Source organism: Nitrospirota bacterium (assembly GCA_016180645.1).
Classification (GTDB): Bacteria; JACPQY01; JACPQY01; order JACPQY01; family JACPQY01; genus JACPAV01.
In genome coordinates, this window is the sequence record JACPAV010000040.1 from 1 (window position 1) to 51,585 (window position 51,585).

Genomic DNA, 51,585 nt, shown 5'->3' on the forward strand with positions numbered 1-51,585 from the left:
CCGCGTCAACCGAATCGTTCTGGCCATGAACCCTCCTTGTTGAGGAGAGCATAGCAGATATGGAGAATATGTTAAAGTACATTAGTGGGCATATTTAGCTCATTGTCTACACCGGTGCGTAGATTCCACACGCCAATACCCCGCCGTACCTGACCCCAGCTTGTCAAGCCTAGGGCGACTTTCTCGTTTGAGTCAATGATGCCGTCACTACATTCACCTGGGAACAACCCGATCAAAGGATCACATTTTAAGTCGGTTGACATTCGGGTGTCCGTGAACCAGTAGGCAAGCGTGTTTCCACCTAGAGAACTGAGACGATCCGAAATGGCAAGGCTGTTTGCCGTGCGTTCTTTCAAGCTCCTCGGTACAGACACCGCTGAGAGATCAGATAGGCGGAATACGCGATCGTATTGAAGGTATGCGTAGTCTCGTGACACCTTTATGGAACGTCCTTTTCCAAGGAACCTCGTCTGTCCTGTCCCTAGATCATGGACGTATACAGGGCTGGTGTCGAAGGGTGCACCTGGGTCTTCGAGGTATATGTCACTGTTCACGGCGTAGACGAGCCAATTCCCGCGTACCGCCCAATCGGTACTCCAGGGATGGTGAAGATTCCCTTCGTATAGTTCAGGGTGCAAGGTCTCAAGTGCTACCAGCCTCAAGTCCAATTCTGGGAGAGACCAGACGCTAAAAGAACCCTGCGCGTTTTTCCCCACGATTGAATTGCGGCTCAAGCCGAGAGGGGAAATTTGCAGCCGGATTTGTCTACCGGGAACACCTCTCTCATCTTCGCCTTTCCATTTCATGGTGAGGCTGTCCACAGTTAGAACATCATCGCTCGTAAGGTCCTTAACAAGAATACTGTACCGAACTAACTCCGGTGAAATGATTTCCCCCTCCGTCCATGCGGCATACGGCCAAGCAATTCGAACCGCATTGTCGTTACTCGCCCAGAATCTAAGGGGGATGAATCTCTTTCCCTCACTGTCGTCCCCACAGGAGGACCAGAGTGCAGCGGCCAATACAATAGAATAGCTCTTCCTAATCTTCCTCCAAACGCCGCGATCCACCGCTCAAGAGGGGGGGGTGGGGTCAGGCATGGGGGTTGACAAGTTTTGAGCACGCACCGGAAAGGAAGTTCAAGGCTTTCAACTCAGCATGACAGCGTTCTCATGCAGCGAGCGATTTGCGCCCCCGCAGAACAACCATGTCCATAACCTGGCTCGTGGAATAGTCAAAAATTTTCCGCCGGCAATGGCCACACCGCTCGTAGGGAAGATCAACAAAAGTATGAACCTTCCCGCCCACGCGGAGGCGAATGGTCCCCCGTTGGTACCGTAGCGCCTTTGCCCCGCAGAGCGGACAATACTGTACTGCCCTGCTAGATGGAACGCTTCGACGAGATAAAGACATAGAATACTTCATCCCCCGCTATCTTGCGGATGACTCCTTTGGTGTAAATCCACATTCCCGAGTAGTTCGGGCTCTCAATGACATACAGCTTCTCATGCGCCAAGATTGGTGACTTGGAACGAAGCGTCTTCTTGATGGCGTTGGCATTTACGATGGATTCTACAACATCTTCGACGGACAGACCATCCCGAAGCCGCTCGATTTCCGCCTTGTCCGTGAACTGAAGTTTCCGGGCGATGGCAAGTTTCTTTATCTTGGCAAGCGGACTCACGTACAGATCCTACCACCGGACTCTACCCCTGTCGTCCTCGTAGCTACCCTGCGTGCCCATCTTGCTATTCAGAATGGGGGCGTAGCCAGAAGGCGGGTGCGAATTCCGGGGCCTCAGGGCCCAGGGACGGCGTTCTCGGCCTTTCCGCGCTCCTCCGCTCCTCGATCCATCACCCAGCGTGTGGCTCGGCGCCCCGGCGCGCATGATCCCACCACCTGCAATCCGCCTGCGGCGGACTCGGAAGAGAGCCGCTTGCGCGCCCGTTTGAGGTGGTGGGATGATGAGGAGAAGTTCCCGGTCGGCGCTCGACATTCTTCCCATGTGTCACATCCGTGGAAATCCGGCACATGGACAGAAGGCTGGCGGTCAACTCTCGACCACACCGCAGGGTGCGGATTCCAATGCGGCTCAGCCGCCTGACCGGGTATGTTCCGAACCGGCTCCACGGACGGTTTGATTCAGGCTTGGATCGCTTGAACAGGGACGAGGCGCTTTCCATGGAGATCCACGTCCACGCTTGCATCGTCCATGGTATTCGTGCCGAGCAGAGGGAGATCCGCCTCATTTGCAAACACGACCGTGGTGCCGACCCATCGATCCAAGACCTTCACCTCGCACGGGCCGAAGGATCGCTCGATGATGCTGCCATCTGCCATTTGCAGCTTTAGCGCGCCGCGAACCGGGACCTTGAGGCGCTCCAAGAGATTCTTCGGGAGGGAGGTATAGGCGGCGCCGGTATCGACCAACACTTCAATTTCCTCACCTTTTCCGGGACCGCCGTTCCCCCAGCCTCCGACGCTGATTTTCGTGGTGAAGGGCCGTGCCATCTGTTTGAGTTTACACCCCGTGCAGGTCGCCGGCAACGCGGAAAAGGGGGCATTCATCATTTCCCAATTCATGCCGGCTCATCACAAAGCAGAGACGAAAAAGAAGAATGCCCCCTTTCTGTTTTGCAACGAGGGGTATTCTCGACATTGTGACTCTGTCACGCGGATGTGAATCCTTCGCGCAGCGCATAACCCTCGGTTCAATCGTCCATTTCTGAACCGGCGTTACTGCCGAACGAAGCCCTTCGTCGCTCTGTCGTGAATCGCCCTCTCGCACTCCCGCGGCATGGGTCGTAACACCCTGAACCATCGCCCTTCACGGGAAACCCCATCTTCGTCTGACGGCACGATTCCTGCGAACTCCTAGTGGAAGCAAGGTGATGGAAATTCTCTTGGCGAAGGAGGTTTGTAAATGAAATATCTGTCGTCACTGATCATTGTACCCATGCTCCTGCTGCCGGCCTTGGCCAAGGCCGGCCCCGACCCGAAGGAGGTCTTCTCGAGCAAGTGCTCCAAGTGCCACTCGATGAAGCTGGACAAGATCGACAAGAAGGTCTCCAAGGCGGGGAAACGGGCGAAAGGGCCCGACCTCTCCGGAGTGGGACTCAAGTACGAGGAGGCTTGGTTCTCGAAATGGCTGAGCAAGGAAGTGGAGAAAGACTCCCTGTACCAGCAGGGGAAGAAGATCAAACACAAGAAGAACTTCAAGAAAGAGGGAGAGGAAACCCTTAAGGCGATGGCCACCTGGCTCAGCCAGCACAAGACGAAGGTGGAGGTTTCTCCCGAGGAGGAGGGTGCAGCCGAGGAAGAGGAAGAAGAAAAGGAAGAGTAGTCCCTCTTATTCATGATGTCACAGACTGTAGGCCGGATCATGCTCGCGCTCCCTTTGTTCCTACAGGCTTGCAGTCGGCCGGTCAGCCAGCCCGTTGCGTACAACCACAAGGTCCACGTGGCCGGGGAAGAGATGGAGTGCAAAGAATGCCACGCGCGCGTCGAAATCGGTTTTCAGGCCACTCTTCCCGAACTCTCCGCGTGCGAGGACTGCCACTTGGAAGCACAAGGGGAAGGTCCCGAAGAAGCGAAGGTGGTACAGGCGGTAAATGACGCCGAACCGATCGGTTGGGAACGGGTGTACGCGGTGCCGGACCACGTTTTCTTCTCGCATCGACGGCACGTGAAAGTCGGCGAAATCGATTGCGTGGAATGCCATGGGGAGGTTCGGGATCGGACTCACCCCTTCACGGTCGCCACGCCGCCCATTTCCATGTCCCGGTGTATCAACTGCCACCGGGCGAAGAACGCCTCAACCGATTGCGCAGCTTGCCACCGATGAAACGGAGGGATTTCCTCGGCGTGGTGGCTGCATCCGCGGCGGCCTCCACCGCATGCCATGAAATTAACCTCCAGCGGATCGTGGGAGACGTGCCGGTTCGGCCGGCGCCGTCGCTCCGCCCCGGAATCGAAAAATACGTGGAGACCCTCTGCGGGGCCTGCGCCGCCGGCTGCGGGATCAGGGTCCGTGTGGTGGATGGCAATGCGGTCCAGGTCGAAGGCCTGAAGGACCATCCGGTCAATGATGGAGGCATCTGCCCGCGGGGCGCGGCCGAGATCCAGAATCTCTACCACCCGGCCCGGCTGTCTCAGCCGCTCCTTCGAAAGTCAAAACAGGAGCCGATGGAGGGCGTCCCCTGGGACGCCGCCTTGGCAGCGGCCTCCCTTGAGCTGCGCGCTGCGCAAGAAAGGCGGGCGGGCATTCTGTTCGTCGTGGGACCCACGGCGTCGCCGGCGGAAGTTGAGGTCGTCACGCGCATGGTCCAGGAACTGCGCGGCGCCGGTGTGGTCCGTCTCGCGGTACCCATGTACGAATTACCCGAAGATGCTTTTCGCCTCATGCTCGGGGTGGAAAACGCGCGATACGACTTACCCCGCGCGGAGTACATCCTGACGATCCAGTCGGATTGGCTGCAAGCCTCTCATTCCCCCATCGAGATGCAGAGAACCTTTGCCGAACTCCGCCGATCGCGCTCCGATCGGCGGATCCGCATGGTTCACGCCGGCAGCCGTCTTTCGATCACGGCGCTCAAATCGGACAGGTGGATTCCGATCCGTCCGGAGGGCGGGGCCGCTTTCGCCCATTCCATCGCCGCGGTGCTGCTGGAGAAGGGACGGCACGATCCCAAGGCCGAGTCCTTGAAAGGTTTTGGGAACTACCGAGAATGGGTTCTTTCGAGATTTGGGGGCGACAACCTTGGGCTGGAATGCGGGGTCGAACCCGAATCCATCCGCGAGGTCGCCGAGGAGTTTGGGAATCGTCGCCCCGCGATTGCCGTGGGCCGGCGAGGCAGCTTGGCCGAGCAATGCGCCGTAACCGCACTGAATCTGGTGGTGGGATCTATCGGCGTGGCGGGAGGTATTCTGCCGGGGGGCCGTGTTCCCATCCAAGCCGCTGCTTACTCCACCTCGCCCTCTGCGGATGGCTATCCTGCGGAGGTGACGGAAGGTAAACGGCCGTCGCCCCAAGTCGTAATACTCTACAAGGCGAATCCTCTTTTTGGCCTGGCCGATTCGACGGCCTGGAGCCGTCTGCTCGGTTCAGCGTCGATTCGCACTATTGTTCTCGGCTCTTTCGAAGACGAATCCGCCCGGACCGCCGATCTTGTTCTGCCCCTGTCCACACCCTTGGAGAGCCGCCAGTTCCGTTGGGGGATGACGTTTTCGAGAGAGCCGGTGCTCAGTGTCGGACCGGCCGCGCTTCCGCCTCTCCACGCTACGCGCAGCGGAATGGATGTCCTTTTCGATTTGGCCGGTCGGAGTGGGAGCAAGTTGCCGTGGGGAAACAGTGAGGAGTTTGTCAACCGGCTCTTGGCCGAGGCAGGGGCCGAAAGCCTCGCGAAAAAGGGCGGTACGTGGGCCTTCCCCGCCGAGTCCGCGAGGCCGGCAGGCTCCGCGAGATTCGTATTGGGTCCCCCCCCGGTTCCGGAATCGAAAGGGGCCGGGAAGAAGCTGCGCCTTGATGTTTACCCCCTCCTCGCTTTCCCGTACGGCGAAGGGGCACATCTGCCCTATCTCCACGGACTCACGGCGCCCAGCGGGCGCGAGGTGTGGTCGAGTTGGGTGGAAATCCATCCGGAAACCGCCGCTCAGCACGGCATTCAAGACGGAGACCGCGTTGAGGTGCGCTCCGACCTCGGCGCTCTTACAACCGTGGCGCGGGTCGCCCACGGTATCCATCCCTCCGCGGTGGCGATGCCGCTCGGCCTCGGTCGAAAAGCCCTTGGCGTGTTTGCAGACGGACACGGCGCCGATCCCACCGCACTGCTGGCGCCCTCATTGGACCCGGATACGCGTCGGCACACCTGGGAAGGGACTCAAGTTGAAGTGAGGAAAATCTAGTGTCAACCACCGCGCCCGATTCCCATGCAAAGAACAACGGTGGAAAGCACCGATGGGGAATGGTCATCGACCTCGATCGATGCACGGCGTGCGGGGCGTGCGCCGTGGCGTGCGCCCAGGAAAATAACGCTCCGTTCGGATCACCCACGGACAGTCCGGAGACGCGTGTCATCCGGTGGATGGAAGTTCTGCGCGCCGCGCAGGACGGAAATCACAACGCGACCGTGCGCATGATCCCGATGCCCTGTCAGCATTGCGAACACCCGCCGTGCACCAAGGTCTGCCCCGTCTATGCGACGTATCGGAACCCGGAAGGTCTCGTGCCGCAAATCTACTATCGCTGCATCGGGTGCCGGTATTGCGTGAACGCGTGCCCCTACACCTGCAAATACTTCAACTGGACTGAGCCCGAATGGCCCGAAACCTCCGTCCGGGGCCTCAACCCGGATGTCTCCATCCGGCACAAAGGCGTGACGGAGAAGTGCAACTTCTGCATGCACCGGCTCCAGCGAGCGAAAGACGACGCGGCCGCGGAAGGCCGGGCGATTCAGGATGGAGACTACCGCACGGCTTGCCAACAGGCCTGCCCCGCGAAGGCGATCACGTTCGGAAACCTGGATGATCCGTCCACTCAGGTTGCCCGGGCGGCCGAGAGCCCGCGGACGACCCACTTGCTGGAAGACTTGGGCACCGAGCCGAAGGTCTACTATCTGAGGGAGGGCGCATGAGATCCATTTCTCCACCGGCGCCCGCATACCTCAAGCCGCCCGTTTTTCTCCCGCCGACCCCCGCCTACATGCCTCCACCCGGGTTTGGCGCGCGGCGAGACTGGGCGTTCTACGTTCAGGCCGGAGGCTTGGTCGGGTTCTGGGGGTTCGCGCTGACGGTGGTGGGCTGGTTTGCCTGGCGCGCGTTCACGTTGCACCGGCTTGGGGACATCTGGCTGCCGGCCGTCTTCATCGGTTCGCTGGTAGGAGGCGTTTTCCTGCTTCTCGCCTCGGTCCTGACCTACACCTTCCTCGCCTTGGGCGCCAAAGGATCGAAATCCTATTCCGTGCCGACATTGGAACCGGGAGAAGAGGTCCTGCTGGCCCCCATCCTCGGGAAACCGAGCCCCGCTTTTTGGGTGGCGGTTCTGGTCCTCGGCTCCGTGGCCCTGGCGGCCCTCTATGCGTTCAGCCGCCAATTGCAATATGGCTTGGGCGTGACGGGCCTTGGCCGGCCCGTCTTCTGGGGCTTCTACATCATCAATTTCATCTTCTTTATCGGCATCAGCCACGCGGGCACGCTGATTTCAGCCATTCTCCGAATCTCCCAGGCCGAGTGGCGCCGCGCGATCACCCGCTCCGCGGAAGTCATCACCGTTCTTGTCCTGTTCTTCGGCGCGGGGAACATCATTCTCGACATGGGTCGTCCGGACCGCCTCCTGAACGTCTTCCGATTCGGACGGCTCGAATCCCCGCTCCTGTGGGACGTGTGCAGCATCACCACCTACCTGACCGGCTCCACCATCTACCTCTACCTTCCGCTCATTCCGGACATTGCGTTCCTCCGGGGCCGTGTTCAAGGATGGCGGCGGCATCTCTACCATCTCCTCTCTTTTGGGTGGGAGGATACGCCGGAACAAAGGGCGGTCATCGAGCGGGTGATTGCCGTCATGGCCGTCGTGGTCATCCCGGTGGCTATCTCCGTCCATACCGTCGTGTCGTGGGTCTTCTCCATGACGCTGAAACCGATGTGGCATTCCACCATCTTCGGCCCGTACTTCGTCGTCGGAGCCATCTACTCCGGCATCGCCGCACTTCTCATTGCCATGGCCATCCTCCGGAAGGCGTACCACCTCGAGGACTTCCTGAAGCCCGTCCATTTCAACTACCTGGGGATCCTGATGCTGGTCATGACCTGCCTGTGGTTCTACTTCACCTTCGCGGAGTTTCTCACGACTTACTTCGGCGGCGTCCCGTCAGAACTGTCCATCTTTTTCTCCAAGATCGGAGGATCGTTCTCGTGGCCCTTCTGGGCGATGGTGGCATGTTGTTTCCTTCTGCCCTTCACCATACTGGTCCGCGGGAAGGGGCGTTCCGTGGCGGGGTGCGTGGGGGCCTCCATTTTCGTCGTGATCGGAATGTGGCTGGAGCGCTTCGTCATCATCGTCCCCTCCGGTGTTCGGCCGATGCTTCCCTATCCGCAAAGCCACTACATGCCGAGTTGGGTGGAGATTCTTCTCTTTGCCGGGTGCATCTCGGGCTTCTGCCTGCTGTACGTCCTTTTCAGCCGGTTCTTCCCCATCGTCTCCATCTGGGAAGTCCGGGAAGGGCGACACCTCGCCGCGGGGGAAGTGGCGAAGCGTGTCCGAACCTATTTCCCGGGGCAAAAAGCGGCATCGGAGTAGACACGGAAATGGAACCGACCCGCCGCGCGTTCCTCGCTTTGATCTTTCCATCGAGGCTAAACCTCGATGGCCGCCATCGAGGCTTAGCCTCGGGGTCTGAGCAGAGGTGTCCATCCTGCGGCGGGGAGAGCGCCGATTCATCCGTTCTCCGCGCGCTCCGCCGATCTTTCGGCATGAACATGACTGAATGGGCCGCGTACTGTGGATCGTGCAGACGATCCCGTGTGCGTGAGAGCCTCACACGACTGCATTTGACCATTTGAAGGAGGTCTAGCATGGGCATACATCTAGTCACACTTACGATCGGGGCATTGCTCCTGGCCGCTGGAGCCGCCGCTTCGTTCCTGCTCGGGACGCCGCTCGGCATCGCCGGCGGGGTGATCGCCGCGGTTCTGTTCCTCATGGCGTTCCGCGTGGCCAAACAGTGGCAAAAAGCCGTGGTGCTCCGGATGGGAAAGTTCCAGGGCCTCAAGGGTCCGGGTTTTTTCGGCATCCTCCCCATCCTGGATGCCATCCCGTACTGGATCGACCTGAGAACGATCACCACGCCGTTCGCGGCGGAGCAGACTCTGACGAAGGATTCGGTACCCGTGGACGTGGACGCGGTCCTGTTCTGGCGGGTAGTCAATCCCGAACGTGCCGCATTGGAGGTGGAATCTTACGCGGACGCCGTCGCGTGGGCGGCTCAAACGGCCCTGAGGGACGTGATCGGGAGCGCCGACCTGTCCGACATGATGGTCGGTCGCCAGAGAATCGATCGCGTGCTGTCCGAGATGATCGAAAGCCGCACCTCGCCGTGGGGCGTCCACGTCGTTTCGGTAGAACTCCGGGACGTGAAGATCCCGGCCAGCTTGCAGGATGCCATGTCCATGCAGGCCCAGGCCGAACGGGAAAGGCAGGCTCGCGTCATCCTCGGCGAGTCCGAGGTGCAAGTGGCCGCCAAGTTTGAAGCGGCCTCCAAGAGCTACGCCGACCACCCCGTGGCGCTCCACCTGCGCGCCATGAACATCCTCTTGGAAGGGATGCGCCAGAACTCGACGGTCATCATCGTTCCCTCCAGCGCGGTGGAAACGATGGGGTTGGGAGCCATGACGGGCCTGACGGCTTTGGCCAAGGAGTTCGCGGCGCCGCCCACGGACAAAGCCGCGTCGCTCAAACCAGCCGGCCCTCCGGGCCGCTGAGGAGGGTACCGGGATGTGGGCTCAAATCATCGTCATCCTGGTCCTCGGGGCCCAGGGAGGGCCCACGCACAACTTCGAGTCGGCGGCATCCTGCGCCAAGTGTCACTCCAGCATCCACGCCGAGTGGCGGAATACGATGCACGCCCAATCGTATTCCGAGCCAATCTTCCAGATGGTTTTCCATCAGGTGGCGTCGGAGGCCGACCGAAGGTCCTGCCTTGTCTGCCATGCTCCCCTCGCGCAACGGACCGGCGACTTCACACTGGATGATCCCATCACGCGCGAGGGCGTGACCTGCGACGTTTGCCACACCGTGTCCAATCTGCCCGAGGTCGGATCGCCGGGCAGCCTCGTACTCAGTCCCGGCAAGACCAAACGGGGACCCTTCGCCGCGGAGGAACTGACCGAGAAAGGCCACAAGAACGAATATTCGCCCGCGCATCTCAAATCGGAGTTCTGCGGCGCCTGCCATGAGGTCGTGAACAAGCACGGGTTTCACGTCATGAGCACCTTCACGGAATGGGCGGAAGGACCCTATCCCCACTCCGGCACGCAATGCCAGAACTGCCACATGCCCGACGACGTCCGCTTTCCGATCGTGGACTCGGACGTGGTGGCGAGCATCAAGACGGCCACCTCGCATGGGTTCATGGGGGGGCACTCCCTCATCCAGGTTGAGAAGGCGGCGGAGATTGCGCTCGTCGCCGAGAAGACCAAGAAAAGCATCGAGGCGATCGTATATGTCACGAACAAGGAGTCGGGCCACAAACTGCCCACCGGCATTCCGACCCGCCAGCTGGTCCTGACCGTGCGCCTCCTGGACGAAGACCGCCGGCGCGTACTGGAGGAAAAGACGGCGGATTTTCGGCGCGTGGTGGCGGATGCGACGGGTCGCGAGATTGACGCCGACGATCCCGCCGGGATGCTGCTCAATGCGACGCAGGTCCTGCGCGACAACCGTCCCTCGCCCAAGGAAACGGTTCGGGAATCCTTCTCGTTCAAAGCCCCTGAGCCTCCAAGGACTCTCCATGTGGAGGCGGTGCTCGAATACCACCTCAAGCCCGATGTGCCGGGCCGTGGGCCGACCCACATCGAAATGGCGCGCGCGCAGTTCCCGCTGGAAGTGGAGGCGGGAGGGAGTCTGCTGAAGTCCGCCTGGATCCCGCTGGCCGTCCTCGGCGCCGCCTGGGCGCTGGTTTATCTCTTCCGGCGCGCAGGAGGCGCAAGCCGTGCCGGAAGCGACTAGGACGGTCGACCCGGCCGGCGTTCGTCCGGCCGCGGCGTCCCTCCTTCCGCAGCGAAGGGAAAAAACGAGTGAGCGAGGTTAATCATAACCGCCGTCGAATTCTTGAGTGGGAGGTGTTCATGCCGAAATCAATGCAATTCTCTCCTTCGGTCCGGGTTCTCGTCCTGCTGCTCACGGCTTACGGCTCACTGCTCACCCTGTCCGCGTGCGGTGATCCCTTCTCGCGCGGTGAAGCCAAAGAAGAAGTTGTGGTGAACGGGACAGTCGCGGCGCCCGAAGGGGTTGTCGTCGAGGACAAGATCGAGCTCAGTTTCAGCAGGGACGTCTACCCCATCCTTCAATCCAAATGCTCGGGCTGTCACGCCGGCGCGGGGTTTGGGTCCTACAAGCTGTCGGGCGTCGTCGCCAGCGACTACCCCACGATCAAGGCCCTTGTGAACACGGACTCGCCGGCGGAAAGCAAACTTCTTGTGAAGGGGATCACCATGGCCCTCACGGCCGGTTCGGCCGAATACGAAACCATCAAAACGTGGATCACCCAAGGCGCGGCTAATAACTGAAAGAAAGGCCCGTGCGATATCTAAGAGCCTCTAGCAGAAGGCCGATTCGTAGGGGAGCATCTTCAGATGCTCCCTCTTGTCGGGAGGGTCTGAAGACCCTCCCCTACGCATTTTGTTAGAGGCTCTGAAAAGGAGAACACAATGAGAAAAAACAGGGTCAAAACATTCAAAGGGTGGACCTTCGGCTTTCTGGCCATGTCCGTGTGTGCCGGAGTCCTGCTCGCAGGTTGCGGCAGCGAAACCGCTGACGTCGATCTCACCACGGCCAGCGTGGCCAACGGGGGCCTTCTCTACGACAAGTGGTGGAAGGTATCCAAACTGACCACGACCGAGCCCACGGACACCCATGCCCTTTATCCGGCCGATGGGAAACAGAAGGGAGCCGACACATGGCGGTGCAAGGAATGCCACGGCTGGGACTACAAGGGCAAAGACGGCGCCTACGCCAAGGGCAGCCATTTCACTGGCATAACGGGGATAAACGCGGCCGCCGCCAAGGGGGCAAGCAAGGTCTACGACGCCCTCCGTGGGAAACCCAATGCTTCCCACAATTTCGCGACGGTGTTGAGCGACGCCGAAGTGAAGGATCTGACCCGGTTCGTCCTGGAAGGTTTGTATGATTCCGGTGGCGTCGTGGGTTCGGACAAGAAGGCCACAGGCGGCGACGCGACTCAGGGCAAGACGGTCTACACGACTACCATGAGCTGCAACAACTGCCATGGGGATGACGGGATGAAGATCGAGTTCCATGACGAGGAATACCTCGGCGATCTCGCGCTCGACAATCCCTGGGAGTTTCTCCACAAGGCCCGTTTCGGGAACCCCGGCTCCACTATGCCCGGAACGGTTCCGCAGAGTGTGAGCAATGACGTGTTGCCGAACCTGCTGGCCTACTCGCAGTCGCTTGGAGCGGCGTGGGCCTCCGCGTCCCTGAAGACAGGCGGGCTCATCTACGACAAGTGGTGGAAAGTATCCAAGAAGACCACCACCGAGCCCACGGGCAATCACGCCTTGTATCCGTCGACCGGTAAGCAGAGCGGAGCCGACACGTGGCGCTGCAAGGAATGCCACGGCTGGGACTACAAGGGAAAGGACGGCGCCTATTCCAAGGGCAGCCACCTGACGGGTATCGCCGGTATCATCGGCGCAAAGGACAAAACCCGCGTGCAGATCGGCGACGCCCTGAAAGGTGTGTCCGTCGCCGGCCACACTTTTAGTTCACTGCTCAGCGATGAAGAGCTGGCATCGGTGACCAAATTCATCAAGACCGGGATCATCGATATGGCCACCTACGTTGATTCATCCACAAAAGCGGGAAAGGGCGACTCGTCCAACGGGAAAACACTGTTCGATGGCAAGGCGCAATGCTCAAGCTGCCACGGGACGGATGGCAAGAAGATGAACTTGGCCCACGAACCGCCCGAGGAGGAATACATCGGCGACATGGCGAACGACAATCCCTGGGAGACGCTCCACAAGATCCGGATCGGTCACCCGGGTGCAACCATGCCGAGCGGTCTGCAAGACAACGGCCTGACCGACAAAGAAACAGGAGACGTCCTGACGTACGCCCAATCTCTCAAGTGATGCGGGCTTTCGAAGATGCGGAGTCGCTGGGGGCATCGCGCCGGAGCGCCGGGGTGATGCCCCCGGAGCGGGGACGGGGGCAAGAGTGTCCAGGAGGGGAGATCCCAGGGGGATCTGATCGACTCAGCTCGACTTTTGCCATTTTTTGAAAGGTTTATGTTGGTCATGATGCGTAGGGGAGGGTCTTCAGACCCTCCCGACAAGAGGGAGCAATTCGTAGGGGCGGATCTTTAGATCCGCCCGTATTGGGAGCATCTGAAGATGCTCCCCTACGAATCGGCATTCTATCAGAGGCTCTAAGCGACGGATCCCGGAGGGAACGCAGCGATCCCGACACCGACTTCAGTCTTCGGATGCGCCAAGTATCCCTGCACCGCCGAAGCGATGGAGGATGTCACGGTGGAGTTCGTCGGCCGGAGTCCTCTCATGACCATCCTGGGAAAACACCCACACCTGTTGTTTCCACGCGGCAGCCCATCCCGTGGAGGAGTACAATTCCGGCGGCGGTCTTGATGCCCTCTACGGGCCGCACCTGCGGCATGACGCAGGCGTGTAGCGGGCAGTGAATGGGCTGATGAAGGCTGCGCTTCGCCGGCCTGTTCTGAGAGAAACACACCGGCGCAGAGGCTCCTGCGCCGGCCGCTAGAAAATCTTCCGGGGTCGGATCAGCTCAAGTCTGACTTGCAAATGTCCGTCTTGGTCTGTTCGATCGAAGTCAGGATCTCCGAGCACTCCGAATCGCTGATCGCTTCCCCCGGGTCGTCGCAGGTATATCCTTGGGCCAGGAGGTCGCAGTCGGCCTGATTGACCCCGGTTGGAAGCGGCTTGCATGCGCAGATCTTGTTAAAAAGGGTCAAGCAACTCCCCCCCGTCACGGCCGCCTTGGTCTTGCCGGCCGGGCATGAGATCTCCGCTTCGTCGTCGCTGCACGCGTAGAGGGCAGCCATGGCAAGAGTGGCAACCGTGGCTAGAATGGACTAGCTCTTGAATGAATATTTCATGATCTTCACCGCCTTTCGCCCCGCCTTGTATCCGGCGGCTTCCGGGAGGTCAAGCAAAATGTGGCTTGCGGCCGGCCTTGCAGGGCTCTTCCCCCGTTGAGGATCCGCCCTGGCAGGACCGTTTTCATGAAGATCGACTTTCTCTTTCCACCCAGGCGTAAAGGGCCGGCAGGACGATCAGGGTCAGCAGGGTCGATGTCAATACGCCGCCGATGACGACGGTGGCCAGCGGTCGCTGGACCTCCGCCCCGATGCCCGTGTTGAGGGCCATCGGCAGGAATCCGAGGCTGGCGACAAGGGCGGTCATGAGGACCGGCCGGAGGCGGATGAGGGCGCCCTCTCTCGCCGCCGAACGCGCGTCGGCTCCTTCCGCCCGCAGTTGGTTGAAGAATGTCATGAGCACCATTCCATTGAGCACGGCGATCCCCGTGAGGGCGATGAACCCGACCGCGGCCGATACGCTCAGCGGGATTCCGCGAAACGCGAGGGCGAAAACGCCTCCCGTTACGGCCAGGGGAATCCCGGTGTAGATCAACAGCGCCTGCTGGAGCGTGCCGAACGTCCGCCACAAGATAAGAAAGACGGCCGCCAGAATAAGAGGCACGATGACGGCCAATCGTTTCCGCGCTCGCTCAAGGTTCTTGAACTGGCCGCCCCAACTGAGAGAATAGCCTTCGGGAAGGTTCAGGTTTTCCGCCACGGCCCGCTTGGCCTCCTCCACGAAACTCACGATGTCCCTCCCGGAAAGGAACACCGCCACGGCCGCGTACCGTTGCGAGTAGTCGTGCGAGATGGTCGTAACCTCGCCCTTGATCTTGAAGCCGGCGACCTTGCGCAAGGGGATGCTTCCCCCGTCTATGCCGACGGGCAGGGACTTAATCGTCTCGATGTTCTCGCGCTTTTCCTCCGCCACCCTCAGCACGATTGGGAACCGCCATTGTTGCTCGTAGAAACTCCCCACTTCCTTGCCGGCCATGGCGGCCTCCAAGAGGTCGTTGACTTGGTGGATGTTCAAGCCGTAACGGGCGATGGCCGTGTAATCGGGGTGGGCGCTGAGGACCGGGCTCTTTCGCAGCGCGGTCAGGGCGTCCATCTCCACCGCCTCGGCTCCTGGTACTTTCTCAAGGACGGTGATGGCTTTCTCGATGAGCTCGGTCAGCAGCGGCAAATCCTTTCCGTAGATCCGCAGCGTCACGTCGGCGCGACTGCCCTCGAGGATTTCGCTGACGCGCATCTCGATGGGCTGGTTTTCGCTGACCTCCTGGCCCGGCGTCGCACGCTCAAGGGCCTCTTTGATGGCCCCATAAAGCTCTTTCTTGGTCCGCCGCCCGCCATGGGCCGTGGCGGGCCACTGGGAAAGGTCCTTTTTCAGAATCACGAAGGTGTCGGAGAGGTGTACGCCCATCGCGTCCATCGCGGCTTCGGCCGTCCCGACCCGCGAATAGACCTCCTCCACTTCAGGGAAGTCCGCGATCACCCTGTCGCTCTTCATCTGCATCCGCAGGGAGGCGTCCACGCCGATGTCCGATGACCGGGTCAGGTTGATGACGAAATCTCCTTCATCCAAAGGCGGCATGAAGTCCGCGCCCATGCGGCGATAGACGAGCAGGGCGGCGACGAGCAGGACGACCGCGGGGGCCAGGGCGATGGCGCGATGCCGGAGGCTTGCGTCGAGAACCGGCCGGTACATCCTGCGGAAGAGCCTGAACACGAGGGTCTCTTTTAGCTTCCCCGCCCTTACCGGCCTCAAATACAGATAAGCCAGGATCGGCATCAGGAAGACCGCAACGATAAGCGAGGCGCCCAAAGCCATCAATACTGTCACGGCCATCGGCTGGAACAGTTTTCCTTCGATCCCTTCAAGGGCCAGAATCGGCACATACACGAGCATGATGATCAACATGCCAAGAGTGACCGGTTTGATCACCTCTGATACGGAATCCAAAATCAGATCCATCCGTGAGTCGGACGCGAACGGCACTCGCGACATCTGACGGCGGCCAGGGATGGCCGCATCCTGAAGCGAGTGGCGGGAACCGGGATCGCCCCCTTCGCTCGTGGGCCTTGCCAGGCCTCGCGTAAGGCCCACGTCCGGGGACGACGATCGGAAGGTTGATACAGTCTTTGCGTCGAGTTTGCCGTTATTTTCCTCCAATCGGCGGAGCGTGTTCTCGATGATCACTATGGCGGCATCCACCAGGAGGCCGAAGTCGATGGCGCCCAGGCTCATCAGATTGGCGGAAACACCCAGCCACCTCATCCCGATAAAACCGAAAAGCATCGACAGGGGAATGGCGAGAGCAACGAATACGGAGCCGCGCAAGTTGCCCAGGAGAATGACCAGGACGGCGATGACCAGGGCCGCCCCTTCGGCGAGGTTTTTCGCCACGGTTTTCAACGTTGCGTTGACGAGGTAGCTCCGGCTGTAGACAAGCTTGAGCTCCACGTCGGGCGGCATGGGGGCCACCTTGAGTGCCCGCTCTGCGTCCGTGGCCACTTGCCGGGAGTTGGCTCCGGCGAGCATCAAGACAAATCCCAACACCGTCTCCTCGCCGTTGTAGGTCGCTCCGCCCACCCGCTGGGAATAGCCCTCGCGGACGTCCGCCACCTCGGACAAGGCCACGGGCTTGCCGCGCACGTCCAGCTTGATGGGGAGGCCGCGGATCTCCTCGAGGTTTTCCACGCGGCCGGAGGTCCTGACGATCACTTGCCTGCCCTTGGGCTGGATATAGCCCCCCCCGAAGTTCTCGCCGAGCGCCTCCAGGCGCTCGGCGATCTGTTCGATGGTGAGGCCGAATCGCTCCAGCCTCTCCGGATGGATTTCGATGTGAATCTCCTTCTTGTAGCCTCCGATGGAGTCCACCCCCGCCACGTTCTTGATCGACCGCTTGAGATAGGGCACGACAACGAAGTCGTGGAGCGTTCGGAGGTGGAGGAGACGCTCCTTCTCCGGCTTGGAAGCCAGGGGACTGCCGGGTTTGGCCAGCACCACGTACATGGCCACCTCGCCCAAGCCCGTGGTGATCGGCGCAAGCTCCGGAGAGAGGCCCCCCGGCAGCTCGCCTCGGACGCTCTGAAGCCTTTCCGCGACCTGCTGACGCGCCCAGTAGATGTCGGTCCCGTCCTCGAAATTGATGATCACCTGGGAGAGGCCGTATTTGGAGAGCGATCGCGCCTCCTTGACGCGGGCGATGCCGCTCATTTCGGTCTCGATGGGAAAGGTGACGGTCTTCTCGATCTGCTCCGGGTCCAGGGCCTTGGTGTCGGTGTTGACCATGACCTGCACCGGCGTGATGTCCGGCACGGCGTCCACGGGCAAATTCGCCACGAGATAGGCGCCGATCGCGGCAACGGCGGCAAACAGCAGGAGGACCGTAGTTCGATTTCGAAGACTTTGTTGAACCAGCCAATTCAGCATGGGATGACCTCCTATTGAGTCGCGAGTAGGGACAGCACATCCCGTTCACCGGCCAAGCCGAGCAAGTCCAGAACCTTGTCGGCGAGCGAGAACTGCGCATCGAGCGCCCGAAGGCGCGTCTCCGCGATTTCCGAATCGAGTTCGAGGAACGTGAGCAGGTCCAGGCGACCCTTCCGGAATTCTTCGTCGGCCTCTTTCAGCCCCGCGTCCAGTTCCTTCGACAAAGATTCCGGGTATCGCTGCACCGCAAATCGGGCGGCCTCGTATTCGTTCCAAAGCCGTCCCAATCGGGCCTCGATCTGCTGCTCGGTGAACCGAAGTAGCCGCCGCTTGGCCTCGATCTTTCGTTCGGAGCTTTCGATGCCGGCGATGTTCCGGTTGAGCACCGGGACAGGAAGCGAGATCCCCGCCCCGATCAGGCGTTGAGCCGTTCCGCCTCTCTCATGTTCGTAGAAAATTCCCGGCGTAAAGTCCGGCTTCGCTTCCAGTTGCGCGAGGTCTTTCTCCTTCCGCGCCGCGCCCAGGCGAATTTTCCCGGCGGCCAACTCGACGTTGCCTTCCATCGCGGCGGCGAGCCACTTCGCTCGATCGACGGCGCCCGATCCGCTAAGCCGTGGAATTTCGATATCCGGCGGCGGGGTGGAATGGAGGCCTGCGTAGAAGTTCAGCCCCTCGAACGTTGCTTTGACTTGCCCTTGGAGTTGCATGGCTTCGGTCGCCAGATTGGCCAGGCGCCTCTCCACCAATCGACGCTCAACCTTCTGTTGGGGTGAAGGCAGGAGGTGGCCGGTCAAGTACGTGCGAATCAATTCGAACCTATTCTGTCGCTCCTCATTGACCTCCGTTTTCCGCCGGCCGGTCACATACTCGTAGGCAAGCGCAACCACCTCCCGGATGACGAAGAGTTCCGTCTCCCGCAGGTCTGCTTCGGCTCCTTCCGTATCCAGCTCGCCGATTTCGCGTCGCAATCGTTGCTTGCCGGGATAGAAAACGGGCTGAGACACGGAGACCTCGAACAGCGCCCCTGTTCCGGACTCGCTCTTCAGCCCGCCGGCAAGATCCGCGGAGGGGTTCTGCCATGCCCCCGCCTGGCGGGCGGCGTAGCGCTCTTGTTCGACGCGGGCTCGGAGCGACGCGATCGATTCGCTCCGCTCCAGCGCCCGTTCGATCAAGGCGGCAAGCGTCACCGCGCCTTCAGTCTGCTCGGCGGCCATCGATCTCCCGCCCCCGCCGTCGAAGGCTATGAGAATGGCAACCACGGTCATCAAGAATCGACGCATATAGGAAACCTCCAAATCGCAATCGGATGGATTCCAAGCCATTCAGGCTTGAGTCTGGAACAACTTGAAACGGGCGCCTGCCTTTGAATGAGGGCAGGCGGGGAGAAAGAACTAGATCAGGAGGACGACCGCGCGGAGGTGGCGAAGGGACGGAGCGGCTCTCGCCGTGGAGTAAGGGAGGAGGCTATCGGTCACACGCGGGATGAGAGACGAAACGACGAGGGATCGGATGGACACGAGCGAGGATGGAGAAGGAGAAGGAAATCTGTCCGCGAGCATCAGCGGATCGTTGAGACCGGCGGTGATGAGCGGAATATCCACGCAGGGCTCGCTGTGAACTTTCACCGGTTTGTCCCCTTCGCTCCGCTTCGGGGACGACGATTTGATGGGCCATGGGGTCTTCGCGTCGTGGGCGTCGCACCCCCCCACCTCGATGGCCATCCGCCCTCCCTCGATGCACAAGACAATCGTTTCCGATCCTCCCAACCCAATCCCGATATAGGCCAGGAGCGCGAGCCAAACGGCCGACTTTTTCCTCCTGTGCATACCGGCATCCTTGCATCCATGACGGGGCTTGTCAACATCGGTATCCTTCACAAAGATGGGCATGGGGTTGATTGGGAGTGAGGATCGTAATAAGATAGCCGTCGGCACATGAAGGAACCGATGGCGTCAAGGATGACGATAGGGGTAGGCGCGGGGTGGAACGCGTAGTTCTCGAGCCGTTTGAAGAGTCCGTCCAGCTCCGGAAGAAGCGGAAGAAAGTCGATGGTCTGCTTCAGCCGCTCAGACAGGAATTGGGCACGGTTCTGGACCTCGTTATGCGCCAGGGGGCCCCGTCGTGGAACAAGCTGTTCACTCTTCTGGCCGAGGCGGTTCCGCAGATTCGACTTCAACCGGATGTCTGGCTGGAGCGTGTCTTCCACTACGATGTCGAATCGTACAGACAGAATTTCGTTTTCGATCACTCCCTCTATGTTTGCATCCTGGCCGTCGCAACCAGCCCGGACTGGAATGTCGAGGGGGAGGACCTGCTCATCCTGGCCTCGGCGGCGCTCCTGCATGATGTGGGGATGCTCACGGTTTCGACGGAAACTCTCCAAGCCCAGCGCGCACTCACGCCCGAGGAACGCCGTATCGTGGAGGAGCACCCCACTCGCGGATCGAGTCTGCTCGCGGGGGCCGGCCTGAAGAAATCGATCGTCCGCCTCGTGGCGCAGGAGCACGAACGCATGGACGGCTCGGGGTATCCAAGCCGGCTCAAAGACAAGGACGTGGACCGTCTTGTTCAGATCCTCGGCCTCTGCGACACGATCGAGAGCGTGACGCATGTGCGACCGCACCGGGCGGGCAGGGCGTTTCTGGACGCGTTCCACGCGCTCATCCTTGAGAGTTCCTCGCTCTTCCCGCAGGCCATGTGGATGGCGGCGCTGCGCCGACTCACGCCGTATCCGGCCGGAACGCTCGTCCGGCTGTCGACGGGAAAACTGGCCCGAGTGGTGCGTCCCCTCACTCAGCACCCGATGCGGCCGATGGTGGAATCGCTTGGCGAACCCGGGGAACCCCCGGACGAATCCACCGTGATGGATCTGCGACGCCATCCGATGGTGCACATTGTCGAGGCGCCGGCATGACGGGCGCCCACCCCCGATCGCGCCTCGAAAGGGTTTTCCAGCGAAGGAAAAAGACGCTGGCGATTTCCGTGATCGTGGCCATCGTCGTGGGATTTACTTTTCTTCTCTTCCGGAGATCGGTCTATCGGACTCATTCGAGCATCGAACTGGCATCGGCGCAATCGCCCGGGGCGCCGATCTTCTCGGGAATGGATCTCACCACGGAGCTCCAGGTGATCCGAAGCCTAGCGGTGATGACCCTGGTGGCCCAGGAGTTGGGACGCATCCCCAAGGGGGTGACCGACGAGGAAGCCGCCCGGAACCGTGTCTTCCAGGAGACGGCGGCGGAAATACAGGGAAAAGTCTCCGTGGCGCAAAGAGGCCATACGCACATCATCGATATTCTCGTGGAATCCAACGACGCCCGCGAGGCGCGCGATGTCGCCAACTTCACCGCATTCGCCTACAAGCAATATCGGAGCCGACGCAGCACGGAGAGGGGAGAATGGGCGGAACAGGCTTCCAGCGTCTACAAGTCGAAGATCGAGTCCGCCCTTCAGGATGCCGAGGCGAAACTCAACGCCTTCAAATTGACGCACCGGATGGTTGAAGGCCACTCGGCCCTCCAGGTTCACTTGAACCGAATCCTGGATTTGGACGAACAAACATTGCGCATCGACCAGCAATCCCGCCGGGCTCGGGATTTGATCCAAGCCCTCGGACAACCGCAGACGGCCCGGGCCGATACCATGCCTTCGCTGGAAATCATGGACGCGCCGACGGGCTACGATCTGATCCGGAATGAATATCTGGACCTCCTGTTCAAAAGGCAGGAGAAACTGACTTTGCTGACCGAATCACACCCCGAGGTGGTCGAATTGGATCGGCAGATCGACGAGACCAAGAACCAGCTGATCCGCTCGCTCGACTTGATGCTCCAGGATCTGGATGTCAAAACCCAATACCTGGCCGGTCAAAAAAACACGTTGGAGAAGGCGAATCTGACGTACCTCTCCGATGAGGTGGAGTTTGCCAAACTGTCACGCGAGGTGGAGCGACTTCAGACCATGCTCGACCGCGCGGAGCAGAACTGGCAGACCGCGCAGATCGAGGATTCGATTCGATCGGACTACGTGCGCGTTCTCGAACTGGCGCTCCTGCCCCATTCGTCGCTCCGCCGGTTTTCGCCTCTACCCCTCGCCGCGATCATCCTGCTTGGCATTCTTATCGGCGTAGGAATTGCCTTTGTTCAGGAGTCCTACCAGTTCACCCTCCATACGGTGAGCGATGTCGAATCGCAACTCCGGATGCCCGTTCTGGCCGTGGTGCCGCACGCAGAGTCCAAGAGGCCACCGGGGGCACAACGCAGCGTTGCGGATGGAATGCGCGCGCCGGCGGCCCCGGTCTTCGCCTCGATGATCACCCACTATCAACCGCAATCTTACGAGGCTGAAAGTTTCCGCATTCTTCGGGCGGCCATCTGGAAGAAACATCCCTCATGCAAAGTGGTGTTCATGACCAGCAGCGTGCCGGGAGAGGGGAAAACCTTTGTGGCCTCGAACCTGGCGATCGCTTGCGCACAGGCCCATCAGGCAACGCTGCTCCTCGAGGCCAATGTCCGGCGACCCGCCCTGCATACCGTTTTCCCCTTCGAACCCGACACCGGATTGACCCACGTGCTTACCGAGGGACGGAGTGTAATGGAATGTGGAAAAGATCTATACCATTTTCTACTGGCCGGCATCGCGCCGTCCAGCCTCCAGGCCAGTCCCGGATTGGACAACCTGCGAATCCTCCCGGCCGGCCCGGAACTCCTCAGCCCGACCGAGGCGGTGGATGAATTCATCCGTCGCGGCCTCCTCAATCAACTCAAGCGCGACTACGACGTGATCGTGATCGACGGCGCCCCCTTGGTGGCGGTGGCCGACTCTTCCCTGATGGCGCCCGTGGCGGACAGCGTCCTGCTGGTCTATCGGGTGGGCCGTACGACCCGCGCGATGGCCCGAAGGGCGCTGGACCACCTGAAAACGCTCAACGCGGATGTCATGGGTGTGGTTCTGAATGATGTCGAGATGGCGGCTGCGCCAAGCGCCTACCTGGCGTCGGACGTGGGATCTTCCCCGAAGAGCCCCGGATCGCGGGCCCCGGTCTGATGGTAAGGCCTTAGGGGTAAAACGATCTGGTTGTTTCCGCGCCAAGCATGTGGGCACTGGCTCACATACGCCGTCATCATGAGGCAAAATTGACTTGACAGATATTAAAGGAGTGTGATAAACGCCAAATTGCCTAATGCGAAAAATCGGTGGAGCGAACCGACCCAAGGAGGGGCAGTGATACGGGAGGTTGGTTGAAAGAGGAAAAAGTGCTGATTACAAAACGGGGAGTCGAATCACTAACAGTCACTCTCCTACTCTCTCTCTCTCTCTCTCGGCTGCCGCGAAGAGAAGCCTGAATCTCAGATACATCCACAATCAGTAGGTGCGACAGCCAAGGACGGCGGGGCCGCCCAGACGGCCACGAGAGGCAAGCCCGAAGACTCTCAGGGCGATCCAACGGGCACTTCGGGTGGGCAGGCGGCGAGCGGCGCGGGCGACAAGAAAGGTCAGGGAAAGCCGGGATCCGATCTCTCCGACCGGGCGGAGACGGGAGACCTCCGTCCGGAAGAATTTGTCCTGATCGTCATGGAGAATCTTCTTACCTACGCTCCGTTCCGAGCCAACGGGCCACTACCGGACGCTTACGTCGGCCGAACGTTCAAGAATCGGAGTTCATTCAAGTCCGATGGCAAGCTCGTGGTGGACGTTGTCGATAACGCCGATGGGGGACTGATCGAAGCGAAAGAAACGATCTCCGGGGTGCCTCAGCAGTTGCAGCTTCGCCAAACGCCTCCGACTTTGGAGGAGTTCACAGCCGGGCACAAGGTGATCAAGTTCATGTCGGACGGCCGAGTGGACATTCTGGATTCCACGGGCGGGCTGATCTCAACCTCTACCGGGAAGTTCTTCACGGACCCATCCGGAGCGACATGGATGTACAAGACCATCGGCGGAGCCGACAAGGGCAAGGACGCATGGGCGATCAAGGGAGAGGTTCCATCGAAACTTGAAGGCTATTCGCTCGTGTTCGAGACGAACTTTCGGAACCCGAACAAGGCGCTCGACGTGTTCGACGGCGGGGTTTACGTCAAGCGCGATTTCTCGAACAACGGCGTCCTCACCATCCGCGACAAGCCTGACAAGTTTTCCCTGGTCGTCCTCGGCAACGCCTTCCAACGCAACCGCGCCCACATCACGGGAAAGGTCCACGTGAGCGGCAATCTCAAACTTGTAGGCGAAGACGATGTTTCCGATGCGGGAGACGGTGAGGAACCGGAAGGCGATGGAGATTCAGGCGGCGCCGGCAAGCCGGATTGTCCCGGCAACTCGTGCAACTCCAACGCCGGCGGTGGTGGCCAACCCTCCGACCCCGGCTCTCAGGGCAACGGCAAGCCGGAGGACCCCGGCAGCCAGGGGAAGGGTCAAGGGCAAGACACGCCAAAGAAACAGGCGGCTTCTCCTCCAGAGGCAGAGCCATTCGTGAAACTTGATGGTTTCCTTTTTGTCGGCGGTCAGTTGGAGTCCCATGTCTCGTTGCGGATCAACAATCTGAGAATGTCCCAGATGGGATCTGATCTTATTTTCAGTAGCTTGTACGGAGCTACGGTTGGTTCTGATGTAGAGTGGGTTGCAACGACGCCGCTACAAGACCTTGTCGGCGAACCGGGAGTTGCGATTTCTGTTTATCGCGCCGGCTCGACCGCATCTCTCACACCGCCTCGAAGCCTGCTCCATCCTCGTGCCCTTTCGGACATCTCACGCATCCGCGATTTGTACCGCAAGGCTGAATTCGGCGAGATCAACCCGGTTCTTGAAGAACTGGAGGCGGAAGGAATCGTAAGTCTCGTTGTCGGGAACAGCGAGAACTTTCCGACTTTGATTGAGGCAACGGGTGTTCCCGGCTTCTTGGTCGGCCTCCACGACACGATCAAGGAATTTCATGCAGAAGGAAGACAAGATGTCCGGTTTGTTGGCGCCCGATTTGTCCCGCCCCTTTTCTATTTCGGCGAATTCATTCTGGACGGTCAGCCGGCATCCAATGTCATTGTGCACCCCACGTCGCCAACAATCGTCGTGGCTTCCGACGCGATGCTTGGCGCCATCCTCGCAACCTATTCGGAGTACCTCGGCGACCCGGAAGGAACCGCCTTGAGAGCTTCGGAATGGGAGCAGCTCAGGAGTCAATTGGTCCGACAGGCGTCGTCGTCAACCTTGGCTCCGAGGCGGGATGACCTTTGGACGGTCGGCCAGTTGCCCGGAGGGTGCGGCTATCTCAATGACCACAAGCCGATCCACTATCGACAACTCGACGCCTTCACATTCGGCCCGACGGGATTGACGCCTCATCTGTTTGGCGCGTCGACTCCACCATCGCTGCCGGCCCCTCTCTGCGAGGGGCCGGTGGTGTCCTCCGCGCAGCCCGGCGGCTCCACGGTCTCAGCGCCGCGCCCGGGTCCTCGGTGGGTGTTCAGCAACACGTTCAATTGGACTCCCGGTGTGGCTCAGGTCCACGGGGCGGTTACGGTGATGACCGAGTTGTTGGAATATTTCGCGGAGGAAACATTCCGACCGAAACCCCCGGCCCAATTCGAACCGACCTGCATCCCATTCGACACGGGTCGGCCGTGCACCTCCAATCCTGGTGATGCCCCTGCCGATATCGCCAACCGGCTGTCGTTGCGCACTGCGATTGAAGATCTCGCCGACAAGCGCACGATGGCCAACGGGCTCTTTTGTTTTGATCTCTTTTGGTGCCGCGGAGCATTCGGGGCTTGCAGCAGCAGTTGCCGCGCTTCCAACATCAGTTGGCTGTGCCTGGATTGCGTCCGGAGGAACTGTCCCCAAGCCCTTGCCCAGTGTCAACCCTCCGTGCTCGGGTGGGCGCCAGACTTGTCAGCGATTCTGCAGCAGGAAATCAGCGCTCTGGGGTATCGCGCCACGATAGTTCCCACCTCTGAATCCAATTTTGATGCGATGAAGAACAGGATTGATGCCGGTGAAGGCCCTTCGATTCTTGTCGCCAGTGCGGTGGCAGACGCTCCAAAGGATGTGGCGCATGGCCAATCCTTTCTTCAGGTTGGCGTAATGGAAAGGTTCATCGGCTCGGGTGAGGATTGTCGGATAAAGGACATTTTTTCGCCGGATCAAGAGTTCGTGTATCTGGTGCAACCCGATGGTTACTCCGTGTCCTTGCAGAGGGTGGGCAAGGATTTTGGGGACTACTGGTGGTGGAACGCCATCATCGTGGAAACACCGGTGGAAGACGTACGTTCACTTCCGGATGCGGATGGAGATGGATACGGCGATGTGACGAGGCTCTTCGATCCCATCGTTGACTGCAAAGTGAGGCGAGTCGAGGTCAAGCCGCCCGAGGGCTGCAGGAAATTCCGGGGCAACGCGCCCTATTCCCCAGCCCAGTCCCAGCTCGATTGCGACGATTCCAACTGCGACATCAACCCCGGGGCGTCGGAGCGCTGCAATGATATCGATGACGACTGTGACAGCGCGATCGATGAAACCTTCCCGGACAAGGGGAAGGGTTGCTCGGCCGGCATCGGTGAGTGCAAGAAAGACGGGGTCAACGTGTGCAACAGCGAGCATACGGGAGTCGTCTGCAACGCCAAGCCGGGGGATCCCACTCCGGAAGAATGCGACAACAAGGACAATGATTGCGACGGTCTTGTGGACGACGATCCGAACAACACTCAGCCGTGGGGCCGACTCCTGAGTTGTTTTGACGGCCAGGGGACACCCGGAGTCGGCATCTGCAAGTACGGATGGAAAACTCAGCAGTGCTCGGCAGGCACGTGGGTGGATATCAGCACCGGTTGCCCCGGGCAGGTGACAGCCCAGACAGAGGTCTGCAACCACCAGGACGATGACTGCGACAGACAGACGGACGAAGGCAACGAGGATAACGACCCTGTAGCCCTGTGTGCATTACCCCCTGACTGCGATGACAAGAACCCCGCGCGGTACCCCGGGAATACCGAGATCTGCGACGGTTTGGACAACAACTGCGATGGTCAGGTGGACGAAGGGATCAGCGGCACTCAGTGCAGCACAGGATACCCCGGCATCTGCTCCACGGGAGTGGTTTCGTGCGGCTGGCTCTTCGGATACATTTGCTGGGCTGATGTTTGGCCTGGTTCGCGCTCCGAGGGATCTACTTGTGCAGACCGCAACGGCCAAGACGACAATTGCGACGGACTTGTGGATGAGGGGACGTCTCACCCGGAGGTCTGTGATGATGTCGACAATGATTGCGACGGGTGCGTCGACTACGAGATCATCCGGGTTTCCGGTCGAAGAGTGTGCTTTAACACCTGTCCATCTCCGATCATCGACCCGAATTGCGTTGAAAGTGGCTGTTTTACGGAGCCTGACCATGATGAATACCGTGATACGTGTTGCACCACGGCCCTGTGCCAATTGGCTATTCATCGGCAGTGTCCCAACTGAACCAGTCGCGGAGGCGTTAATATGAACAGAATAGAAATGCGAACGGCGATCCGGGCCGTTGTCATTTGTGCTGGGCTAGGAATGGCTTCATGTGAAAACAATGAAAGTAGCGGGCCTGTTGCTCCCGTGATCTGTCCGACGGAGGAGGAGATGGCTTGCTTTCGCAAGATGTCGGAGGCCACCGACGCGCTGCCACGCTGTTGGAAGCACGAGGGCACCTGTCCTGAGTCCGTCTCGGGCTGCGGAATCCTCCAAGCGGATCGAAACACCTGTGTGTGGCCCGATGGCGCCAAGCTGACCGGGTACAGCCAGCCGGAGCTCGAACTGATACTTTCCGACGGCACCGCATGCTACAAATCGCGCTTCGTAAGCACATCCGAACATCGGATTACACTGGGGTCTCAATCGTTCCGCTACCTATTTGAAGGCGACATTCGGGCGGGTGGAGCGTTTACCATCGAGTGCGACGATGGATCCAAGAGTGGGCCTTTCACCACCTCTCAATTGACCCAATGTGCAGCCGCGGCGGCTGGGACAGCGGGGTCCAAAACAACGACCCAAGCGCCTAGCAGCCGTGAAATCTGGTGCTGTTCAACAACTACTCCGCCGTCATGCCCGCAACCGATCAAGATTGCTCCGCCCGTCGCCTCTAGTCCGACGGAAACTAGCTCTCCGAACGCTGGCGGAACAAGCGCGTCGGAGGTTCCTGGGTCAGTCGGGTTGTTCGAGCGGATGATGGGGCTGCTGCGGTAGAATCCTGCGGGTGGGGCCGGTGGCATGGTTGGCTTCTTCGGTGTTCGAAATCTGCTCTTTGCGACTGCGGTCATAGGCGCCTCAACCGGTTGCCAGGTACAGAAGGATACCACGCCTCCCAAGTTCACAGGCCTCGCTACCGCCACTGCAATTTCCACCTCGGAGATCGAACTTTCCTGGGAACCGGCAACGGACGATACGACCCCACCGGAACGAATCGTCTACGACCTCTGCCAATCCACGGCCCCCGGAAAGTGTTCCGAGTTCTCGGACCTTCAGACGACCCCTCCTGGGGCATTCGATTTCACGGTCTCGGGTCTCAATCAGGGGACGAGATATTACCTCGTCGTTCGGGCGCGCGATGAGGCGGGGAACCTCGACGACAACACCGTCGAGAGAAGCGCGCGCACGATCCCGACTGCGGTTGTGAGAAGCATTTCGGCCGGCAGCGGCACAACGTGCGCCTTGTTGTCCGATGGAACTGTGAGATGCTGGGGTGAAAACCGCATCGGACAACTGGGAAATGGCACTCGTCCGGATGGATCTTTGACGCCTATAGAGGTATCCAGCTTGACCGGCGCCTCTGCTGTGTCTTTGGGCGGTTTCCACACCTGCGCTCTCTTGCACAAGGGGGAGATTCGATGTTGGGGGGACAATGACTTCGGGCAGTTGGGGCTTGGTGCTTTCCCTCTAGCTGATACTCCCATGATGGTGAAAGGGGTCAACAATGTGGTACAAATCGCTGCGGGAGGAGATCACACCTGCGCTCTCACGGCGGACGGTGCGGTCAGTTGCTGGGGGAGTAATGTAGCGGGCGAACTTGGGGCCGGATCAGGGAAAGTGGGTCCGCAGATCTGCATGTACTCTGACGCTTGCAGCCTCACTCCTGTTGAGGCCAAGATCGGCAGCGGTACGGTGACCTCGGTCAGCGCGGGTGGGACGCACACGTGTGCGGTGTTTGCCGATCGAACGGTTCGCTGCTGGGGATGGAACTTATACGGCCAGCTCGGGGATGGGACCACGGCTGAGCGCTCAGGTGCCGTGCAAGTCAGTGGAGTGGATGACGCAGTAGCCGTCGACGCCGGAGACCTCCACACGTGCGCCCTCACCGCCAGTGGGACGGTGAAATGCTGGGGGGATATTCCATCAGGCCGGCTACCACCCGGTACTGCGCCTGGAAAGGTGAGAACCGTGCTGGACGGTGTCCAGTCGATTTCGGGGGGGTTTACTCACGTCTGCGCCGTGTTGACGAACAGGTCTATGAAATGCTGGGGAGCCAATGAGTCGGGGGAAGTTGGAGACGGATCCCAGGTTTTTCAAGCGGCGCCTGTCCCTGTGGTCTTGGAGTATCCTGTGTCCACCGTTGCCGTGGGTCTGGCCCACACCTGTGCGCTGACCCAATCAGGGCAAGTGATGTGTTGGGGCAACAATCAAGTGGGGCAACTCGGGGACGGCACAACCATCAATCGCATGACACCCGTGCCAGTCGTCGACTTGCCCTGAACCCGTGCATGCTTGGGGTCAGTCGTCATGGCCGAATGGCCACCCGCGAACGATGAAAATGGGGCGCGCCCTCTTGAGGTGGGTCGCGCCATGCCCACTAGATATTGCGCTCCGGCCCCGGAATCGGATTGCGGACGGCGAGACGGGTTCGGCGCTAGCGGGGGGGGATGTTCTCCCTCTTCTCTCGTGGGAGAGGGGTGGGGTGAGCGGTTGAACGGTTGCCCCTGCACTACTTGAACGAAAGGGTGTCGCGTTTGATCTGCAACTGGCGCAGGCGATAGCCGAGCTGGCGGCGGCTCAATCCGAGGAGCTTGGCCGCCTTTTTCTGAATCCCGCCCGCCAGGGTCATCGCCTCGATGATCTTGGCCCGTTCGATCTTCTTCAGTGTCAGCTCTCCATCAGAAATCGGCAGGCTTGCGGTGACTTCCGGCCTCCCCCTGTAAACGATTTCAGCCGGCGCCGCCCCACTCCGCTCCGCTTCGGGGACGGCGATCGGATGCGCCATGTGGACCGGCGCCGTGGGAAGCAGGAAATTCTCCGGCCTCACGGGTCCGCCCGGAGAGAGGATCACAAGACGCTCGACAAAGTTCTCCAGTTCACGGACGTTTCCCGGCCATCCATAGGCCCGCAGGGCTTCAATCGACTCAGGAGTGAGCGAGACCGCCTTGCCGTGCTCCTCACCGGCCCGATCGGTGAAGAAGGCGGCCAGCCGGCCGATGTCCTCACGCCGTTCGCGCAAGGGAGGTAGAGTAATGGGAACGACGTTGAGGCGATAGAAGAGATCCTCTCTGAACGTCCCTTTCCGAACCATTTCCTCCAGAGGCTGGTTCGTCGCCGCGATGATCCGTGCGTCCACCCGGATCGTCCGCGTTCCACCCACGCGCTCGAACGTGCGATCCTGGAGCAGCCGAAGTAATTTGACCTGCACAGACAGTGGCACATCCCCGATCTCATCCAGAAAGAGCGTTCCTCCTGCGGCCGTCTCGACCAGGCCCGGTTTGTCCTTCACCGCCCCCGTGAAAGAACCCTTCTCATGGCCGAACAGCTCGCTTTCGAAAAGAGTTTCCGGGATGGAAGCACAGACCACCTTGACGAAGGGGCCGCGGGCGGAACGCCCCGCGCCACCCTCCTTGCTCCGCTGCGAGGACGGTGGAAGGAAGCGTGATGGAGTCCCTGCACCGTGCAGCATCCGCGCGATCAACTCCTTGCCGGTCCCGCTCTCGCCGCGGATCAGAACGGCCGTCTTGACGCGGCTGACCCGGTGAACCATCTCGATGATCGGCTTCATCGCGGGACTGTCCGCGATCAGCCGATTCGAATCGCCCTTCACGCCGGGGGAGAGGAGCTTGACCATCGAAGCGGGAACCGCAACGCCGCTGAAGGCCGCCAGCAACTTGCCCCAAAGATTGGCCATCGTATACAGGAGCCGGCTCAGCTCCCAAACCGTTTCACGCGAAGCGGCGTCATACTCCACCCCCAGCAGACCCAGAATCCGGCTTGCCGACTTCACGGGCACAAATAGAAAACATGTCTCCGCCTCGTCCGTTCCCTGCCGAAGCCGGTTCCATACCGTGGATTCGGCCTTCAGCCGGGACACGCCCGCAACAAATGGGCCACCGTTGTCGAACGCCTTCCCCACCAATCCGTGGCCGGGCGTGAATTTGCCTTTCGCTTTCTCATCCGGGGTGAGACCGTAGCCGGCCGCGACCCGCAGATTTCCCGTGGTGGGATCCTGCTCGATGAATACCGCGCGAGGATGCCCCAGCATCTGGCACAGGACATGGAGCCCTCTCCGGATCTGCTCGTGGGGTGGGAGATCGAGCCGGAAGGCTTTGCTGATTTCATAGAGAATCTCGAGCTCGTTGGTTCGACTGCGCTCGATCACCCTCCGGGCGGCCTTGGGAATGGACGTCAGGGCGGGCGCTTCAATTTGAGATCGCATCGTTCAATGTACTCGCGGCGCAAGAGTGTACCTCTTGTACAATATTGTGCAACAAGCTGGGTCACCGTTGCCCGCTCCAGACGGACCGGGTCGACCGACTTCTAATCCATCGTCGTTCCCGCGAAGGCGGGAATCAATCCTGAATCCCGCGATCTTCCTGCGGGTTCCTGCTCCCGTAGAAACGACGAAACGATTCGGGACCGATTTCATCGCCATGACCGTGATTTCCCTTCAGTTCCAGTGGCACGACCGTTGCGTATGACAGGGAGCACTTATGACGCAATGCGTTAAGACTGGGATTTTTGTAAAGGAGGACGAATGAACATTTCACGGTTTTTCCCACGGCCCCACCGCGCCGCCGTGTCCGCGGCCGCACTGATGCTCTGGCTGGGCCCACAGGCCGCGGCCCGCGCGGATGACAAGCCCACGGTGACCCCTTATGGTTTGGTCGAGTTCGACGCGGTCTATAGCACTCGGAATACCAATCCACTCGATCCGAATCAGTTCAACGGATATCTGACGGCGGCGGCGCCGGACGCAATTCCCACGGGGAAGACGGATAGCACGACGGGGGCCCCGATCACCGTCAAGGGCGACAAGGCCACATCCACCTTCAATCCACGGTTCACCCTTCTTGGCATCAAGGCCGAGCACGAGGGACTGAAAGCCGTGGGGGAGTTCGATTTCTACGGCAGCGATGGAATCGGGTTGATCGCGCCACGCTTGAGACTCGGCTACATCGATCTCACGACGGAGAACGGCCGGGTGACGCTCGGCCAGGATTGGCTTCCCATCATGTCCTCCCATCCGGCTGCCATGGATTTCTCCATCATGGGCTACGGGGGCAATCTGTGGATTCGTCTTCCCCAAATCACCTACCGGCACAAGGCGAGTGACACCTTTGAGGTCCTGGGGACGCTGTTCAGGAACGAGCGGAGTGGGTTCACCGATCCAAGCCTTCTGCCGTATGTCGGCGCCCGCGCGGCCTACACCGGCTCAGGGCTGTTTGCGCTTTCCGCCGCCTTCCGATCGTTCAAGGTCGATGCGGGTGGAAAGGAAGAGGGGGCCACCTCGTACCTCGTGGGAACCGAGGTGTCATTGCCTGCCGGACCGGTGACCCTGTCCGGAGAGTTGGGTCTCGGAGCGGGACTCGGCAACGAGTTCTTTCGGTTCGGCCAGGCCATGAACGGAAAGGATCCGGTCATGACGATCGTGGGATGGGCCAACGTGGTCTACCCGATGGACGATTGGACGTTTGCGCTGGGGTACGGGCATGACAACCCCAAGAATGACGATCTCAAAGGCTCGGCGGGCGGTCAGTACACCGTCAATCAGCGCATCTTTGGGAATGTCGTGAAGCACATCTATAAGGGATTCAAGGTCGGCGGCGAAGTGACCCAGGCGATGACGTCTTGGGTGGGCGATACGAAGAGCTACGCCGGCCAACAGGTCATGCTTTCCGGCTTCTACAGCTTTTGATCGATATCAATAAGGAGGATTCAGAATGAACATGCAACAGACAGGTAGAAAAATGAGGGCGATGATCGGGGGAATCGCGGCGCTGGCGGCGATTTCGATGACCACGCTGTCCGGCGTGGGTCGTGAGGCCCAGGCGGCCGGAAAGCCCACGTGCCCGATCAAGGTGGGCATCCTGCACTCGCTCAGCGGCACGATGGCCATCAGCGAAGTGTCGCTCCGCGACGTCCGCATGATGGCGATCGACGAAATCAATGCGAAGGGCGGCGTGCTCGGCTGCCCGATCAAGCCGGTGATTGAAGACCCGGCGTCGAACTGGGACCTGTTCGCGGAGAAGGCCAAGAAGCTCCTGCTCCAAGACAAGGTGGCCACGGTGTTCGGATGCTGGACGTCCGTCAGCCGGAAATCGGTCCTGCCGGTTTTCGAGAAAAACAACGGCCTGCTTTTCTACCCCGTTCAATACGAGGGTGAAGAGTGTTCCCGCAACGTCATCTACACGGGCGCCGCGATCAATCAGCAGGGTACGATCGGGGTGGACTACTTCATGAGCAAGGACGGCGGCCAGAAAAAGAAGTACTACCTCATTGGGACGGACTACGTCTATCCGCGCACCACGAATAAGGTGCTCCGTGCGATGCTCCTGGCCAAGGGGGTTCCCGCCAAGAACATCATGGAGGAGTACACGCCGTTCCATCACCAAGACTACCAGACGATCATCGCCAAGATTAAGCGCTTCTGCGCGGGCGGCGATGCCGGCGTGATCAACACGATCAACGGCGACAGCAACGTGGCCTTCTTCAAAGAGTTGGCCAACCAGGGAGTGACGGCGGACAACTGCCCGGTCATCTCGTACAGCGTGGCTGAAGACGAACTTCGCGGATTGGACACGAAGCCGCTCGTGGGGCACTTGGCCGCGTGGAACTACTTTCAATCCATCGACTCGCCGGCCAACAAGGAGTTCGTGAAAAACTTCAAAGCCTACGCCGCGAAGAACAAACTCCCTGGCGGCGCGAAGCGCGTGACGGACGACCCCATCGTGTGGTCGTACTACGAGATCTATCTCTGGAAAGCGGCGGTGGAGAAGGCGGGAACGACGGACGTGGACGCCGTGCTCAAGGCGCTCCCGAGTCTCAAACTCGACACGCCGGCCGGCGAGATCGTCGTGGATCGAAAGAACCACCACACGTCGAAGCCCGCCTACATCGGGCGGATCCTGGCGGATGGGCAGTTCGAGATCATCTGGCAGAGCAAGGGTCTCGTGGATGCCGTTCCCTGGAGCGAATACACCTATCCCGAACGGGGATGCGATTGGAGCAACGGCGGGAAGGGGACCTTTGACGTGGTCGGCGGCGAGAAGATTTATCTCGACGCAAACGTAAAGCCGATCGAGTAGACCTTCGGTTTGTGAGCACCTCCGCGTCTGCGGGTGGGCGACCGTCGCCCGGCCCGCAGACGCGTTCCTACATGGAAGGGGGCCGAACGATGGGAGTCAGGCGCCGCGCTGAGCACGGGCGGAAGGCGACCTCGCTCTTCATGAATGCACGGCGCGTTGTCTCCTTTTCCCTGGCAGTTCTCTCGGGATTCCTATCCCTTCTTCCCCACGCCTTCGCCGACAGCCGCCTGGCGGATGCCGCGGAGCGAATTCGGAGCGACGACCCGACCGTTCAAATGGCGGCCGTGATGGAGCTGCGCGACCTCGGGGACCCTGCCTCTCTGCCTCTTCTGCGGGCCATGGAGGAGGGCGCCGCGTACCGCTGGGAATTCGCGCCGGGAATTGTTCGCCTTGTGGTGGTCGATAAACCGGTGGACGAGCAGGGCGTCGAGTGGCTTGTCCTCCGAGAGCCGATTTCCGGGGAGGTTCTGAGTCGTCTCGACGGTTCGAGCATGGAGGCCCTCGCGCAAGAGGAACACCTTTCCCGGCTTTCGCTCCCTTCCGCCGATGCCCGGCGATTGGTCAAGTCGGCCTTGGAACGGCTGAAGCTTTTCGACGCAGACCCCGCTTTTCACCGAGCCGCGGCAACCAAGATCGGAAACGAAGAAGATGACTCGGCCCTCCCCGTTCTCCTGCACGCGCTGGAGAAAGAAAAAGATCGGTGGGCGAGGCACGCCCTCCATGAAGCGGTCCACCAAATCCGGCTGCAGAGCCCGGATCCACAAGTCCGCCGGAAGTCGGCGGAGGAATTGGGGAGGATGATTGGGCTTCAGGCATTGTCGAGGATGAAGGGACTTTTGAATGGCGAGTTGAAAGAAAAGGACCCTGCCGTCCGAGCCGCTCTGGAGTCGGCTGTTCGAAGGATTGAAGGTCGGCAGGGATTGTCGATTGCAGTCGGAACGGTCTTTAACGGCATCAGCCTCGGCTCGATTCTACTCATGATGGGCTTGGGCCTGGCGATCACGTTCGGCCTTATGGGCGTGATCAACATGGCCCATGGAGAAATGATGATGATCGGCGGATACGTGGGGTTCGTCCTCCAGGAGTGGTTCGCGGCCCACCTTCCCCCGGCCATGCACGATCATTATTTCCTGGCGGCCCTTCCGGTTTCGTTCATGGTGGCAGGCGCCGTAGGGTGGGCGCTGGAGAAATCGGTCATCCGATTTCTGTACGGTCGGCCTCTCGAAACGCTCCTCGCCACGTGGGGAGTCAGCATGATCTTCCAGCAGGCCGCGCGCGTTTATTTCGGCGATCTTACGGGAGTGAACGCGCCCTCCTGGCTCAGGGGCGGGGTCGAACCCATGGTCGGACTGGTCCTTCCCTACGGGAGAATTTTCATCATGGGGCTGGGTGGGCTCACTCTTTTCGGGATCCATGTTCTCCTGACGAAAACTCCGCTCGGTCTGAGAATTCGCGCTGTGACGCAGAACCGGGACATGAGCGCGTGCCTCGGCATCTCGACACGCAGGGTCGATGGGTGGACGTTTGCTCTCGGCGCGGGTCTTGCCGGATTAGCCGGCTGCTCGTTGAATCTGATCGGAACGGTTGATCCTGAAGTGGGTAAGTACTACATCGTGGAATCGTTCATGGTGGTGGTGGTGGGCGGCGTGGGCAAGCTCGCCGGCACACTGGCGGCGGCGCTCGGTATCGGCGTGACGACCAAGATCCTTGAGCCCCTCATCGGCGGGACGGGCGGCTCCATCTACGCCAAGCTCGCCATCCTCGGCGCGATCATTCTGTTCCTCCAGAGGCGCCCATCGGGCATCTTTGCGCCCAAGGGCCGCCTGGTCGAGAAGGACGGATGACTCTGTCACCCACCCAGACTCGGAAGCTGGCCCTCGGCGTCACTGCGGGCGTCGCGGTCGTCATCGTGATCCCTGTTCTAAACCTCCTGCCAAAAACGTCCGCCGTGTACGTCTCGGATTTCTATCTCAACCTGTTTGGGAAGTACCTGGCGCTGGCGATCCTCGCCCTCGGAATGGACCTCCTCTGGGGGTACGCTGGCATTTTGAGCCTCGGCCAGGCGGTCTTCCTCGGCCTGGGCGGATACACGATGGGCATGCATCTCATGCAACAGATGGTGGGGCAGGGAAAGTACGGGGAAAACATTCCCGATTTCATGGTTTGGAACCAGATCAAGGAGCTGCCGTTTCATTGGAAACCGTTCGACAGCTTCCCGAATACCGTGCTGGGTATCCTGCTGGTCCCCACGTGCTTTGCGCTTGTGTTTGGGTTCCTGACGTTCCGGACGAGGATCCGCGGTGTGTACGTGAGTATCCTGACGCAGGCGCTGGCGTTTGCAACCTGGCTTCTGTTCAACCGGAACGAAATGGCCCTCGGCGGGACCAACGGTCTGACCGACTACAAGATGTTGCTCGGTTTCTCGCTGCTTTCCCCTGCAACGCAGAGGGGTCTCTATGTGGTCACGGCGCTGACGCTCGTATTCGCCCTGCTCGCGTGCATGCTGCTGGTCCGATCCAAGTTCGGGCAGATCCTGCGCGCCGTGAGGGATGCCGAGACGCGCCTTCGGTTCTCGGGGTACTCCACCACCGGGTACAAGGTCGCCGCTTTCTCCATCGCCGCTCTTCTGGCCGGCGTGGCGGGCGCGTTGTATGTGCCCCAGGTTGGAATCATCACACCGAATCAGATCGGCGTGCTCCCGTCGCTTGAAGTCGTCGTCTGGGTGGCCGTGGGCGGCCGGGGAACGCTCTTTGGCGCGGTGCTCGGGGCGATCGTGGTCAATGCGGCGCGCAGTTATCTGACGGCGAAATATCCCGAGCTCTGGCCGTTCGTTTTAGGCGGGCTGTTTGTGGGTGTGGTCCTTCTCTTCCCGAGAGGGCTCGTGGGCCTGCCGAACCAGGCCGCAAAATGGCTCGAACGATTCAGGACGTTCATGGAAGTCTGGCGCGCCGGCACGATCGGGGCGGGTCCTCATGCCCGCTGATCCCCGTTCCGGCGATTCCCGCACCGGAGGGTCGGATGGGACCATCCTCTACCTGGAAGGCGTCTCCGTGAGCTTTGAGGGATTTCGGGCGCTCAACAATCTCAACTTTGTCATGCGGAAAGGGGAGCTTCGTTTCGTGATCGGGCCGAACGGAGCGGGAAAAACGACGCTCCTGGACGTGGTGTGCGGCAAGGTCAAACCAATTGAAGGCCGGGTTCTCTTCAGCCATTATGTCGATCTTCTGCCGCTCAGGGAATACGAAATCGCCCAGTACGGGATCGGAAGAAAATTCCAGACGCCCACCATTTTCCCGGACCACACGGTATTCGAGAACGTCGGCCTGTCTCTCACGCGCGACCGCCGGATCTGGTCCACTTTCTTTTCACGATACACGCCGGCGGAACGCGAAAAAGTGGACTCCATACTGGAACGGGTCGGTCTTCTCGACATGCGAGCCTCGTCGGCGGGCATTCTGTCCCATGGACAGAAACAGTGGCTCGAGATCGCCATGTTGATCGCTCAGGAGCCGCAGGTTCTTCTGCTCGACGAGCCGGTGGCTGGGATGACGGGAGACGAGCGCGAGGCCACAGGCCGCCTCATTGAATGGCTGGCCCGGCGCCATTCGGTGCTGGTCATCGAGCACGATATGCACTTCGTCCGGCAGTTCGCCCGGACGGTCACGGTTCTCCATGAGGGCTCGGTCCTTTGCGAGGGACCCATGCAGAAAATCCAGGAGGACCCGCGGGTGATCGAAGTCTACCTCGGGAGGGAGTAGGTCCTGTGCTGGAAGCCTCGGAACTTAATGTCTTCTACGGGGAGAGCCACGTTCTGCACGATGCGCGCCTGAGGGTTGAAACCGGCCAGGTCGTCTGCCTGCTGGGGCGAAATGGCGTGGGAAAGACGACTTTCCTGAAAACCCTGATGGGCCTGCTTCCCGCGCGATCCGGCCGGATCAGGTTGGGGGGAACGGATATCACTTCGCGCCCACCCTACGAGCGGGCGCGGCTCGGTCTTGGCTACTCGCCGCAGGGACGGGAGATCATCCCCAGCCTCACGGTCCGCGAGAACATCCTCCTGGGCCTCGAAGCGCGCGGCATCCGGAAGAGGGAAGTTCCGGACGCCGTCCTTCAGTTATTTCCGATGCTGGAGAACTTCCTTGAGAAGCGGGGAGGGGATTTGAGCGGCGGCCAACAGCAACAGTTGGCGATCGCGCGCGCGCTGGCCACCCGACCCCGCGTGCTCCTGTTGGATGAGCCCACGGAGGGGATTCAGCCCTCCATCATTCTCGAGATCAAGGCTGCCATCCAGAAAATCAAGGCGGGTGGTGAGACGGCGATCCTTCTCGTCGAGCAGTACCTGGCGTTTGTGCGGAGTGTGGCCGACCGGTTCTACGTGATGGAGAAAGGATCGATCACCGCGGAGGGGGATATCGGCGGACTCACGGATGATGTCGTTCGAAAACATCTCGTGGTATAGGACGCAGAATGCATCTTGGTGTCAAAGATCGCGAGCTTCTCCTCGTGTACGTGGCTGCGCAATTGGCGAAAGAGCGCCGGAACCGAGGACTGAAACTCAACTACCCCGAATCGGTCGCGTTGATCACCTCCGCCATCCTCGAAGGGGCGCGCGAAGGAAAATCGGTAGCCGATCTCATGGAGCTTGGCGCCCAAGTGCTGAAGCGCCCGGACGTGCTCGAAGGGGTGCCTGAGATGATTTCCGAGGTGCAGGTCGAAGCCACGTTTCAGGACGGCACGAAACTGGTCACGGTCCATCATCCCATCCGATAGCGCCATGGTCCCAGGAGAGATCATCCCTCAATCCGGCGAAATCGAGCTCCACCAGGGCAGGACGACCACGAAGATGCGCGTGGCCAACACCGGTGACCGCCCCATCCAAGTCGGCTCCCATTTTCACTTCTTCGAGGTGAATCGCGCGCTGAAGTTTGATCGTGCAAACGCGTTTGGACTGCGACTCGCGATTCCAGCGGGAACCGCCGTGCGTTTCGAACCCGGCGACGAAAAAGATATCGAGTTGATCCCCTTCGAGGGTCGTCGAAGACTCCGTGGGTTCAACGGCCTGACGGAAGGCGCCTCCAAAGCACGGGCGATGGCCCGCGCGAGGAAGCGGGGGTTCATCGCATGAGAATCTCCCGAGGACGGTTCGCCGCCATGTACGGTCCCACCGTGGGTGACCGAATTCGTCTCGGCGACACGGACCTCTGGATCGCCATCGAGCGGGATCTTACCCGTCCGGGTGAGGAGGCCAAGTTTGGAGGCGGGAAGGTCGTGCGTGACGGCATGGGTCAGTCCGCGGTAGCCACGCGGAAGGGCGGCGCTCCAGACCACGTTATTACGAACGTCGTCATCTTGGATCATTCGGGGATCGTCAAGGCCGATGTCGGAATTCGTGGCGGGATCATCGTGGCCATCGGGAAGGCCGGGAACCCGGATACCATGGACGGCGTTCATCCGGCCCTGGTGATCGGCGCATCGACCGAGGTGACCAATGGAGACGGAATGATCCTGACCGCGGGGGGAATTGACACGCACATCCACTTCATCTGTCCGCAGCTTGTGGAGACCGCTCTCGATGCCGGACTGACGACGCTCATCGGCGGGGGCACGGGTCCGGCCACGGGTACCCGCGCCACAACCTGTTCGCCCGGCGAGTGGAACATCGCCAAGATGATCGAATCCGTGGAAGGGATGCCGATGAACTTCGGGTTTCTCGGCAAAGGCAACGCTTCCGGAAAAGAACCGCTGCGGGAACAGATCTTGGGCGGCGCCATCGGACTGAAGCTGCATGAGGATTGGGGGACGACGCCGCAGGCCATCGATACCTGCCTTTCCGTGGCCGACGAAATGGACGTTCAGGTTGCCATTCATACGGACACCCTGAACGAATCGGGGTTCGTCGAGGATACGATCGCGGCGTTCAAGGGACGCACGATCCACACGTATCACACGGAAGGGGCAGGGGGAGGGCACGCGCCGGACATCCTCAAGGTCTGCGGGGAGAAAAACGTGCTCCCTTCATCCACCAATCCAACGCGCCCGCTTACGGTGAACACCATCGCCGAACATCGGGACATGCTGATGGTCTGCCACCACCTCGATCCGAATCTCCCCGAAGACATCGCCTTCGCCGATTCCCGGATCCGCGAGGAAACCATCGCCGCCGAGGATATCCTGCACGATCTCGGGGCGATCAGCATGATGTCGTCCGACTCGCAGGCCATGGGGCGCGTCGGCGAAGTGATCACCCGCACGTGGCAGACCGCGCACAAGATGAAAGTCCAGCGCGGAAATCTTCCGCAAGACAAAGCGGAGAACGATAACTTCCGAGTCCGTCGATACGTGGCCAAGTATACGATCAATCCCGCCATCGCCCACGGGATCGACCGGTACGTGGGTAGTGTGGGGGTGGGAAAATGGGCGGACCTTGTGCTATGGAAGCCGGCCTTCTTCGGGATTAAACCGGAATTGGTGTTCAAGGGGGGATTCATTGCGTGGTGTCAGATGGGAGATTCCAACGCCTCCATTCCGACTCCGGAACCCGTCTGGGGAAGACCGATGTTCGGCGGATTTGGGCTGGCCTCTCCACGATCCTCCATCATGTTTCTTTCCAAGCAGGCTTGGAAACGGGGTCTCCACAGGAAGTTGAGACTCGAAAAAACCGTGCGACCCATCGGGTCGGTCCGGAAACTCACCAAGAAATCCATGGTGCTGAACGACGTGCTTCCCAAGATGGAGATAAACCCCGAAACGTATGAAGTCCGTGCCGACGGCGAACACCTGACGTGCGAGCCTGCCGCGAGTCTTCCCCTGGCGCAGCGCTATTTCCTTTTCTGATCACGCATGGAGCCTCTCGATCGGGTGGCCCTCCTTCAGCTCCTGCGGCTGTCCGACTCGGCGCTCCCCGTGGGCGCCTTCGCGCATTCCTTCGGGATCGAAACGCTCATCGCCAGAGGTCTGCTTCGAAATGCCCCGGCGTTGGACAGCCTGCTCAGGGCCGAACTCCGTCTGCGCCTCCTCCGGGGGGATCTAGGCCTGCTCCGCCGGTCCTTCGAATCGGCGAAGGAGGGGCGGGTCAAGGAGCTGATCGCCGTGGATCATGAGATTTCTGCGCGGCAGGTTCCAACCGAGGTTCGTCGAGCCAACGGCCAAATGGGCCGGGCCTTGCTGGCACTCGTCCGGGATTCTTCCGGTGGGTCGGTGGCCGGCGAACTTTCAGACAGTGTGGACCAGCGGCTCATGGACGGCCAGTGGATCGTCGTGTTCGCCGCCTCCGCTGCGCTATTTGGGCTGCCGTTCGATGCCACCGCGGCTGCCTACGTTTACAGCCACATGGCGGCCCGAATCTCGTGCGCCGTCCGCTTGATTCCGCTGGGCCAGACCGAGGGGCAAATCGTTCTTTCCAATGTGCTCCGGACTTTCGCGACGCTTCCCCTTCCGACCGCTGAAGATGAAATCTCCGATTTTCCGGGCGCGATGGACATCCGAGCGATGGAGCATGAACGACTCGATATGAGAATCTTCAGGAGTTGATGGTGACGCATTCCCATTCACCCGTACGGCGATTGGGGATCGGCGGCCCGGTGGGCGCGGGAAAAACCGCCCTGACGCTTCAAATCTGCAAGGCCGTCAGGGACCAGCTCAGCCTCGCGGTCATCACGAACGATCTGTATACGCGGGAGGACCAGGAGTTCCTCGTGCGAAACAATGCCCTCTCGGCCGATCGCATCATCGGCGTCGAAACCGGCGGCTGCCCCCATAGCGCCGTGAGGGAGGATGTTTCTCCGAACATGGATGCCGTTCACGAATTGCTCCACCGCCACTCGAAACTGGACCTGATTCTGATCGAGAGCGGGGGAGACAACTTGGCCGCGACATTTTCACCGGAACTGGTGGATGGATTCATCTACGTGATCGACGTGGCGGAGGGTGACAAAATTCCGAGGAAAAAGGGTCCCGGCGTCGTCCTCTGCGATCTGTTGATCATCAACAAAATCGATCTCGCGCCGTACGTCCGAGCGGACTTGGAGGTCATGCGGCGAGATTCCGAGGCCGTGCGGAAGGGCCGTCCCTTCATCTTTACGAACCTCATGACGGGTGAGCACATGGATCGGGTGCTCGAATGGTTGATGCACTGGCTCAAAACGCTGCCGGCTCAACGCCCCTGGGCAATGGACGAAGCGCACGCGCATGAAGGCCGTTCTCACCGCCACGTTTGAGGCCGGACTCGATGGGAAAACGATCCCGAAGATCCGCCAAGAACCTCCGCTAACGGCCAACTGGACCGACGGTCCGAACGGCTGCATCCTCTACACCTCCAATCAGGCGGGAGTCCTGCTTGGGGGTGACGAGCACACATACAACTATCGAGTCCACCCTGGAGCGCATGCCGTCATCACCGGCGTGTCGGCCTCCAAGTACGGATCGCAACGACAGGCTGCCGCCAGCGAGCAGACGCTGTTGCGTGTTGATGACGGTGGGATCCTGGAATGGATCCCGGAACCCCAAATCGTCTTTGCGGGGGCCAATACACGACAAGACGTGAAGGTGGAGATCGCTCCTTCATCCCGCCTCATCTTCTTTGCGCTTCATTCGGTGGGCCGGGTCGCTTCAGGGGAACGGCATCGCTACGAACGGTGGCAACAGAGGGTCGTGATCCTGCGCGGCGACGAACCGCTCCTGATCGAGACCTGGGATGTTCGGCCGCGGGAAGCCGGCGCGGAAATCGAAACTCTCATGGAAGGGTATTCCTATGCAGGTCTGGGATTCGTCGCCGACGGACAAGGTGAGACGCTACCCCTGCTGGCGCGATCGCTCGGTCCGGTCCTTGGGGAGGGTGACGGTGGCGATGTGCGACCGCCTTGGATTGGGGGCGTTTCGACGGCCCGAACCGGCGATCTCGTCATCCGGTGGTTGTGTGACTCCGCTGCCGACAGTCGCCGCCTCATGATGGAAACCTGGTCCATCGCCCGCCGGGCGCTCCTGGGCCTGGACCCTCCCGAGCTGGGCAAGTTCTGACGCCGCGTCTACGCCGCCGCGAGTTTCCAGATCATGCCGAGGGCCGAGGAGACGGCGAGTGTGGGGATCATCGGACTTCGGAACCGTACCAGCGAGGTGAAAGCCGCGATGGCCAGAAAAATCCCAGCGGCGTCCGGACGATCCAATGAGGGGAAGAGCGTATGGCGGGCGAAAAAAACGGCCAGGCTGAGGATCACCCCGACGACAGCCGCCGTCACAAATGTGAGGGCGGAATGCAACCACCTTACCCCTCTCAGCTCCTCGATGTAATGGGCACCGAGAAAAATCCACAGGAACGAAGGGAGGAATGTGACCCACGTGGTGAGCAGCCCCCCAAGCACTCCGGCCAGTGAAGGGGGGAGATGTCCGGGATAGTTCCACGCCGCCAGGAAGCCCACGAACTGCGTCACCATGATGAGAGGACCCGGCGTACTCTCAGCGAGGCCGAGACCGTCGATCATCTGTGCCGGCTCAAGCCACGCGTAGTGTTCCACAGCCATCCGCGAGATGTACGAGAGCACCGCGTATGCGCCGCCGAACGTGACCATCGCGGCCTTGCTGAAGAAGATTCCGATATTGAGGAAGACGTCGGAGGCGGGCGAAATCGCCCAAACGGCCGCGAGCGGCGCCATCCAGAGCAGGAGGCAGATGACCGGTGCCAGGAGGGACTCCCACGTGGATCGCTTAGGGAGATGAGTTTCTGCCGCGGGGTCGGCTCCCGAACCTGCGTGGCCGACCGGCGGTTGAATCCGCAATCCGAATCCGGTTCGATCGGCAAGGATTCCGAGAGCGGCGGCGCCGAGAATTAGGAGCGGGAAGGGAACGTGGAGGAAGTGGAGCGACAGGAAGGAGACGCCCGCCACCGCCCAAAGATATCGTCGAACGAGGGCGCGCCGCCCGATCCGAAGCACCGCCTCCGCCACCACCGCCACCACCGCGGGTTTGAGTCCGTAGAAAAAGGCCGCCACCCATCCGACGGCGCCCCAGGTCGTATAGACCCAACTCAGGGCCAGAAGAACGAACACGGACGGAAGAACGAAGAACGCCCCCGCCACCACGCCGCCTTTGTATCCGTGGAGTAGCCAACCGATGTAGATCGCCAGTTGCTGCGCTTCGGGACCGGGTAGAAGCATGCAGTAGTTCAGGGCATGGAGAAAGCGATCCTCCGTGATCCATCGCCGCTGGATGACCAGATCGCGGTGCATCATCGCAATCTGCCCTGCCGGCCCGCCGAAATTCACAAATCCCAATCTCAGCCAGTATCGAAACGCTTCGCGGAATGGAATCGAGTCGGGACCTTCCTTTGGGGAGATCATGTTTGGATGACCGGAAACGTATTCGCCTTTTCGCGATCGTGCAAGTCTCTTCATGCTCCCGCATTCGTCAGCAGTGACGTGTTTGCATCATGGCATGACATCGATACGTAAGGGCGATAGAATTCGGGAATGCGAAAAACATTGATCCTTGCGGGCGATGTGGCCGCCAAGCTTCACCGGATTCAGAAATCCCGCAAGGCGAGCTTCAAGGACGTGGTGAACGAAGTTCTTCGAGAGGGGCTGAAGCATTTGTCCGAGCCGAAGCTGAACCGAATTCCTTATCGGACAGAATCCGCTTCGCTCGTCCGATGCTTGATCGAAGGCATCGACGATGTGTCGGAGGCGATTGCTGCTGCGGAAGGCAACGCCTCCAGGTGATTTTCAACGACTTGACGCTTTGCTCCACCGACGGCGATTTCGCTCGTTTCCGCGGCCTCCGCTGGCAGAATCCTCTGGCCTGAATCACGCACGGAGCCTGAAGCACTTCAATTCTGTCGGAGGGACAGTCCTTTCGTCCCAACTCGGCAGGATCTTGAAACCGGTGATGCCGACGTAGACCTCGCGGCCGGTTTCGAACCCGCTCGCCACCGAGATCCCCTCGGGAACGTGAGCGATGACCCGCTTTCCGTCACCGACATCCAATACCAACTCGATCACCGGCCCTCTGAAACGTGCGCTCTCGATTTGCGCCGGCACTTGCATGGTTTCCTGGCGGGAGGTGACGTACACGTCGTGCGGCCTGAAGAAAACCCGCACCTTGCCGCCGGGAGGGAATCCGTTGGCGCTGAACTCGAATCCGCCCCAATGCGCGAGACCGGGCTCGACCACGTCCGCTTCCATGAAATTCGATTCGCCGACGAACTCCGCCACGAAGTTGGTTGCGGGATGATCGAAAATCTCCCGCGGTGTGCCGTCCTGCTCGATGCGGCCGTGGTTCATCACGATGATGCGGTCGGCCACTTCCAGCGCTTCGTGCTGATCATGGGTGACGAACAGCGTCGTCGTCCGCGTTTTCTCGTGCAGCCGCCTGATCCATTCGCGAAGCTCCTCCCGCACTTTCGCGTCCAGCGCCCCGAATGGTTCGTCCAGCAGGAGCACGGCCGGACTCGGGGCGAGCGCCCGGGCAACCGCTACGCGCTGCCGTTGGCCCCCCGAGAGTTGTGACGGGAACCGGCGCTCCAGTCCTTTGAGCTGAACGAGTTCGAGGAGTTCGGTAACGCGCTGCTCGATCTCAGTCCGCCTCGCCTTTCTCACCTTGAGGCCGAAGGCGACGTTGTCCCACACCCGCATGTGCCCGAAAAGGGCGTAGTGCTGGAAGACGAACCCGACGTTGCGTTCCCGGGCCGAAAGGCCGGTGGCCTCTTTCCCGGTGAGGAGAACGTCGCCGCCGTCCGGTATCTCCAACCCGGCGACGATTCTGAGAAGCGTGCTTTTCCCGGAACCGCTGGGACCGAGGATGGCGACCAGGCTCCCGGTTTCCACTTGGATGCTCACGTCGTTCACGGCCGTAAAGCCGTTGAATCGCTTGGTGAGGCGTCTGATTTCGATGCTCACTGGATGTCCTCCCTTGTCTTCCATTCCATGATGCTTCTCACGGCCAGCGTCACCAGGGCGAGAAGGGTGAGCAGCGAAGCCACGGCGAACGCAGCAGTGAGGTGATATTCGTTGTAAAGAATTTCGACGTGCAGGGGGACCGTGTTGGTCAGCCCCCTCACGTGGCCGGATACGACCGAGACCGCGCCGAACTCGCCCATCGCTCTCGCGTTGCAGAGGATTACGCCGTAGAGGAGACCCCACTTGACGCTTGGGAGCGTGACGCTCCGAAACGTCTGCCATCCGTTTGCGCCGAGGACGGCGGCCGCCTCTTCCTGCTCCTTGCCTTGCTCTTGCATGACGGGGATCAGTTCGCGCGCGACGAAGGGGAACGTGACGAAGATCGTGGCGAGGATGATCCCCGGCGTGGCGAAGATGATTCGGAGGTTGTGTTCCACCAGCCAGGGGCCCAGCCAACCCTGGAGACCGAACAGGAGGACGTAGACGAGACCGGACACGACAGGCGAAACGGAAAAGGGCAGGTCGATCAGCGTTACGAGCGTCTGTTTCCCACGGAACTCGAACTTGGCAATGGCCCACGCCGCCGCCAATCCGAAGAGCGTGTTGAGTGGCACCACGATGGCCGCCGTGAGGAGAGTCAGCCGAATGGCGTCCAGAGTCATCGGCTCCCGGATGGCGGCCCAATACATCGCAAGGCCCTTTTGGAACGCCTGAGTGAACACCGCAACGAGCGGGGTAAAAATGAACAGGCCGAGAAAGACCAGCGCCGTGCCGATCAGGAGCCTGCGGACCCACGCGGGCTCGGCGTCCATCTTTCGTGCAACGTCGGATCTCATCGCCTGGCGCTCCGTGCCTGAAGAATGTTCACGGCGAAGAACAGGAGAAACGAAGCGATGAGCATCGCCACGGCCACGGCGGTCGCCCCGGCATAGTCGTACTGCTCGAGCTTCGTGATGATGAGCAGCGGCGCGATCTCGGTCTTCATCGGCATGTTCCCGGCGATGAAAACAACCGATCCGTACTCGCCCACGGCACGTGCGAAGGCCAGGACGAAGCCGGTGAGGAGCGCGGGAGCCAGTCCCGGTAGGATCACGCGGAGGAACGTCTGGAAGCGGCCGGCGCCCAGGCAGGCCGCCGCCTCTTCGACATCCGGATCGAACGCTTCCAGGACCGGTTGCACGGTCCGAATTACAAACGGCATCCCGATGAAAACGAGCGCCACCACCACGCCCAGCGGCGTGTACGCCACGCGAATCCCGAGCGAGGCCAGCGGGGCTCCGAGCCATCCGGTCGGCGCAAACAGGAAGGTGAGGGTGATCCCGGCGACGGCGGTCGGGAGCGCGAACGGGAGGTCTACGAACGCATCCACAAACCGCCGTCCTGGAAACCGATAGCGCGCCAGCACCCATGCTGTCAGCAACCCGAAGGGGAGGTTGATCACAGCGGCGACGAGCGAGGCTCCGAAGCTGAGACGATACGAGGCCAGTACGCGCGGCGACGTGACGATTCCCAGGAAATCGGGCCAGGCGAGCGTGGCCGCTTTCAGAAACGTTGCCGAGAGCGGGATCAACACGATGAGCGTGAGATACGTCAGCGTGAATCCCAGCGTGAGTCTGAACCCGGGGAGGACGCGGCGGCGAGGCCGGGCAAATCCCCCCCACCCCCCTGAGGAGGGGGGAGGGGGGGCACTGAGGGGAGGATTCGTCACCATTCATCTCCCCGGCTGATAGATCTGATCGAAGATGCCGCCGTCGCTGAAATGCGTTTTCTGGGCCTTCTGCCAGCCGCCAAACACCTCATCGATGGTGAAGAGGTTCAGTTTGGGAAAGCGGTCGGCGGTTGCGGCGGCCACGGTGGGATCGCCCGGCCGGTAGAAGTTCCGGGCGGCAATCTCCTGGCCTTCCGGCGAGTAGAGGTACTCGAGATACGCCTGGGCCACGGCCCGCGTCCCGTGCCGGTTGACGACCTTGTCCACGAGACTCACCGTCGGCTCCGCGAGAATGCTGATGGAAGGGACGACGAGATCATATTCACCGGGGTTCAACTTCCGCGTAATCAGCAGGAGTTCGTTCTCCCAATTGATCAGCACGTCGCCGATGCGGCGTTCGACGAACGTGGTCGTCGCGCCGCGGGCGCCGGAGTCGAGGACCGGCACGCGCTTGTAGAGCGCGGTCACATAGTCCTTGGCCCTGAGCTGATCGCCGCCGCTTTTCCGCAGGGCATAGCCCCACGCCGCCAGGTAGTTCCAGCGCGCGACGCCGGATGTCTTGGGATTGGGCGTGATGACCGAAACGCCCGGCTTCAGCAGGTCTTCCCAATCCTTGATGCCCTTCGGATTGCCCTTGCGCACGAGGAAGGCCAGCGTCGAGGTGTACGGCGAGCTGTTGCGCGGGAGGCGCTTCTGCCAGTCCTTTGGAAGGAGGCCGGCCTTCTCGTTGATGGCGTCCACGTCGTACGCCAGCGCGAGCGTTACGACGTCCGCCTCCAGCCCGTCGATCACGGAGCGGGCCTGTTTGCTGGAGCCGCCGTGGGATTGATTGACGACGACGTCCTGTCCCGTCTTTGCTTTCCAGAACTTCGCGAACGCCGCGTTGAAATCCTGGTAGAGTTCGCGCGTCGGATCGTACGAGACGTTGAGGAGCGTGATGGGGCCTTTGGCGAAGGCCGCGGGCGCTCCGGGAATGTCGAGAACGGCGATCAGGGTGATCGCGGCGATCGTTCGAGTGATGCTGTGAATAAACATGGAAGTTTCTCCTTTGTGTCTTGTTTTCAAAACGCGACTTGGAAGCGGTTGAGAACGACTTTCTCGCTCTCACGGTCTTTTCGGTCCTTCGCGCCTCCCGTAAATCTCGTCTGTTCGTAGTCGAAGACGAGCTTGATGTTCTTGTTCAGATGCCAGTTGAGACCGCCGGCCAGCGCGATGGCGCTCCGGGCCGATTTGGCAGGATCGGCAAAGTCCGGAAAGGCCGCCTGGTCCACCCGCAGGAAGTGGTACCGCGCGGCCAGTTCGAGCGCTCCCCACCCGCCGCCCGGCGGATCGAACGGGCGTTTGATCTTGGGCGCCTTGAAACCTGCGTCCTCTCCCGTGAGGAATAACGTGGCGGCCGCTTGGAACGCATCGTTCTTCAACGTCACGTGCGTTTCCGCCTTCTTGACCTCCTGCGAGGATCGGGCGTATTCCGTCGCGAGGCTGAGTGACCTCCAGTAATAGTAGGCCTGTGGTTCCAGACGCGAGCGGGTTCCGCCGGCCAGCACCTCGGAGCCGTAGCTGAAGAAGGTTGCCTGGCCGGGCGTTTTGTAAGTGGGCAGGTTGGCCGAGCCGCTTTTCCCCTGCTGGTTGCCGTAAGTTACGGCTGCGCCCAGACCCAGACCTTGGGCCGCCCAGACCGAGGTATTACGGAAAGGATGAGCGAATACGCGGCCGACAAGGTCCTTGGCGTCATGGTTATCGCCGTCTCCGCTTCCGCCGTCGACGACTCCGTTGAATACCCCGAGGGCATAGCTCGCGGCGCCGCCCGAGAGATCGCCGGAGAGCTGCAACCCGATGTCGCGGTTCGGGCCGATCGACGTGGGGAAGCCCCGCTCAACGAACACGATGTCGGTTCCCGATTGGAGACGTTCGAGGTCGAACGGCGCCTTGAACTTCCCGGCGCGCAGTTTGGCCCAGGGCCAGTATCCGATATCGAGGTACGCCTCCTGCACGGCCGCCTGCCCGTTGCCCCAGTCCGGCAGGAACCGGAAGTCGAACCACTTCGAGACGGTCCCCTCGAAGCTCGGGCGGACCCGCCGGAGAACGAAGGTGTTCACGTCCGACTTGTCCTCGTCACCGAAGAAGAGCCGGGCGTCCGACTGGATGTAGCCACGGAGTTTGAACTGGTAGCTGCCGTCCGGCGCTTTCAAAAAGAAACCGTCCGAGCCGGCGCCGACGAGGCCGGCCTTTTTCGCCGCTTCGGCGGCGGCTTCCTTTTCGTTCTCCTGTTTCCGTTCCACGATTCGGAGGCGTTGGTCGAGGACTTCGATCCGCTCCTCCGTTGTCGCCTTCGGCGACTGTTCTTCAGAGCGTGCCGGTGGCGCGAATCCCATGATCGCGCTACCGAGTGCGCCCGCCATCACGAACCACCGTGAGTTCCACATGACATTGCTCCTTTTCGTTACCCCCTGTTACGGGGTTCACGGGATCCTCCGGTCGTCCGGTCGGGTCGCCTTGCCATTCAATTGCGCCTCCGTGGGTTCGGTCGGCCTGTTTTTCGCCGGGTTACCCCAGCCGTTTGCGCTCGATGCGCTCGATCTGTATGGGCCGGCCCTGGTGATACGTGATCACCACGGTGCCGAACTTGAGTCCGCGAGCCGCCTGCTCGATCTCCTCCCAGGGGAGTTCAAGGACAAGTTCCCGCGCCTCGGGGCGTTCCCGCGAGGGTTTTTCCGTTCTGAGATCAACTGCCGCTTCCACGATGGATTCCTCCTTTTGGAAATGGAACGTGGATAGACCAACGAACTGTTGTGTCTTTGGGAGGGACCACCCCGCGGATGAAACCCGCGGTTACGCAGACAGGGGGTGGCCCCTATCTACAGATACAGCGGCAGCAGAAGAGAGAAGAAGAAAAATGAACAGGGCGGGGCATCGGACTCGACGCCGTTTCGATTCGGTTGACTGATTGCCTGTTCATGATTTTCCACTTGTATCCCAACCCTCCCTTTTTGTCAAGATGCTGAAAATGAGGTTGACGCCGGCGCGATTGCGGGGCATGTCATGCGTGAATGAATGTGAAGTCGTGTGCGATCATGTTTGTCGCTGGAATGGTGGGTATCGGAACCGCCGCTTGTGGCCATCGATCCGGCGACAGAATGGAGCTTTCGATTCCGAACTTCCCGGCGCTCCAGGATCCGTCCTTCGCCATCGATCCGGTCCAGCTCCAAGCCGAAGCGAATTCCTACTGTGCTGACCCCGGGGCGGGCGACCCGGCGGCCGGGTTCTTCCTGGGCGAGCTTCCCATCGGGGCGTTCGATACTTTGTGCTCCGTGCCGCCGGAGAGACAGTGGGTGGGTCCCCTCCTGGGGCTGCTCCACCTCTCCGGATACTTTGGAGGCATTTGGCTCAAAGGGGCACTCTCCGCATCCGGCGGGGGCCTCGGGTGGGAGGGAGTGGGACAGGAGGTCCCCGCAGATGGTTCGGCGAGTCGTGCTGTCGAAATTCTTGCCGAGGATCGATTGGCGGCTGCGCTCAGTCCCATCGAATCGAGTTTGTCTGCGGCATCGCGAGAGGTTGTTCCAGCCTTGCTGGCGATCTACGGCTACAACCTCGGGTACCTCCGAACTCTGATCGAGCATTCTCCGGCGGGCATGCAACTCCCCACAGGAGTTCTTGAATGTGATTCGTTCCTGGGCTGCACGAGCACGGCGGTGCGACTCGACATTCTTGAGAAAAATCGCGCGCTCATCCTGAATCTGTCCGCACCGCCCTCCGAACCATGGCGGGAGTGGGCCGAGACCGTCTCGCGGATCGAAGAGAGCACCACGGGTTCGGGACGAAGCGTGTGGGAGGGGATTCTGTCCGGCTCGGTGGTGAGGCCGGACGCGTACGGTCCCCTGTTGGCCTTGAGCGCGGGGTATCTCATGGCGAGCGAAGCCGCGGTCCTCATCAACATGGATGCGTGGGCGTCTGTGGACCCGGGCAAGTCTCGCTGCGGGCTGCTCCTGGACGCGGGTCTCGAGGTCTGGTCCGCAAGCTATTTCCTTGGACTCGTCTCCCCAGCTCCGGAAGGCACCTTTCCGCGGCTGAGGTGTCCATAGAGCATCTAAATATAACCACTAATGTACTCTAACATATTGATCGCCCAGGCTTCTGATGGACTTGGGGTTCCTGTTCATGCGCCGCAGGCTGCGGCCGAGGACTA

General features: G+C 60.8%; 42 protein-coding genes. 27 read left to right on the top strand and 15 right to left on the bottom strand.

Annotation, left to right across the window (positions count from 1 at the left end):
• Positions 1-1,170 precede the first annotated feature (1,170 nt).
• From HYT87_18045 to HYT87_18055, 3 genes are all read right to left on the bottom strand, one after another.
• Positions 1,171-1,413, bottom strand: coding sequence for a YgiT-type zinc finger protein (locus HYT87_18045; protein ID MBI2061645.1), 243 nt, complete (start codon positions 1,411-1,413; stop codon positions 1,171-1,173).
• Positions 1,382-1,684, bottom strand: a complete 303-nt coding sequence (locus HYT87_18050) for a hypothetical protein (GenBank protein MBI2061646.1) — start codon at positions 1,682-1,684, stop codon at positions 1,382-1,384. Before HYT87_18050 ends, HYT87_18045 begins: the two co-directional genes overlap by 32 nt.
• A 458-nt stretch (positions 1,685-2,142) precedes the next feature.
• Positions 2,143-2,583, bottom strand: coding sequence for a retroviral-like aspartic protease family protein (locus tag HYT87_18055; protein MBI2061647.1), 441 nt, complete (start codon positions 2,581-2,583; stop codon positions 2,143-2,145).
• Between the two features lie 340 nt (positions 2,584-2,923).
• On the opposite strand from HYT87_18055, the gene HYT87_18060 reads away from it, so the two are divergent.
• The 9 genes from HYT87_18060 (at position 2,924) to HYT87_18100 (ending at position 12,870) form a co-directional block, all read left to right on the top strand.
• Positions 2,924-3,343: a c-type cytochrome gene (locus HYT87_18060; protein ID MBI2061648.1), complete on the top strand. Its 420-nt coding sequence runs from the start codon at positions 2,924-2,926 to the stop codon at positions 3,341-3,343.
• Between the two features lie 12 nt (positions 3,344-3,355).
• Positions 3,356-3,844 (top strand): cytochrome c3 family protein, encoded by a 489-nt coding sequence (locus HYT87_18065; GenBank protein MBI2061649.1) that lies wholly within the window; start codon positions 3,356-3,358, stop codon positions 3,842-3,844.
• Positions 3,841-5,904 (top strand): molybdopterin-dependent oxidoreductase, encoded by a 2,064-nt coding sequence (locus HYT87_18070; protein ID MBI2061650.1) that lies wholly within the window; start codon positions 3,841-3,843, stop codon positions 5,902-5,904. Before HYT87_18065 ends, HYT87_18070 begins: the two co-directional genes overlap by 4 nt.
• A gap of 59 nt (positions 5,905-5,963) precedes the next feature.
• Positions 5,964-6,632 carry a 4Fe-4S dicluster domain-containing protein gene (locus tag HYT87_18075; GenBank protein MBI2061651.1) on the top strand — a complete coding sequence of 223 codons (669 nt, stop codon included), beginning with the start codon at positions 5,964-5,966 and terminating at the stop codon, positions 6,630-6,632.
• The gene (nrfD, locus tag HYT87_18080; GenBank protein MBI2061652.1) at positions 6,629-8,296 is read left to right on the top strand and encodes a polysulfide reductase NrfD; all 1,668 of its coding nucleotides are present in this window, start codon (positions 6,629-6,631) and stop codon (positions 8,294-8,296) included. The genes HYT87_18075 and nrfD overlap by 4 nt, the downstream gene beginning before the upstream one ends.
• A gap of 275 nt (positions 8,297-8,571) precedes the next feature.
• Complete coding sequence (locus tag HYT87_18085) at positions 8,572-9,477, top strand: slipin family protein (protein MBI2061653.1); 906 nt, start codon at positions 8,572-8,574, stop codon at positions 9,475-9,477.
• 13 nt (positions 9,478-9,490) lie between these two features.
• Positions 9,491-10,723, top strand: a complete 1,233-nt coding sequence (locus HYT87_18090; GenBank protein MBI2061654.1) for a hypothetical protein — start codon at positions 9,491-9,493, stop codon at positions 10,721-10,723.
• A gap of 119 nt (positions 10,724-10,842) precedes the next feature.
• Positions 10,843-11,283, top strand: coding sequence for a hypothetical protein (locus HYT87_18095; protein ID MBI2061655.1), 441 nt, complete (start codon positions 10,843-10,845; stop codon positions 11,281-11,283).
• A gap of 141 nt (positions 11,284-11,424) precedes the next feature.
• Positions 11,425-12,870 (top strand): c-type cytochrome, encoded by a 1,446-nt coding sequence (locus HYT87_18100; protein ID MBI2061656.1) that lies wholly within the window; start codon positions 11,425-11,427, stop codon positions 12,868-12,870.
• Between the two features lie 665 nt (positions 12,871-13,535).
• On the opposite strand, the gene HYT87_18105 is transcribed toward HYT87_18100, so the two are convergent.
• The 4 genes from HYT87_18105 to HYT87_18120 form a co-directional block, all read right to left on the bottom strand.
• Positions 13,536-13,817, bottom strand: a complete 282-nt coding sequence (locus HYT87_18105) for a hypothetical protein (protein ID MBI2061657.1) — start codon at positions 13,815-13,817, stop codon at positions 13,536-13,538.
• Positions 13,818-13,995: 178 nt separating this feature from the next.
• Entirely contained in the window at positions 13,996-17,289 is a 3,294-nt protein-coding gene (locus HYT87_18110) for an efflux RND transporter permease subunit (GenBank protein MBI2061658.1), read from the bottom strand.
• Between the two features lie 11 nt (positions 17,290-17,300).
• Positions 17,301-18,569: a TolC family protein gene (locus HYT87_18115; GenBank protein ID MBI2061659.1), complete on the bottom strand. Its 1,269-nt coding sequence runs from the start codon at positions 18,567-18,569 to the stop codon at positions 17,301-17,303.
• A 111-nt stretch (positions 18,570-18,680) separates the two neighbouring features.
• A complete protein-coding gene (locus HYT87_18120) occupies positions 18,681-19,115 on the bottom strand; it encodes a hypothetical protein (GenBank protein MBI2061660.1) in 435 nt (144 codons plus the stop codon).
• Positions 19,116-19,270: 155 nt separating this feature from the next.
• Here HYT87_18120 and HYT87_18125 point away from each other — a divergent pair, with 155 nt between their 5' ends.
• The 4 genes from HYT87_18125 (at position 19,271) to HYT87_18140 (ending at position 28,995) form a co-directional block, all read left to right on the top strand.
• A complete protein-coding gene (locus HYT87_18125) occupies positions 19,271-20,203 on the top strand; it encodes an HD domain-containing protein (protein MBI2061661.1) in 933 nt (310 codons plus the stop codon).
• The gene (locus HYT87_18130) at positions 20,200-22,335 is read left to right on the top strand and encodes a hypothetical protein (protein MBI2061662.1); all 2,136 of its coding nucleotides are present in this window, start codon (positions 20,200-20,202) and stop codon (positions 22,333-22,335) included. The genes HYT87_18125 and HYT87_18130 overlap by 4 nt, the downstream gene beginning before the upstream one ends.
• Positions 22,336-22,863: 528 nt before the next feature.
• Complete coding sequence (locus tag HYT87_18135) at positions 22,864-26,739, top strand: hypothetical protein (protein MBI2061663.1); 3,876 nt, start codon at positions 22,864-22,866, stop codon at positions 26,737-26,739.
• Between the two features lie 777 nt (positions 26,740-27,516).
• Complete coding sequence (locus tag HYT87_18140) at positions 27,517-28,995, top strand: hypothetical protein (protein ID MBI2061664.1); 1,479 nt, start codon at positions 27,517-27,519, stop codon at positions 28,993-28,995.
• Between the two features lie 229 nt (positions 28,996-29,224).
• Here HYT87_18140 and HYT87_18145 read toward each other — a convergent pair whose 3' ends face one another.
• Positions 29,225-30,937, bottom strand: coding sequence for a sigma 54-interacting transcriptional regulator (locus tag HYT87_18145; GenBank protein MBI2061665.1), 1,713 nt, complete (start codon positions 30,935-30,937; stop codon positions 29,225-29,227).
• 318 nt (positions 30,938-31,255) lie between these two features.
• Here HYT87_18145 and HYT87_18150 point away from each other — a divergent pair, with 318 nt between their 5' ends.
• The 12 genes from HYT87_18150 to HYT87_18205 all read left to right on the top strand — a co-directional run bounded on the left by HYT87_18150 (position 31,256) and on the right by HYT87_18205 (position 42,821).
• Positions 31,256-32,416: a hypothetical protein gene (locus tag HYT87_18150; protein MBI2061666.1), complete on the top strand. Its 1,161-nt coding sequence runs from the start codon at positions 31,256-31,258 to the stop codon at positions 32,414-32,416.
• Positions 32,417-32,513: 97 nt separating this feature from the next.
• Positions 32,514-33,806: an urea ABC transporter substrate-binding protein gene (gene urtA / locus HYT87_18155; protein MBI2061667.1), complete on the top strand. Its 1,293-nt coding sequence runs from the start codon at positions 32,514-32,516 to the stop codon at positions 33,804-33,806.
• Positions 33,807-33,895: 89 nt separating this feature from the next.
• Positions 33,896-35,650: an urea ABC transporter permease subunit UrtB gene (urtB, locus tag HYT87_18160; GenBank protein MBI2061668.1), complete on the top strand. Its 1,755-nt coding sequence runs from the start codon at positions 33,896-33,898 to the stop codon at positions 35,648-35,650.
• Complete coding sequence (gene urtC, locus HYT87_18165) at positions 35,647-36,789, top strand: urea ABC transporter permease subunit UrtC (GenBank protein MBI2061669.1); 1,143 nt, start codon at positions 35,647-35,649, stop codon at positions 36,787-36,789. Before urtB ends, urtC begins: the two co-directional genes overlap by 4 nt.
• On the top strand, positions 36,779-37,564 hold the full coding sequence (gene urtD / locus HYT87_18170) for an urea ABC transporter ATP-binding protein UrtD (protein ID MBI2061670.1): 786 nt from the start codon (positions 36,779-36,781) through the stop codon (positions 37,562-37,564). Before urtC ends, urtD begins: the two co-directional genes overlap by 11 nt.
• A gap of 5 nt (positions 37,565-37,569) precedes the next feature.
• Positions 37,570-38,265 carry an urea ABC transporter ATP-binding subunit UrtE gene (urtE, locus tag HYT87_18175; GenBank protein ID MBI2061671.1) on the top strand — a complete coding sequence of 232 codons (696 nt, stop codon included), beginning with the start codon at positions 37,570-37,572 and terminating at the stop codon, positions 38,263-38,265.
• Positions 38,266-38,273: 8 nt separating this feature from the next.
• On the top strand, positions 38,274-38,576 hold the full coding sequence (locus tag HYT87_18180) for an urease subunit gamma (protein MBI2061672.1): 303 nt from the start codon (positions 38,274-38,276) through the stop codon (positions 38,574-38,576).
• A gap of 4 nt (positions 38,577-38,580) precedes the next feature.
• Positions 38,581-38,931, top strand: coding sequence for an urease subunit beta (locus HYT87_18185; GenBank protein MBI2061673.1), 351 nt, complete (start codon positions 38,581-38,583; stop codon positions 38,929-38,931).
• Positions 38,928-40,640, top strand: coding sequence for an urease subunit alpha (gene ureC / locus HYT87_18190; protein MBI2061674.1), 1,713 nt, complete (start codon positions 38,928-38,930; stop codon positions 40,638-40,640). The genes HYT87_18185 and ureC overlap by 4 nt, the downstream gene beginning before the upstream one ends.
• A gap of 6 nt (positions 40,641-40,646) precedes the next feature.
• The gene (locus tag HYT87_18195) at positions 40,647-41,336 is read left to right on the top strand and encodes a hypothetical protein (GenBank protein ID MBI2061675.1); all 690 of its coding nucleotides are present in this window, start codon (positions 40,647-40,649) and stop codon (positions 41,334-41,336) included.
• A complete protein-coding gene (gene ureG, locus HYT87_18200; GenBank protein ID MBI2061676.1) occupies positions 41,336-42,022 on the top strand; it encodes an urease accessory protein UreG in 687 nt (228 codons plus the stop codon). The genes HYT87_18195 and ureG overlap by 1 nt, the downstream gene beginning before the upstream one ends.
• On the top strand, positions 41,994-42,821 hold the full coding sequence (locus HYT87_18205; GenBank protein MBI2061677.1) for an urease accessory protein UreD: 828 nt from the start codon (positions 41,994-41,996) through the stop codon (positions 42,819-42,821). The genes ureG and HYT87_18205 overlap by 29 nt, the downstream gene beginning before the upstream one ends.
• Positions 42,822-42,829: 8 nt before the next feature.
• On the opposite strand, the gene chrA is transcribed toward HYT87_18205, so the two are convergent.
• On the bottom strand, positions 42,830-44,137 hold the full coding sequence (gene chrA, locus HYT87_18210; GenBank protein ID MBI2061678.1) for a chromate efflux transporter: 1,308 nt from the start codon (positions 44,135-44,137) through the stop codon (positions 42,830-42,832).
• A 129-nt stretch (positions 44,138-44,266) separates the two neighbouring features.
• On the opposite strand from chrA, the gene HYT87_18215 reads away from it, so the two are divergent.
• The gene (locus HYT87_18215; protein MBI2061679.1) at positions 44,267-44,515 is read left to right on the top strand and encodes a hypothetical protein; all 249 of its coding nucleotides are present in this window, start codon (positions 44,267-44,269) and stop codon (positions 44,513-44,515) included.
• 84 nt (positions 44,516-44,599) lie between these two features.
• On the opposite strand, the gene HYT87_18220 is transcribed toward HYT87_18215, so the two are convergent.
• From HYT87_18220 to HYT87_18245, 6 genes are all read right to left on the bottom strand, one after another.
• A complete protein-coding gene (locus HYT87_18220) occupies positions 44,600-45,691 on the bottom strand; it encodes an ABC transporter ATP-binding protein (protein ID MBI2061680.1) in 1,092 nt (363 codons plus the stop codon).
• Complete coding sequence (gene cysW / locus HYT87_18225; GenBank protein MBI2061681.1) at positions 45,688-46,527, bottom strand: sulfate ABC transporter permease subunit CysW; 840 nt, start codon at positions 46,525-46,527, stop codon at positions 45,688-45,690. The genes HYT87_18220 and cysW overlap by 4 nt, the downstream gene beginning before the upstream one ends.
• Positions 46,524-47,402 carry a sulfate ABC transporter permease subunit CysT gene (gene cysT / locus HYT87_18230; GenBank protein MBI2061682.1) on the bottom strand — a complete coding sequence of 293 codons (879 nt, stop codon included), beginning with the start codon at positions 47,400-47,402 and terminating at the stop codon, positions 46,524-46,526. Before cysT ends, cysW begins: the two co-directional genes overlap by 4 nt.
• Complete coding sequence (locus HYT87_18235) at positions 47,403-48,434, bottom strand: sulfate ABC transporter substrate-binding protein (GenBank protein MBI2061683.1); 1,032 nt, start codon at positions 48,432-48,434, stop codon at positions 47,403-47,405.
• 26 nt (positions 48,435-48,460) lie between these two features.
• A complete protein-coding gene (locus HYT87_18240; GenBank protein ID MBI2061684.1) occupies positions 48,461-49,825 on the bottom strand; it encodes a porin in 1,365 nt (454 codons plus the stop codon).
• A gap of 121 nt (positions 49,826-49,946) precedes the next feature.
• Positions 49,947-50,141, bottom strand: coding sequence for a YezD family protein (locus HYT87_18245; protein MBI2061685.1), 195 nt, complete (start codon positions 50,139-50,141; stop codon positions 49,947-49,949).
• A 395-nt stretch (positions 50,142-50,536) separates the two neighbouring features.
• Here HYT87_18245 and HYT87_18250 point away from each other — a divergent pair, with 395 nt between their 5' ends.
• Complete coding sequence (locus HYT87_18250) at positions 50,537-51,481, top strand: hypothetical protein (GenBank protein MBI2061686.1); 945 nt, start codon at positions 50,537-50,539, stop codon at positions 51,479-51,481.
• Positions 51,482-51,585: the final 104 nt, after the last annotated feature.

Excerpts from the sequence above, each read along its gene's own strand:
- HYT87_18180 (MBI2061672.1), top strand. The coding sequence starts at position 38,274 with ATGCATCTTGGTGTCAAAGATCGCGAGCTTCTCCTCGTGTACGTGGCT.
- HYT87_18140 (MBI2061664.1), top strand. The coding sequence starts at position 27,517 with ATGGTTGGCTTCTTCGGTGTTCGAAATCTGCTCTTTGCGACTGCGGTC.
- HYT87_18240 (MBI2061684.1), bottom strand. The coding sequence starts at position 49,825 with ATGTGGAACTCACGGTGGTTCGTGATGGCGGGCGCACTCGGTAGCGCG.
- nrfD (MBI2061652.1), top strand. The coding sequence starts at position 6,629 with ATGAGATCCATTTCTCCACCGGCGCCCGCATACCTCAAGCCGCCCGTT.
- urtC (MBI2061669.1), top strand. The coding sequence starts at position 35,647 with ATGACTCTGTCACCCACCCAGACTCGGAAGCTGGCCCTCGGCGTCACT.
- HYT87_18215 (MBI2061679.1), top strand. The coding sequence starts at position 44,267 with ATGCGAAAAACATTGATCCTTGCGGGCGATGTGGCCGCCAAGCTTCAC.
- HYT87_18145 (MBI2061665.1), bottom strand. The coding sequence starts at position 30,937 with ATGCGATCTCAAATTGAAGCGCCCGCCCTGACGTCCATTCCCAAGGCC.
- HYT87_18235 (MBI2061683.1), bottom strand. The coding sequence starts at position 48,434 with ATGTTTATTCACAGCATCACTCGAACGATCGCCGCGATCACCCTGATC.
- urtB (MBI2061668.1), top strand. The coding sequence starts at position 33,896 with ATGGGAGTCAGGCGCCGCGCTGAGCACGGGCGGAAGGCGACCTCGCTC.
- ureC (MBI2061674.1), top strand. The coding sequence starts at position 38,928 with ATGAGAATCTCCCGAGGACGGTTCGCCGCCATGTACGGTCCCACCGTG.
- HYT87_18250 (MBI2061686.1), top strand. The coding sequence starts at position 50,537 with ATGGAGCTTTCGATTCCGAACTTCCCGGCGCTCCAGGATCCGTCCTTC.
- cysW (MBI2061681.1), bottom strand. The coding sequence starts at position 46,527 with ATGAGATCCGACGTTGCACGAAAGATGGACGCCGAGCCCGCGTGGGTC.
- HYT87_18065 (MBI2061649.1), top strand. The coding sequence starts at position 3,356 with ATGATGTCACAGACTGTAGGCCGGATCATGCTCGCGCTCCCTTTGTTC.
- HYT87_18115 (MBI2061659.1), bottom strand. The coding sequence starts at position 18,569 with ATGCGTCGATTCTTGATGACCGTGGTTGCCATTCTCATAGCCTTCGAC.
- HYT87_18205 (MBI2061677.1), top strand. The coding sequence starts at position 41,994 with ATGAAGGCCGTTCTCACCGCCACGTTTGAGGCCGGACTCGATGGGAAA.
- HYT87_18185 (MBI2061673.1), top strand. The coding sequence starts at position 38,581 with ATGGTCCCAGGAGAGATCATCCCTCAATCCGGCGAAATCGAGCTCCAC.
- HYT87_18060 (MBI2061648.1), top strand. The coding sequence starts at position 2,924 with ATGAAATATCTGTCGTCACTGATCATTGTACCCATGCTCCTGCTGCCG.
- HYT87_18095 (MBI2061655.1), top strand. The coding sequence starts at position 10,843 with ATGCCGAAATCAATGCAATTCTCTCCTTCGGTCCGGGTTCTCGTCCTG.
- HYT87_18100 (MBI2061656.1), top strand. The coding sequence starts at position 11,425 with ATGAGAAAAAACAGGGTCAAAACATTCAAAGGGTGGACCTTCGGCTTT.
- HYT87_18120 (MBI2061660.1), bottom strand. The coding sequence starts at position 19,115 with ATGCACAGGAGGAAAAAGTCGGCCGTTTGGCTCGCGCTCCTGGCCTAT.
- HYT87_18150 (MBI2061666.1), top strand. The coding sequence starts at position 31,256 with ATGAACATTTCACGGTTTTTCCCACGGCCCCACCGCGCCGCCGTGTCC.
- HYT87_18195 (MBI2061675.1), top strand. The coding sequence starts at position 40,647 with ATGGAGCCTCTCGATCGGGTGGCCCTCCTTCAGCTCCTGCGGCTGTCC.
- HYT87_18070 (MBI2061650.1), top strand. The coding sequence starts at position 3,841 with ATGAAACGGAGGGATTTCCTCGGCGTGGTGGCTGCATCCGCGGCGGCC.
- HYT87_18135 (MBI2061663.1), top strand. The coding sequence starts at position 22,864 with ATGGAGAATCTTCTTACCTACGCTCCGTTCCGAGCCAACGGGCCACTA.
- HYT87_18130 (MBI2061662.1), top strand. The coding sequence starts at position 20,200 with ATGACGGGCGCCCACCCCCGATCGCGCCTCGAAAGGGTTTTCCAGCGA.
- HYT87_18055 (MBI2061647.1), bottom strand. The coding sequence starts at position 2,583 with ATGAATTGGGAAATGATGAATGCCCCCTTTTCCGCGTTGCCGGCGACC.
- HYT87_18075 (MBI2061651.1), top strand. The coding sequence starts at position 5,964 with ATGGTCATCGACCTCGATCGATGCACGGCGTGCGGGGCGTGCGCCGTG.
- ureG (MBI2061676.1), top strand. The coding sequence starts at position 41,336 with ATGGTGACGCATTCCCATTCACCCGTACGGCGATTGGGGATCGGCGGC.
- urtA (MBI2061667.1), top strand. The coding sequence starts at position 32,514 with ATGACCACGCTGTCCGGCGTGGGTCGTGAGGCCCAGGCGGCCGGAAAG.
- urtD (MBI2061670.1), top strand. The coding sequence starts at position 36,779 with ATGCCCGCTGATCCCCGTTCCGGCGATTCCCGCACCGGAGGGTCGGAT.
- HYT87_18110 (MBI2061658.1), bottom strand. The coding sequence starts at position 17,289 with ATGCTGAATTGGCTGGTTCAACAAAGTCTTCGAAATCGAACTACGGTC.
- chrA (MBI2061678.1), bottom strand. The coding sequence starts at position 44,137 with ATGATCTCCCCAAAGGAAGGTCCCGACTCGATTCCATTCCGCGAAGCG.
- HYT87_18085 (MBI2061653.1), top strand. The coding sequence starts at position 8,572 with ATGGGCATACATCTAGTCACACTTACGATCGGGGCATTGCTCCTGGCC.
- HYT87_18090 (MBI2061654.1), top strand. The coding sequence starts at position 9,491 with ATGTGGGCTCAAATCATCGTCATCCTGGTCCTCGGGGCCCAGGGAGGG.
- HYT87_18045 (MBI2061645.1), bottom strand. The coding sequence starts at position 1,413 with ATGTCTTTATCTCGTCGAAGCGTTCCATCTAGCAGGGCAGTACAGTAT.
- cysT (MBI2061682.1), bottom strand. The coding sequence starts at position 47,402 with ATGGTGACGAATCCTCCCCTCAGTGCCCCCCCTCCCCCCTCCTCAGGG.
- HYT87_18105 (MBI2061657.1), bottom strand. The coding sequence starts at position 13,817 with ATGGCTGCCCTCTACGCGTGCAGCGACGACGAAGCGGAGATCTCATGC.